Annotated in this window: 45 protein-coding genes, 1 tRNA gene and 2 pseudogenes (1 of these 48 running past the window's edge); 14 read left to right on the top strand and 34 right to left on the bottom strand. The window is 48.4% G+C overall.

The window, feature by feature from the left end; translation table 11 throughout:
• Positions 1-2009: the 5' portion of a 5-methyltetrahydropteroyltriglutamate--homocysteine S-methyltransferase gene (metE, locus tag GEV47_RS00240; protein ID WP_153232730.1), read on the bottom strand. The gene continues 280 nt to the left of window position 1, outside the view; 2009 of the gene's 2289 nt are visible here — the first part of the coding sequence; it begins with the start codon at positions 2007-2009; its stop codon lies off the left edge, out of view.
• A gap of 112 nt (positions 2010-2121) precedes the next feature.
• Here metE and GEV47_RS00235 point away from each other — a divergent pair, with 112 nt between their 5' ends.
• Positions 2122-3042, top strand: a complete 921-nt coding sequence (locus tag GEV47_RS00235; protein ID WP_153232729.1) for a LysR family transcriptional regulator — start codon at positions 2122-2124, stop codon at positions 3040-3042.
• A 190-nt stretch (positions 3043-3232) separates the two neighbouring features.
• On the opposite strand, the gene GEV47_RS00230 is transcribed toward GEV47_RS00235, so the two are convergent.
• The 4 genes from GEV47_RS00230 to GEV47_RS00215 all read right to left on the bottom strand — a co-directional run bounded on the left by GEV47_RS00230 (position 3233) and on the right by GEV47_RS00215 (position 6261).
• Positions 3233-3625 (bottom strand): YajG family lipoprotein, encoded by a 393-nt coding sequence (locus GEV47_RS00230; protein WP_153232728.1) that lies wholly within the window; start codon positions 3623-3625, stop codon positions 3233-3235.
• Between the two features lie 179 nt (positions 3626-3804).
• Positions 3805-4365: an elongation factor P gene (locus GEV47_RS00225; protein ID WP_153232727.1), complete on the bottom strand. Its 561-nt coding sequence runs from the start codon at positions 4363-4365 to the stop codon at positions 3805-3807.
• A gap of 139 nt (positions 4366-4504) precedes the next feature.
• Positions 4505-5698, bottom strand: a complete 1194-nt coding sequence (earP, locus tag GEV47_RS00220; RefSeq protein ID WP_153232726.1) for an elongation factor P maturation arginine rhamnosyltransferase EarP — start codon at positions 5696-5698, stop codon at positions 4505-4507.
• Positions 5695-6261, bottom strand: a complete 567-nt coding sequence (locus GEV47_RS00215) for a MarR family winged helix-turn-helix transcriptional regulator (RefSeq protein WP_228124503.1) — start codon at positions 6259-6261, stop codon at positions 5695-5697. Before GEV47_RS00215 ends, earP begins: the two co-directional genes overlap by 4 nt.
• 270 nt (positions 6262-6531) lie before the next feature.
• Here GEV47_RS00215 and GEV47_RS00210 point away from each other — a divergent pair, with 270 nt between their 5' ends.
• Positions 6532-7464 (top strand): EamA family transporter, encoded by a 933-nt coding sequence (locus GEV47_RS00210; protein ID WP_153232725.1) that lies wholly within the window; start codon positions 6532-6534, stop codon positions 7462-7464.
• On the opposite strand, the gene GEV47_RS00205 is transcribed toward GEV47_RS00210, so the two are convergent.
• The 5 genes from GEV47_RS00205 to thrC form a co-directional block, all read right to left on the bottom strand.
• Positions 7427-8581, bottom strand: a complete 1155-nt coding sequence (locus GEV47_RS00205; RefSeq protein ID WP_153232724.1) for a lactonase family protein — start codon at positions 8579-8581, stop codon at positions 7427-7429. The two genes, GEV47_RS00210 and GEV47_RS00205, sit on opposite strands and share 38 nt — an antisense overlap.
• A 40-nt stretch (positions 8582-8621) precedes the next feature.
• Positions 8622-9074 (bottom strand): molybdopterin synthase catalytic subunit MoaE, encoded by a 453-nt coding sequence (moaE, locus tag GEV47_RS00200; protein WP_153232723.1) that lies wholly within the window; start codon positions 9072-9074, stop codon positions 8622-8624.
• A 201-nt stretch (positions 9075-9275) separates the two neighbouring features.
• Positions 9276-9533 (bottom strand): molybdopterin converting factor subunit 1, encoded by a 258-nt coding sequence (gene moaD / locus GEV47_RS00195; protein ID WP_153232722.1) that lies wholly within the window; start codon positions 9531-9533, stop codon positions 9276-9278.
• Positions 9534-9550: 17 nt separating this feature from the next.
• Positions 9551-10789 (bottom strand): molybdopterin molybdotransferase MoeA, encoded by a 1239-nt coding sequence (locus GEV47_RS00190; protein WP_153232721.1) that lies wholly within the window; start codon positions 10787-10789, stop codon positions 9551-9553.
• Between the two features lie 6 nt (positions 10790-10795).
• Positions 10796-12253 carry a threonine synthase gene (gene thrC / locus GEV47_RS00185; RefSeq protein WP_153232720.1) on the bottom strand — a complete coding sequence of 486 codons (1458 nt, stop codon included), beginning with the start codon at positions 12251-12253 and terminating at the stop codon, positions 10796-10798.
• Between the two features lie 401 nt (positions 12254-12654).
• On the opposite strand from thrC, the gene GEV47_RS00180 reads away from it, so the two are divergent.
• Entirely contained in the window at positions 12655-13644 is a 990-nt protein-coding gene (locus tag GEV47_RS00180) for an acetaldehyde dehydrogenase (acetylating) (protein ID WP_153232719.1), read from the top strand.
• Positions 13641-14750 carry a 4-hydroxy-2-oxovalerate aldolase gene (gene dmpG / locus GEV47_RS00175; protein WP_153232718.1) on the top strand — a complete coding sequence of 370 codons (1110 nt, stop codon included), beginning with the start codon at positions 13641-13643 and terminating at the stop codon, positions 14748-14750. The genes GEV47_RS00180 and dmpG overlap by 4 nt, the downstream gene beginning before the upstream one ends.
• Here the strand turns inward: dmpG and GEV47_RS00170 are convergent.
• The 3 genes from GEV47_RS00170 to GEV47_RS00160 all read right to left on the bottom strand — a co-directional run bounded on the left by GEV47_RS00170 (position 14733) and on the right by GEV47_RS00160 (position 18967).
• Entirely contained in the window at positions 14733-16187 is a 1455-nt protein-coding gene (locus GEV47_RS00170; RefSeq protein WP_153232717.1) for a Ppx/GppA phosphatase family protein, read from the bottom strand. The genes dmpG and GEV47_RS00170 overlap by 18 nt on opposite strands.
• A gap of 386 nt (positions 16188-16573) precedes the next feature.
• Complete coding sequence (locus tag GEV47_RS00165; protein WP_407646194.1) at positions 16574-18454, bottom strand: ATP-dependent DNA helicase; 1881 nt, start codon at positions 18452-18454, stop codon at positions 16574-16576.
• Positions 18455-18766: 312 nt separating this feature from the next.
• Positions 18767-18967 (bottom strand): YdcH family protein, encoded by a 201-nt coding sequence (locus tag GEV47_RS00160; protein WP_153232715.1) that lies wholly within the window; start codon positions 18965-18967, stop codon positions 18767-18769.
• Positions 18968-19250: 283 nt separating this feature from the next.
• Here GEV47_RS00160 and GEV47_RS00155 point away from each other — a divergent pair, with 283 nt between their 5' ends.
• Positions 19251-20054 (top strand): PP2C family protein-serine/threonine phosphatase, encoded by an 804-nt coding sequence (locus GEV47_RS00155; protein ID WP_153232714.1) that lies wholly within the window; start codon positions 19251-19253, stop codon positions 20052-20054.
• A 104-nt stretch (positions 20055-20158) separates the two neighbouring features.
• On the opposite strand, the gene GEV47_RS00150 is transcribed toward GEV47_RS00155, so the two are convergent.
• The 12 genes from GEV47_RS00150 to GEV47_RS00095 all read right to left on the bottom strand — a co-directional run bounded on the left by GEV47_RS00150 (position 20159) and on the right by GEV47_RS00095 (position 34683).
• On the bottom strand, positions 20159-21058 hold the full coding sequence (locus GEV47_RS00150) for a hypothetical protein (RefSeq protein ID WP_153232713.1): 900 nt from the start codon (positions 21056-21058) through the stop codon (positions 20159-20161).
• Positions 21059-21182: 124 nt separating this feature from the next.
• Complete coding sequence (gene zapE / locus GEV47_RS00145) at positions 21183-22280, bottom strand: cell division protein ZapE (protein WP_153233705.1); 1098 nt, start codon at positions 22278-22280, stop codon at positions 21183-21185.
• A gap of 215 nt (positions 22281-22495) precedes the next feature.
• Positions 22496-23929, bottom strand: a complete 1434-nt coding sequence (gene lpdA / locus GEV47_RS00140; protein ID WP_153232712.1) for a dihydrolipoyl dehydrogenase — start codon at positions 23927-23929, stop codon at positions 22496-22498.
• A gap of 82 nt (positions 23930-24011) precedes the next feature.
• Positions 24012-25262, bottom strand: a complete 1251-nt coding sequence (gene odhB / locus GEV47_RS00135) for a 2-oxoglutarate dehydrogenase complex dihydrolipoyllysine-residue succinyltransferase (RefSeq protein ID WP_153232711.1) — start codon at positions 25260-25262, stop codon at positions 24012-24014.
• A gap of 71 nt (positions 25263-25333) precedes the next feature.
• Complete coding sequence (locus GEV47_RS00130) at positions 25334-28189, bottom strand: 2-oxoglutarate dehydrogenase E1 component (RefSeq protein WP_153232710.1); 2856 nt, start codon at positions 28187-28189, stop codon at positions 25334-25336.
• Between the two features lie 254 nt (positions 28190-28443).
• Positions 28444-29760: a citrate synthase gene (gltA, locus tag GEV47_RS00125; RefSeq protein WP_153232709.1), complete on the bottom strand. Its 1317-nt coding sequence runs from the start codon at positions 29758-29760 to the stop codon at positions 28444-28446.
• A gap of 117 nt (positions 29761-29877) precedes the next feature.
• Positions 29878-30147, bottom strand: coding sequence for an FAD assembly factor SdhE (locus GEV47_RS00120; protein WP_153232708.1), 270 nt, complete (start codon positions 30145-30147; stop codon positions 29878-29880).
• Positions 30148-30317: 170 nt separating this feature from the next.
• On the bottom strand, positions 30318-31028 hold the full coding sequence (locus GEV47_RS00115; RefSeq protein WP_153232707.1) for a succinate dehydrogenase iron-sulfur subunit: 711 nt from the start codon (positions 31026-31028) through the stop codon (positions 30318-30320).
• A gap of 30 nt (positions 31029-31058) precedes the next feature.
• The gene (gene sdhA, locus GEV47_RS00110; protein ID WP_322741512.1) at positions 31059-32837 is read right to left on the bottom strand and encodes a succinate dehydrogenase flavoprotein subunit; all 1779 of its coding nucleotides are present in this window, start codon (positions 32835-32837) and stop codon (positions 31059-31061) included.
• A gap of 2 nt (positions 32838-32839) precedes the next feature.
• The gene (gene sdhD / locus GEV47_RS00105) at positions 32840-33208 is read right to left on the bottom strand and encodes a succinate dehydrogenase, hydrophobic membrane anchor protein (RefSeq protein WP_153232705.1); all 369 of its coding nucleotides are present in this window, start codon (positions 33206-33208) and stop codon (positions 32840-32842) included.
• Complete coding sequence (gene sdhC, locus GEV47_RS00100; RefSeq protein WP_153232704.1) at positions 33208-33624, bottom strand: succinate dehydrogenase, cytochrome b556 subunit; 417 nt, start codon at positions 33622-33624, stop codon at positions 33208-33210. Before sdhC ends, sdhD begins: the two co-directional genes overlap by 1 nt.
• Before the next feature lie 210 nt (positions 33625-33834).
• The gene (locus GEV47_RS00095) at positions 33835-34683 is read right to left on the bottom strand and encodes a GntR family transcriptional regulator (RefSeq protein WP_228124502.1); all 849 of its coding nucleotides are present in this window, start codon (positions 34681-34683) and stop codon (positions 33835-33837) included.
• A gap of 311 nt (positions 34684-34994) precedes the next feature.
• Between GEV47_RS00095 and GEV47_RS00090 the strand changes: the two genes are divergently transcribed.
• The 5 genes from GEV47_RS00090 (at position 34995) to GEV47_RS00070 (ending at position 41941) form a co-directional block, all read left to right on the top strand.
• Positions 34995-35984 (top strand): malate dehydrogenase, encoded by a 990-nt coding sequence (locus GEV47_RS00090; RefSeq protein WP_153232702.1) that lies wholly within the window; start codon positions 34995-34997, stop codon positions 35982-35984.
• A gap of 90 nt (positions 35985-36074) precedes the next feature.
• Positions 36075-37049 (top strand): HpcH/HpaI aldolase/citrate lyase family protein, encoded by a 975-nt coding sequence (locus GEV47_RS00085; RefSeq protein ID WP_153232701.1) that lies wholly within the window; start codon positions 36075-36077, stop codon positions 37047-37049.
• A 52-nt stretch (positions 37050-37101) separates the two neighbouring features.
• Positions 37102-37638: a hypothetical protein gene (locus GEV47_RS00080; RefSeq protein ID WP_153232700.1), complete on the top strand. Its 537-nt coding sequence runs from the start codon at positions 37102-37104 to the stop codon at positions 37636-37638.
• Positions 37639-37819: 181 nt separating this feature from the next.
• Positions 37820-40543: an aconitate hydratase AcnA gene (gene acnA, locus GEV47_RS00075; RefSeq protein WP_153232699.1), complete on the top strand. Its 2724-nt coding sequence runs from the start codon at positions 37820-37822 to the stop codon at positions 40541-40543.
• A 171-nt stretch (positions 40544-40714) separates the two neighbouring features.
• The gene (locus tag GEV47_RS00070) at positions 40715-41941 is read left to right on the top strand and encodes a DUF2863 family protein (RefSeq protein WP_153232698.1); all 1227 of its coding nucleotides are present in this window, start codon (positions 40715-40717) and stop codon (positions 41939-41941) included.
• Between the two features lie 52 nt (positions 41942-41993).
• Here GEV47_RS00070 and GEV47_RS00065 read toward each other — a convergent pair whose 3' ends face one another.
• Positions 41994-43115 carry a M14 family metallopeptidase gene (locus tag GEV47_RS00065; RefSeq protein ID WP_153232697.1) on the bottom strand — a complete coding sequence of 374 codons (1122 nt, stop codon included), beginning with the start codon at positions 43113-43115 and terminating at the stop codon, positions 41994-41996.
• A gap of 174 nt (positions 43116-43289) precedes the next feature.
• Here GEV47_RS00065 and GEV47_RS00060 point away from each other — a divergent pair.
• Positions 43290-43366: transfer RNA gene (locus GEV47_RS00060), tRNA-Pro, on the top strand.
• Between the two features lie 345 nt (positions 43367-43711).
• On the opposite strand, the gene GEV47_RS00055 is transcribed toward GEV47_RS00060, so the two are convergent.
• Both GEV47_RS00055 and GEV47_RS00050 read right to left on the bottom strand, forming a co-directional pair.
• Complete coding sequence (locus tag GEV47_RS00055; RefSeq protein WP_153232696.1) at positions 43712-45655, bottom strand: tetratricopeptide repeat protein; 1944 nt, start codon at positions 45653-45655, stop codon at positions 43712-43714.
• Positions 45656-46231: 576 nt separating this feature from the next.
• Positions 46232-47575: a hypothetical protein gene (locus tag GEV47_RS00050; RefSeq protein ID WP_153232695.1), complete on the bottom strand. Its 1344-nt coding sequence runs from the start codon at positions 47573-47575 to the stop codon at positions 46232-46234.
• Between the two features lie 879 nt (positions 47576-48454).
• Between GEV47_RS00050 and GEV47_RS00045 the strand changes: the two genes are divergently transcribed.
• A complete protein-coding gene (locus tag GEV47_RS00045; RefSeq protein ID WP_153232694.1) occupies positions 48455-48907 on the top strand; it encodes a hypothetical protein in 453 nt (150 codons plus the stop codon).
• A 1-nt stretch (position 48908) separates the two neighbouring features.
• On the opposite strand, the gene yddG is transcribed toward GEV47_RS00045, so the two are convergent.
• Positions 48909-49829, bottom strand: coding sequence for an aromatic amino acid DMT transporter YddG (gene yddG / locus GEV47_RS00040; protein ID WP_153232693.1), 921 nt, complete (start codon positions 49827-49829; stop codon positions 48909-48911).
• 330 nt (positions 49830-50159) lie between these two features.
• On the opposite strand from yddG, the gene GEV47_RS00035 reads away from it, so the two are divergent.
• Complete coding sequence (locus GEV47_RS00035; RefSeq protein ID WP_153232692.1) at positions 50160-51398, top strand: multidrug effflux MFS transporter; 1239 nt, start codon at positions 50160-50162, stop codon at positions 51396-51398.
• Positions 51399-51823: 425 nt separating this feature from the next.
• Here the strand turns inward: GEV47_RS00035 and GEV47_RS00030 are convergent, their stop codons facing one another.
• The 5 genes and pseudogenes from GEV47_RS00030 to GEV47_RS00010 all read right to left on the bottom strand — a co-directional run.
• The gene (locus tag GEV47_RS00030) at positions 51824-52549 is read right to left on the bottom strand and encodes a glycoside hydrolase family 3 protein (protein WP_153232691.1); all 726 of its coding nucleotides are present in this window, start codon (positions 52547-52549) and stop codon (positions 51824-51826) included.
• Between the two features lie 272 nt (positions 52550-52821).
• On the bottom strand, positions 52822-53787 hold the full coding sequence (locus GEV47_RS00025; RefSeq protein WP_228124501.1) for a sugar kinase: 966 nt from the start codon (positions 53785-53787) through the stop codon (positions 52822-52824).
• Between the two features lie 60 nt (positions 53788-53847).
• Positions 53848-55323, bottom strand: coding sequence for a mannitol dehydrogenase family protein (locus tag GEV47_RS00020; protein WP_153232690.1), 1476 nt, complete (start codon positions 55321-55323; stop codon positions 53848-53850).
• A 9-nt stretch (positions 55324-55332) separates the two neighbouring features.
• A complete protein-coding gene (locus GEV47_RS00015; protein WP_194270575.1) occupies positions 55333-56196 on the bottom strand; it encodes an ABC transporter permease in 864 nt (287 codons plus the stop codon).
• 39 nt (positions 56197-56235) lie between these two features.
• Positions 56236-56505 (bottom strand): annotated as a pseudogene (locus GEV47_RS00010) (ABC transporter permease); the annotation flags it as partial.
• A 121-nt stretch (positions 56506-56626) separates the two neighbouring features.
• Here GEV47_RS00010 and GEV47_RS00005 point away from each other — a divergent pair.
• Positions 56627-57253: pseudogene (locus GEV47_RS00005) on the top strand (altronate dehydratase); the annotation flags it as partial.
• Between the last annotated feature and the right edge of the window lie 418 nt (positions 57254-57671).

Raw genomic sequence — 57671 nt, 5'->3', positions numbered from 1 at the left:
GAACGCGAGGTCTCGATCGTAATCACATCCGCATCCATCGCAGCAATCCATGGCAAGATGTCATTAAATTCGGAATAACACATGTGTGTATGAATTTGCGTTTCGTCTTTGACACCGGCCGCGCTGATTTTAAAGGCACGTACTGCCGACTCTAAATAGGATGTCCAGTCACGCGACTTCAACGGCAGACCTTCGCGGAACGCTGGTTCGTCGATTTGTATCATCCCGATACCGGCTTTTTCCAGATCACACACTTCATCGCGCAACACCAGAGCGATTTGCAATGCCGTGGTGGCGCGTGGCTGATCATCGCGGACGAAAGACCATTGCAACATCGTCACCGGCCCTGTCAGCATCCCCTTCATCGGCTTACTGGTGAGGCTCTGCGCGAACTGGCTCCAGCCTACTGTCATGGCTTCCGGACGATAAACATCGCCGTAAATAATCGGCGGCTTAACACAACGCGAACCGTAACTTTGCACCCAACCATTGGCGGTGAACGCGTAGCCCCACAATTGCTCACCAAAGTATTCCACCATATCGTTACGCTCCGGTTCGCCATGTACAAACACGTCCAGCCCGAGCTCCTCTTGTTTTTGCACCACAAAACGAATTTCATCGCGCATTTGCTCCAGATAGGCAAGATGGCCAATTTCACCACGTTTGTAAGCTGCACGCGTTTGCCGGATTTCTGCAGTCTGCGGGAAAGAACCTATGGTTGTAGTAGGGAACGCTGGCAACTTCCATTTAGCCTGCTGTTTACTAATGCGCTCAGGAAAATTGCTGATGCGTTGCCCATCAGCATCGCTTACTGCAGCCAAGCGCCTTTGCACCAAGGGATTGTGGATGCGAGCGGAGTTGCGACGGCTCGCTTGTGCGGCACGCGAAGCAATGAATTGTGCTTCTGCTTCACTAAAATTGCCATTCAACGCTTGTTTCAACGCGACGATTTCAGACAGTTTTTGGGTCGCGAATGCTAGCCAGCTTTTCAGCTCATCATCCAGTTTATTTTCATTACTAAGATCAACTGGCACGTGCAATAACGAGCAACTGGATCCTATCCACAAGCGGTCATCGAGCTGTTCATGTAGCAACTTAAGTTTACCAAGTATCCCATCCAAATCTGCACGCCAAAGATTACGACCATCAATCACACCAAGCGACAAGATTTTATCTTTCGGCCAGTCTTTCGTGAATGCGCCCACTTGTTCAGCGCCACGCACACAATCCAGATGCACACCCTGGACTGGCAATGATCGTAGCAATGCAGCATGTTCGCAGACTTCACCAAAATACGTAGTCAACAGCAACGCTGGTGCTTGTTTGGATAATGCCGTATATGTCGGTGTAAATGCAGCTAGCCATTCTGCTGCTAAATCCAGCGATAGTATCGGCTCGTCAATTTGTACTGTAGTAACGCCAGCCCAATGTAAACGTTGTAGTAGTTGCTGATAACCGACGACGATTTTTGGCAACAGATCTAATTTATGCGAGAGGTCTGATTTTATTTTCCCCAGATACAGCAACGTCAGCGGCCCTATCAACGCGACTTTGGTGAAATGACCAAGCGCCTGTGCTTCAGAAACCTCATCGAACAACCAGTTAACGCCACCATCGAATTTCACATCGGCACTCCACTCTGGCACCAGATAGTGATAATTCGTGTCAAACCATTTTGTCATTTCCATTGCAAAATGCTGCTTGCTTCCGCGCGCCAATGTGAAATAGTCGGCCAGACTTAATTGTTGTGGATCAAAGCCAAAGCGAGCAGGAATCGCCCCCAATAATGCCAAGGTATTCAATACCTGGTCATACCAGGCAAAATCACCCACTGTGACCAAATCCAAACCGGCATCGGCTTGCGTTTGCCAATGACGCTCGCGCAACGTTGCGCCGGTAGCACGCAAAGCAGTTTCGTCAGACTCCCCCGCCCAGAATGCTTCTTGCGCAAATTTCAGTTCGCGCTGCGCGCCTATGCGGGGAAAACCTAAAACGTGTGCTATTGCCATAACTATATCCAAGGTGGTAAGTGATACTTGGCATGTTGCAATAATATAGACTATGATTCAAACGACAAATATTAAGAATCAACTTGAATTTTATTCATAATCAAAGCATCCTATGCAATCCATCCTCGAGTTACGCCATCTGAAAACCCTGCATGCACTACGTGAAGCAGGCAACTTACTGCGTGCCGCGACGTTACTCAACGTCACGCAATCGGCTTTATCACATCAGATCAAGCAGTTGGAAGATCATCACGGCACCACTTTGTTTGAACGAAAATCGGTACCGGTACGCTTTACCCCGGCTGGTGAGCGCCTATTAAAATTAGCGGATACCGTATTACCGCAAGTAGCGGAAAGTGAGCGTGATTTGGTGCGCCTGGCGCAAGGCGTCGCCGGACAGTTGCGCATTGCGGTGGAGTGTCATACCTGCTTTGATTGGCTGATGCCCGCGATGGATATTTTCCGCAAGCGATGGCCCGAGGTAGAACTTGATATCGTCTCGGGATTTCAAGCCGATCCAGTCGGATTACTGTACGAACATCGGGCTGATGTCGCGATTGTGGCGGAAATCGACCAGGATGAAAAAGTCGATTATCACCCTTTGTTCAGCTTTGAAATTGTCGCTCTATTAGCGCATGATCATCCGTTGGCCGCACGTGATTATCTGGTCGCAGCCGACTTTGCCAGCGATACCCTGATCACTTACCCTGTGCCTGACGACATGCTCGATATCGTCAGACAAGTATTAAAACCCGCAGGCATCCAAACCCCACGACGCACCACAGAATTAACCGTAGCAATGCTGCAATTGGTTGCCAGTCGCCGCGGGATCGCAACCCTACCTATCTGGGCAGCCCAAAGTTATGTTAATCGGGATTATGTGCTGGCAAAACGCATTACTCCCGACGGCTTGATCGGCAAGTTATATGCGGCTTGTTTACCAGACGCGTCAGAAAAACCGTATCTGGCTGATTTTGTAAACACGACGCGAGAGAGTTGTTATTTGAATTTATTGAGCGTTGAATTATTGTGACGCACATAAAAAACCACATGTATAAAAGCATGTGGTTTTTTACTGCAGAAAGCCGGCGGCAAAAACTAATTTGAATTTTGAGATGCCTCTGCCTGACCTCCGAATGTCACTCCCATTTGAACCGGACGATGATGATTTTCAAACTGACGATTCGTTTCTGCTTGTCTCAAATGATTTATTTTGTTCCGCCTCATTTGTGCGGTTTGGCGCTTGGTCGATGACCGTGATGTGGTGGCCGGTGTCCGTGATGCGGCGGTCTATGGCTGGGCGGACGATGGCCATGATGCGGTGGACGATGAGGTTTATGATGCGGCCTATGATGATGCGGGAGCCGATGATAATGTCCGCCAAGGTGAATTGATGTGCTAATTACCGGCATCGCTACCGTCGCCGGCGGCACATACACTGAAGCAACCGGGACTGGATCTACGTAAGTCGGCGTCACTGGAATTGAGTCGTAATATAAAGACTGTGCAGCGGCCGCTTGCGGTTGATAATAGCCGGGTTGATCCATAGGGACTGCAACGCAACCTGCCAACACAAATACGCCAGAGATTGACAACAACGTGACGATTTTTTTCATAACAATCTCCGAAGGTCAAAACGACAATTTGTAACGCGATGAGTATGCGCACAAAAAAATAGTTCCGACGAGAAATATTTTACCAATATTACCTTGTTTCCCCATCAAACAAAAGAATGCAAAGGCGAAAAAAAACGCTGCAGAAAATCAGCAGCGTTTTTTGCGTGCATTAAAACTAATTACACACGTTTTTTGTATTCATTGGTGCGTGTATCAATTTCAATCATGTCGTCTTGCGAAACAAACAACGGCACTTGAACGATGTGGCCAGTTGCCAGTTTTGCTTCTTTCAACACGTTACCTGAAGTGTTACCTTTAACCGCTGGCTCGCTGTACACAACTTTACGCACGATTGTGGTTGGCAATTCAACTGAAATAGCTTTTTCATTGTAGAAAACAGCTTCGCATACCATGCCGTCTTCAAGATAACCCAAGGCATCGCCCATATTTTCGCCTTCAATCTCATACTGATTGTATTCACTGTCCATGAACACATACAACGGATCTGCGAAATAAGAATAGGTGACTTCTTTTTTATCAAGCACGATTTTTTGATATTTATCATCGCCACGCGCGACGACCTCTTGAGGGCTACCAGTCAAAAGATTTTTCATCTTCCATTTGTAGGTAAAGCCAGTACGACTAGAACCGTTGACGTCTGAACGCAGAACGATCATAGGTGTTTTTGAATCGCCGAACTCAATGATGTTGCCGACTTTAATTTCTTTTGCTGGATTCATAGCGAATATACGTAAAAAGTAAGTTACAAAAAAATCATCTTCAGCCTACCAACAGAAAACGTCGCAAGCCTACGAGTGATTGAATTTAATAATGCATTTAAAAATTAGCCTTATATTTTAACCGATTTTTATACTGCTCTCATTTAATTGTCTCGACAAAGCGCAGCAAATTTGAGGTGAAATCACCATTTTCAAGCATGTGTTGTCGCCATATTATTGTCATCTCAGTAATTTTTGGCATTTCAGCATGGAATAAAGGCCATGCTGACGCAATTTCCTCGGGCGGATTTCCCATATGATTCCAGCTGCGCCACATCGCTGCCAGACCCTCACTATTGGTATTTTCCAGATAACGTCGCAAAAAAGCTTGTAATTTTACGTGATGCAAATTTTTGTCTTGCGGATAAATATGCCAGACAAAAGGTTTTTCTGCCCACTGCGCACGAACGAAAGAGTCTTCCCCTCGAACAAAATTGAGATCGCAAGCCCACAACAATTTATCGTAATCTTGTTGCGTAATAAAAGGCAAAATACGCACAGTCAATGCACCCTTCGTCGCAACTGATCCTGCAACAACAGGTCCTCCAAAAAACACCTGCATCGCATCTATAGCTACGCCTTCCGGCACTAAACAAGTAATCGCTGTGTCACCGCTTTGCCATGTATCAAACAATTCCGATACCGGTGCGAACGGATAGCAAAAAAGGGAGATCTTTAATGATGCTATCTCTGTTTGCGTCACACCTAGATTGGTCAAAAATGCCGCCATCGCGACCGGGTCCTGTTGGAACTCTTGCCTCTGCTGCGCCAGATTGGCTTCGACCAACAAGCCTCCTGTGCGCGCTGTAAAGCCCGGATAAAAAAAGTACTTCGTCAATGACAGCGTTGGGTGTGGCGAAGGCAACGTGTGGCACCCCTCTACCCATTCCTCTGCACTGAGTCCTTCCAGATTAATCCATGCAGGTTGCGGAGTGCATAGTGCCATCGTCGCAATGTACGCAGGCGGTATATTGCAACCGAAAAACTCAATCACGATATCGGCGATGTCATTGACCGTAAACACGCCGTCCTGATCACGCCAATGCCGTACGATCACGGTACCGATCTGCTGCACATCACAGTCAATGACGACTTCCGGACAAATTCGCTTAAAACTGATTAAGTCATCCACCCACAAAGTGACGGCAATGCCATGTTCCTGCTCCAACTGTCGCGCCAGACGCCAGCAAATGCCAATGTCGCCATAGTTATCAACGACTTTGCAAAACAATGCAAGTGATGTTGCCTGATCATTTATGGGTACCGCTTTTTGATTTTCTTTTAGATTACTCAAGATTCAAATTCCAATAATAATTGACGCAATAATCCGGCCAACTGTTCGCGTTCATTTTCTTTTAACGACGCCAATAAACGATGTTCGTTGGCGACGTGTGCCGACACTGCTTGTTCAATTACCTCCAAACCAGCCGGGGTTAAGGTAATCAGGACACTGCGCCTGTCATCCGGATTGTTTTCACGCACCACCAAAGCGGCACGCTCCAAATGGTCGATGCGATTGGTCATGGTGCCGGAGGTAATCATCAACGATTGCAACAATGCATTCGGCGACAAGCTATACGGCGCTCCTGCGCGGCGCAACGCCGCCAGCACATCAAACGACCACCTGGTCAATCCAAACTGTTCCAAGCCTTCGCTGACACCCGCTTCAAAGTAATGCGCCAAGCGCCCCAGACGACCAATGATACCCATTGGCGCGCTATCCAGATCTGGGCGCTCGCGCTGCCATTGCGCAAGAATGGTGTCGACTTTATCAAATTTTCTTTCGTCGCTGATACCGTCTTTCTGGTGTTCTTGGTGATTGCGCTGCTGTATTTTTTCTTTATTTTGCATTTTCATTGTCTTAATGACTCCTGTTCCATCCATCTGCGCGATATACGGCATTGCAACAAAATGGCGGTATATGACTTGCACGATGCAATTATATCTTGACGTCGAGATATAAAAATGTAAAATGCATGTATCTTGATATGAAGATAGTTCATGTGAAGATTTATTCTCGGATATAAGGCACACACAAAACTATCAGATCAAAGCAACGCAAAATACGGCTAGGCGAAAACGCCACTGAGGCTGTTTTGCGTAAGTCCTAAACTAAAGGCATTGAGCATGACAAAATCAAACACACTATTGCGCGACACCCTGATTACCGCGATTGCACCGGCAATCTGGGGAAGCACCTATCTAATCACGACAGAAATGCTACCGTCCGGTTATCCGTTGACGCTGGCCACTTTACGCGCCTTGCCTATAGGCTTGTTGTTGCTGATTATGTTGCGCCAGTTGCCCACCGGAGTCTGGTGGCTACGCGTGTTTATCCTGGGCGGGCTCAACTTCACGATCTTTTGGTCGTTACTATTTCTTTCTGCCTATCGCTTGCCCGGCGGTGTCGCCGCGACAGTCGGGGCAATACAACCGTTAATGGTGGTGCTGTTCTCATGGCTCATGTTTGGCAAGGCACCACGTGCATTAGCAATATTCGCTGGTGCAATCGGTATTGCTGGCGTTGCCTTGTTAGTATTGACACCATCGGCACAATTGGATGCGGTTGGCATCGGTGCCGGACTATTGGGTGCTGTCTCCATGGCTGTCGGAACTACGTTAAGCCAGCGTTGGCGTGCGCCAGTCCCGTTACTGACTTACACCGCATGGCAATTAACTGCCGGTGGTTTATTGTTGTTGCCTCTTGCGCTGTGGTTTGAACCGCCATTGCCCGCATTGAGCAATGAAAACATCGTCGGTTTTGTGTACTTAGGATTAATTGGCGCAGGATTAACCTACTGGCTGTGGTTTCGCGGTCTGCAAAAACTGCAACCAGCAGCGGCAGCTTCGCTCGGTTTATTGAGTCCGGTAACAGCGACACTGCTCGGCTGGCTAGTGTTGGATCAACAATTATCGCCGTTGCAGATCGTTGGCTCTATAGTGATTTTGCTGAGTGTATGGCTGGGACAGCGAGCTGCGCAAAGCAAGCTCGCTCCATCGAAGATAACAACACAAGAAACGTTCAGCCTACAAACACCAGGCAAACAGGGCTGCCTATAACTATGCGTTTACCGCTATCGGTCAACAAGCCAGTCACTAGATCGCGTCGAAAAATGACGACTTCATCGCTGGTTTGATGAGCGACCAACAAAAATTGTCCGCTAGGATCGATAGCAAAATTGCGCGGGCCTTTGCCTAAAGCAGGCGTGTGCGTAACCAGACTTAATGTGCCATTTGCCGCTACTGAAAAAATACTGATGTCGTTAACTGCGCCACGACTGGATGCGTACAAAAATTTGCCATCGGGTGAGAGATGAATATCCGCAGCGTCTATCGTGCCTTCCTTGGTCCTATCAAAATTTTTAGCGGCGACTGTCGTTTCTTGCACAGGTGTAAGCACACCATCATGGTAGCCAAACACAGTCAATGTGCCATCGATCTCGTGCAATAGATAAGCGATCTTGCCGTTCGCGCTAAAGATAAGGTGACGCGGCCCACTACCTTTTTTGACATTGAATGTATGTTTGAGCGTCAACGGCGTTCTTGGGTTAGCAGCGTTATAAGCGTAGCTAAAAACTTGATCGGTTCCAAGGTCACTCACCAACAGATATTTACCATCCGGCGCGAATTTCACCATATGGACATGAGGACTGTCCTGACGATTTTTAGTGACGCTGCTACCGGCATGTTGTATCACCTGAATCGCTTCACTCAATTTTCCATCAGGCTCAACAGCAAACACTGCCAGACTGCCGCCGGTGTAATTGGCGACAATCACATGTTTGCCATCTTTATCTAACGTGATGTAGCACGGGTCTGCGCCAAGCGAAGCGACTTTATTAAGAAAGTGCAAGTTGCCGGATTTTTCATCATAGGAAAACGCACTGACTTCACTTTTTTCGCCATTCTCATTGACAGCGTAAACAAACTTCTTGTCTGGTGAAACCGCCAGATAACTAGGGTTAATCACATTTTTCACGACATTTTTATAGATGGCTTCAGCACTCTTCGGATTGAAGTCAACCGCATAAATCCCCTCACTCTTCACGTTACGATTGGTATTCGTATAAGTGCCGATCAGTAGATGGAGATTTTTTTCTTGGGCATGTCCTTGCAGTGGCATAAGGAATGTAATGAGTAGGAATAAGGTAGAAAAAGCACCAGGCATTTTTTTCATGGCGGGCTCATCTGATGTATTTAACAAGCCCGATCATTGCCTACAACTGCCATTTAGTCAACGCCGTATCATCACTGTCACGCGCGTCAACCCAATGCGCACCTTCTGGCGTTTGCTCTTTCTTCCACAATGGCGCTTCCGTTTTTAAATAATCGATGATGTATTCGCAGGCTTTAAACGCTTCGCCGCGATGGGCTGAGGTTACTGCGACTAACACAATTTGATCCAGAGGCAATAAAGGGCCAACACGGTGAATCACCAACGCATCAGCAATATCCCAGCGCGTTTGTGCTTGCGTAATAATCGTTTCCAGCGCTTTTTCGGTCATGCCCGGATAATGTTCCAATTCCATCTGCGAAATTGAATGACCATCGTTAAGATCACGTACCGTACCGACAAAACTGACGATGGCACCCACTTTCGGATTCTCCATACGCAATTGCGCCAACTCAGCGCTGACATCAAAATCGGCAGTTTGAATACGGATAGGCATAGTAACAATTGGAAGCGCTATAAAAATTAAGCTAAACAGGGCTGAGCGTACCATTTTTTGCTCAGAAAAGACGAGATACAAACAGAAAGCAATTAAGTTTAGAAATGGTGGCGACGCATATCCCATCATCGATACCGACGTTACGAGATCGTGAGCAAAAAATGGTACGCTCAGCCTTGTTTTGCGTCAGCCTCGGAAAACTCAACCGCCAGTGACCGGTGGAAAAAATGCGACTTCGCAATCAGCCGTTATTGGCGTATCCGGCGTGGTCATCACTTGATTGTATGCCATTCGCAGTGCGCGCCCTTCCCCCAATACTTCTTCCCACACACCACCACGTTCACGTAGATAATTGCGCACGTCACCAACGGTGTGCACGGTTGCTGGCAATTCCAGCGTTTCATCTGTTTCGTTAAGGGCTTCGCGAACACTGGCAAAAAAACGGCATTGGATTTTCATGATTTCAAAACTCTTAACTACATCAACGATGAAAAAGGATAAAAGCGCACGACATCACCAGCAGCAATTATTTTACCCGCAGGATTATCAATCAAACCATCGCCCCATACTGTGGAAGTTAAGACGCCAGAACCTTGATGCGAGAATAATGAAAGTCCACCCTGCTCGTTAATTTTTGCGCGTAAAAACTCTTCACGTCGATCCGCTTTGCTCCAATCAAAATCTGCACGCATTGCATACGATTGCGGCATGACGTTTTCGACTCCTTGCAATCGCAAAATAAATGGCCGCACAAAAATCAGAAACGTGACGAAACTGGAAACGGGATTCCCCGGTAAACCAATGAAAAAGGCATTTTCATCAGGATTTTTATGTAATCTCCGCACTTGGCCGAAGGCCAATGGCTTGCCCGGCTTCATGGCGATTTGCCACATGGTCAAACGTCCTTCAGCTTCAACCGCCGGTTTAATGTGATCTTCCTCACCAACAGAAACGCCGCCGGAAGTGATAATCAAATCATGCTGTTGAGCAGCGCTACGCAACGTATCGCGTGTTGCCTGCAATGAATCCGGAACAATACCGTAGTCGGTGATATCGCAATCGAGATTTTCCAACAGGCCACGCAGCACAAAGCGATTGGAATTGTAGATGGCACCTGGCTTTAATGTCTCACCGGGCATAGTCAGTTCATCGCCCGTAAAGAATACCGCGACACGTAATTTGCGTATTACCGGCAATTCAGCCAGGCCGACCGAAGCGGCTAAACCCAGATGCTGCGCCTGCAAACGCGTGCCCGCTGCCAAAATGACATTGCCAGCGCCGATGTCTTCGCCGGCACGCCGTATCCACTCGCCAGACTTAGGAGCATGCTTAACGATGACCTTGTTACCATCCGCCTCACACATTTCCTGCATCACGACGGCATCAGCACCTTCTGGAATCATGGCACCGGTAAAAATACGCGCGGCCGTACCCGGTTGCAGTGGCTGGCCAACATAACCGGCGGGAATTCGCTGAGAAATCGTTAATATCGAGGCGCCACCGATGCAATCTTCAGCGCGTACCGCGTACCCATCCATTTGCGTATTATCGGCCGGTGGCACATTCAATTTTGATGTCTGGGCGGCAGCCAATATTCGGCGATTGGCATTGAGTGTAGGTACGCTGTCCACTTCTGTCAGTGGCTGCGCGGACGTCAACAATATGTTTAATGCCTGCTCAACCGTCTGGATCGCCGGAATAGGTGATTTCTGCATCTTGGCTTATTCAGTATGGGCCGCAATGTATGCTTTAACCTGAGCAACGTCAGCATCCATCACTTCAAATTTTTGCGGCAAGGCTTCAATGTTTTCAAAACCAGCTGGACGCTCTGCATCTCTGCCCAACGCTTCACGTATGGTTTCATTAAATTTGGCTGGTAACGCGGTTTCCAACACGATCATCGTTACGTCGGGGGTCAAATATTCACGCGCGACTTTAATCCCGTCAGCGGTATGCGTATCGACAGTGATGCCATAATTTTTCTGAACATCGCGAATAGTCGCGAGACGGTCATCATGAGTTGATTTACCAGAGCAGAAACCATATTCAGCAATTTTATGAAATTCATCGCCATCACTACCCGGCTTACCGGATAAATCAAAACCGCCTTTAGTTTCAACCAAATGGAACAACGCACTCAGACGTTTGCTATCGCGGCCAGTTAAATCATAAATGAAACGTTCGAAATTCGACGCTTTGCTGATGTCCATACTCGGGCTACTAGTATGATAGGTCTCGGACGATGGGCGAACCCGATACACGCCGGTGCGGAAAAATTCGTCCAGAACATCATTTTCGTTAGTCGCCGCGACGAGTTTATCGATAGGCAAGCCCATCATGCGCGCAATGTGGCCGGCGCAGATGTTACCGAAATTCCCCGAAGGTACGGTGAAAGAAACTTTTTGGTCATTACTAGTGGTAGCGCTCAGATAACCACGGAAGTAGTACACAACCTGCGCAACCACGCGCGCCCAGTTAATTGAATTGACCGTACCAATTTTTTTCGCCGCTTTAAATGCATGATCGTTGGATACCGCTTTGACCATATCCTGGCAATCGTCGAACACGCCTTTGACTGCGATATTGAAAATATTCGGATCTTGCAAACTAAACATTTGTGCTGTCTGAAACGCACTCATCTTTTTATACGGCGACAGCATGAAAACGCGTACGCCTTTTTTACCACGCATCGCATATTCGGCGGCACTACCGGTATCGCCAGAAGTGGCACCGAAAATATTCAGCTCGGCGTTATCTTTGGCTAAGGTGTACTCGAATAAGTTACCCAACAATTGCATCGCCATATCTTTGAATGCCAAAGTCGGGCCGTTTGACAAGGCCTGCAATACTATTTTTTTACCATTTTTTTCTTCCAGAACGCGTAAAGGCGTGATCTGGGCAGCATTTTCACCAGCGCGCACATTGCGATAAACATCGGCGGTATAGGTCTTGTGCGCCAATGCTTTCAAATCTGCCTCAGGAATGTCCGTAGCAAATTTTTTCAGTACTTCAAATGCCAAATCTGCATAAGACAACGTGCGCCAATGCGTCAGCTCGGCATCGCTTACTTGCGGATATTCGGCAGGCAAATAAAGGCCACCATCCGGTGCCAGGCCGCCGAGCAAAATATGGGAAAAAGTCTGCGCTGCAGCATGGCCGCGTGTGGATACGTATTGCATAGAGTGATTTGTAATGGTGATATCTGCTAATTGCAGGAAAGTATAAGGAAATTTCTTGAAACAACCTTGTCCACTCACTAAGCTGGGTCAGCAATGTCGCCTCATAGCTATCTATTATAACGGCCACTGCCCCGCTAGTGCTGTGACTGATTTGATATTGTTATTAAAGAAAATGATATGAACTCCCCTATGAATATTTTCCATACCTGATATTCATACACTAAATCGCAATACATATTGCGCCGCAGCATATATCGACTATGCTTAAGACGATCTAAATAACACCGTCCTCCCTCGTATCTTATAACGTTAACTCTGATTCCTATAAACCACACTGCTTTACAGCACGCTGGCACTTTTTGTATTTTTCTTATGTTTGCCGCCTCACTTTGGAGAACAAAATGAGTAATGCATCATTATCAAAAACAAAAGTTGGCATTATCGGCCCGGGTAACATTGGCATCGATTTAATGATGAAAGTGATCCGCCTGTCGAAAAATCTGGAAATGGCCGCCATGGTTGGCACTCGCCCTGCTTCCGAAGGACTTAAACGGGCAACACAACTAGGGATTCCTACCTCAGCATCTGGCTTAGCTGGCTTAGCTGGCTTAGCTGGCTTGCTCGATATGCCAGAATTTGCCGAAATCGACATCGTCTTTGATGCTACAAGCGCGAATGCACATCATGAACACAATGCTATTTTGCAGCGTCACGGTAAGCGCGTAGTTGATTTGACACCAGCGGCGATCGGCCCGTTCACCATACCTGCACTTAACGGCGACGCACATTTGCATCAAACCAATGTCAACATGGTCACTTGCGGTGGTCAGGCGACTATTCCCATTGTTGCAGCCGTCAGCAGTGTGAGCAAAGTGCATTATGCAGAAATTATCGCTTCTGTTTCCTCAAAATCTGTTGGGCCTGGTACGCGAGCCAACATTGATGAATTTGTTGAAACTACTTCTAAAGCCATAGAGAGTGTGGGTGGTGCTCTACGTGGTAAAGCCATGATTATTATCAATCCTAGCGAGCCACCGATGATCATGCGCGATACAGTACATTGCCTGTGTGATGATGCAGATGAGAGCAAAATCAACGCAGCAATTCAAACGATGGTGGCGCAAGTGCAGAGTTACGTACCAGGTTATCGACTCAAACAAACAGTGCAATTCACGCACTATGGCGCCAACAATCCATTGTTCATTCCTGAAATGAATCAATATTTTCGTGGCATCAAAGTGAGTGTATTTCTAGAAGTCGAAGGAGCTGGCCATTATTTAGCAGCGTATGCCGGAAATCTCGATATCATGACTTCCGCCGCACTCAAAACAGCGGAACGGATGGTGGAACATCTCAGTAACTCCCAGCAAGTGCTGGAGTATGCTGCATGAATGCGATTAGCGGCATATCTGACAACGCATATGGATACTTAGCCCCCAACACCATTGCACCAGCAGGGAAGCTGTATATTCAAGACATCACCCTGCGTGATGGTCTGCACGCGATGCAACGTCGTTATACGTTGGAGCAAGTACGTCAAATTGCTAAAGCCTTAGATAAGGCCAAAGTAGACGCGATTGAAATTTCTCGTGGCGATGGTTTGTCCGGTTCTTCTTTTCACTCCGGCTTTGGCGATCATACTGATTGGGACTGGATTGCAGCTGCAGCGTCCGTCGTCAAGCACGCGCGTTTGAGCGCCTTATTAGTTCCCGGTATCGGTACTGTCCATGATTTAAAGCGTGCTCATGACATGGGAGTTTCATCTGTACGCATTGCGACTCACTGCACAGAAGCAGACGTAACTAAACAGCATATTGAATATGCACGTCATTTGGATATGGATGTATCCGGGCTGTTAATGATGAGTCATATGACATCGCCCGAAGCATTGGCACAGCAAGCCAAGTTGATGGAGGAGTATGGAGCACACTGCGTCTATGTTGCAGACTCTTGCGGCATGATGACGATGAACGACGTGGCAGCGCGTTCGATTGCTTACGCGCAGATACTAAAACCAGAAACTCGATTTGGCATTTATGCGCAACATCAACTCTCTCTCGGAGTTGCCAATTCAATCACCGCAGTACAGCATGGCGCAACCCGAGTCGATCTGTCATTGGCGGGAGTTGGTGCCGGTGCAGGCAATACACCAATGGAAGTTTTTATTGCTGCAGCCGATACCTACGGATACCAGCATAATATCAACTTATCTGACTTAATCGTCGCGGCAGAAACCTTAGTGCGACCTTGGCAAAATCGCGTTCTTTATCTTGATCAGAACAGCCTGAACGCAGGATCTAACGGTTTGCATGCTGATTTTTCACATACTGCAAAAGAGGCTGCACACAATCATGGTATTGATTCGCACAGCATTTTATCTGAGCTAGGAAGGCGTCAAATCATTGGCGGACAAATCGATATGGTGACTGATGTTGCACTCGAATTAAGCAAACGATCAAATCAGCAAGTCGAGAACAATTCAACCATGTCTAAATAAAAACTCCACGCCGATTTCACGCCAGAATTCGCGCTCTTTTTCCATCCAGAATGACGTCGTCGGATGATCGACGATCCACTCTTGCTTGAGATCTAGTTCGATTTTACTTTTCATCCGCAAGCGCAATTCGTCAAAATCGACTTCGATCCGGGAATGCAAAAACATTACCGCCAGCCGCAATGCCAAGACCGCTTTAGAATAGTCGGCATCAGCCAACGTTCCATTGAGTTTACGTAAATTGCCTTTCTGACCAAGAATCAACAGACTCATGGTGCGCTGTTCACGCGTGGTGAAACCTGGCAAATCGGCGTTGGCAATAAGATAAGCGGCGTGCTTGTGATAGCCACTTTGCGACACTACCATACCGACTTCGTGCAGCAAACCGCTCCAATGCAGATATTTACTCAGATTGTCATTGCTGGGTTTGAGCATACTAAACAAGGTTGCCGCAGTTTCTGCTACGCGATTAGCGCGTAACTGATCGACATGAAAACGCTGGCAAAAGTCACGCACCGATTGATCGCGTCGATCCAGCCGTGTTCCACGCAATTGCAAATCCCACATTACCCCCATCCGCAAGCCCGCTTCAATCGGCGTCAACATGGCGATTCCAAGCTCTTGCATCAAACCTAACAATACCGCGACACCGCCAACGATTACCGGCGCGCGTTCGGCTTTCATGCCTGGCATATTGATGTTGCTGACATGCTGCAATTCTATGAATTTACTCTTTAGGATTTCGAGGCTGGTATAAGAGAGACGGCCATCGCCGAGCGCATTTTTTTCTATAGTTTCAGCAATCGCCCGAATGGTGCCGGAAGAACCGTAAGCATTACTCCAGTTCTGTGGACGATATGGTGGCGCCGCATCTTCAAAATGACTACGAGCAGAAAGAATCGCGGCATCGAAAGCCTCAGTCGTGATATTGCCATCTGCGAAAAAAGCCAGACTTTGATTGACTGTCCCAATACCAAATGACTCCACTCTTTCGATCGATTGGCCCCGGCCCAAAATCAGTTCAGTGGAGCCGCCGCCGATATCAAGCACAAGGCGCTTTTCGTTCGGCAAACGCAGCATGCTGGCGACGCCCATATAAATTAAGCGACCTTCTTCTTCACCCGAAATAATTTCAATTGGATAGCCAATAGCGGCTTCAGCTTTTGGCAAAAAAACTGCGGCATTTTTTGCAATACGCATAGTGTTAGTGGCAACCACACGTACAGCTTCCAACTGATATTCGGCCAGAATGGATTTAAAGCGCGCAAGCGATTCGAGGCCTGATTGCATTGCGGCGTCTGTTAAATTCCCTTTGCTATCGAGCCCTGCGGCCAGGCGAATTGGGTCGCGCGCACTTTTGATCACGCGAATTGCATCACCGTTGTATTTGCCTATATGCAAACGGAAACTATTCGACCCTAAATCGACTGCTGCAAACATTGCGTCCCTCTTTCATCTCAATGCACAGTTAAATATCAATTAAGTATGCAAAAAAACTATTTAAATTTAGCTCTACGGCGCAGACTGTACTTTGGTACCGCGGAGCGGTTGGGTCAGCGTATGAACAGTTTTTTTGACATACTTACATTTCCAAATCAAACGCATTACATCAAACGCAAAGCTTGCATTTGTTTTGGAAATACAATTATGAGCAACGGACAATAAGACTTGTTTATGACACCTTAGTGACAAGCACAAAGCAAAATTAAACCGACGCAAGCTGAAAAAGCAAAGATGAGAGGCTGGCGATATCAATTCCTGAATAAATAATCAAATACAAATTATTTATCTCGATTGATATGCCGCTATGATCATGACAATACACATCAGTCTACTGGCTGTCCAGCTTTCCAGAAGTTGACGACAACTTCGGCATCACGTGTGCGTTTAAACGGCGGCAGGCTTTGCCAAATGCGACGCCCATAGCCCTTGGAAATCAGGCGCGGATCACAAATCATCAAGACACCACGATCAGTTTCATCACGGATGAGACGCCCTGCACCCTGTTTCAAATTGATGATCGCGGCCGGTAATTGATGGTGCATAAAACCGTTTATGCCCTTTTTCTCCAGTGCCTCGATCCGCGCCGCTAGTACCGGGTCATCGGGTGGTGAAAATGGTAATTTGTCGATAATCACGCACGACAACGCTTCTCCCCGAACATCTACGCCCTCCCAAAAACTTTGACTGCCGATCAGCACCGCATTGCCTGCTGCACGAAACCGGTCAAGTAATTCAGTTCGGCCAGCTTCACCCTGCACCATTAATGGAAAAGGCAAATTACGTTCAGCGAATTCCTTACGCAATCTTTCTGCGGCATGATTGACGGCGCGAATGGTGGTACATAATAAAAAGGTACGACCACCGGCAGCTTCTATCACTGGCAAAGCCGCATCAATCACGGCATCCGTATAGTCGGGCGAATTTGGTTGCGGTAAATTTTGCGGGACGTAAAGCAAACCTTGCTCACCATAGTCAAACGGACTCGGCCAGGATTGCGCAGGCTCATCCGTTAATCCCATTTGTGCAGCATAGTGATGGAAATCATTTTTTACTGCCAACGTTGCTGACGTAAAAATCCAGGTCCGCGCCACACCTTCGCGCTGCTTGTTGAAAATCGGCGCAATCGACAACGGCGTCTGATGTAATTGCAAAGAAGATGAAAATGCCTCTACCCATAAAACTTTGTCATCTATTGCCGCATTTGCCGCTTCTTTGTTGCCGGCCGTTTTCTTGGACCAGGCATCCATCCGCATACCAATTTCAATCGCACGCACACGACATTGTTCGATGGTTTCAGCCCGCTCGGCTTGCTTCTCCAGAACGGCCACCATCGCATCGAATTCTTTCTGCAGCGTCGCTAATGCCGGGAAAAATTGGCTAGACGGGGCAATCTGATTAACAGAAAGTCGGATCACGTCTTGAGGGAACGCCAAACGCAAATCGCGCGCAGCTTTTTCAACAGGCAATATCACTTGCGCCCAATCAGCGCCATCCCGTGCATGGGACAAACCTTCGGCGATCACATCACGACACAATTCCAGAATCTGTGAGGTCGATACCGTATCGCCAAAGAACAAGGTGGCTACTTCCGGTAATTGATGCGCTTCATCAAAGATAATCGTATTCGCTGAAGGCAATAACTCTGCGACGCCGGTATCCTTCAACGCGACATCGGCAAAGAACAAATGGTGATTTACGACCACCACATCCGCTTGCTGCGCCTCTTTGCGCGCTTTCATGACAAAACAATCCTGATAATACTGACATTCCGCACCCAGACAAGTATCGCGAGTCGAGGTCACCAGATTCCAGATCAGCGCAGTCTCTGGTACTTTAGATAACTCTGCTTTATCGCCGGAGCTGGTTGTTTTCATGAAGCGCGAAATCTCACGCAAATAGCCGACATCTTCACGTGAAGTCATACGGCCATTTTGCAGCGTACGCTCCAGATGAAAATGGCAGACGTAGTTGGCCCTGCCTTTCAATAAAGCGATCGATACCGGCGCACTCAGTGCTTTCCGTACGGTGGGTATATCGCGCAAAAAAAGTTGATCTTGCAAATTCTTGGTGCCAGTGGAAACGATCACTTTGCCGCCCCACAATAAAGCCGGGACCAGATAAGCAAACGTTTTCCCGGTACCGGTACCAGCTTCTGCAATCAAAGTAGTTTGCTGTGCAATCGCTTCAGCAATGGCTTTCGCCATTTCGGTTTGTGCATGGCGAGGACGAAAGCCGCCAACGGCCTGCCCGAGTGGCCCCGAAGGTCCAAATAACTGATCGACATCTGCATCATGTGAACCAGGGGATATCGTATTTTCGGCTGTAGAAAGAGAAGTGTCGGCGGTCAAAATAACTTGTTCAGTAGTGTTTTAATAAACTTTACGCCAACTTGCAGGCGGGAGTATGAGGCATGGCATTTTGTGCTCACGCGGGGAATCCAAGCAAGAAAGTCATTTATGCTGCACGCACAGTGCTATGCCCGCAGCAGGTCAGATGCTGACTTGCAAAGAAAATAATTATGCAGGAATATCTGAAATTAACTGCATCTTCAATAGCGTAATGTGATCTTTCAGTTGCAATTTGCGTTTTTTCAAACGTCGCAATTGTAACTCCTCACGTCGTAAATCATTAGAGAGGACGTCAATTACAGCATCTAAATCGCGATGTTCAATTTCCAGTTCGGTAATGCGATGGCGAATTTCTTCTCGATCTAACATAGATCCTTCCGGCGGTAATAAATTGAAACACAAATCATGGTGTAAATACGATAATTCGTGGATATAATGCCGTAAAGCAATTTTTACTTGTTTTCGAAGCGTAATTACAGCATCGTATTTACATCATAATAAGTATGTCAAAAAAACAGTTTAGACCACCCCGGCACTAGTAGTACACTGCCGTGCAGCAGAAAATGAACATTTTTTAGTGACTTATCAGCTGACTTGCATTGAAAATTCCCAGCAGTTACCCATAAAAGCACAGTTTAATCTACCCAGACAAATGAGCCAATACAAGATCGAAGCAGGTACCGGGCAACACATCGGTGATCGTGCAGAACAACAGGATCGCGCAGGGTTATTTACATCGCCTAAAGCACCAGGTTATATGATGGCCGTACTTGCCGATGGCATGGGTGGACGCAGCGGCGGCTCACTGGCTGCGGAACAGCTGGTAAGCACGGCGAAGCAGTTGTTTGAAGCATTTTCTCCACATAACGACACCGTCGAAAATTTATTGCGCACGATCGCGCATGAAACGCATACCGTCATTAAATTGAGTCGCTTTTCAAGCGAAAAAGACCCGCATACCACAATGGTCGCATTGGTGCTGTCACCTGACGGCGTAGCGACTTGGGGCCACGTCGGCGATTCCCGGATGTACCGTTTTGACGGCCCCAATTTTGTCGAACATACGATAGATCACTCCTATGTCGAGCAATTGGTCAGCGAAGGGAAAATAACCCGCGAAGAAGCAAAGTCACATAGTCTTTCTAATGTGCTTATCAATGTGCTGGGAACATCTTCTGATCCCGAGGTAACGATCGCTCGCCATGCAGGCTTGCAAGCCGGCGACATGTTTTTGCTATGCTCCGACGGTTTCTGGCCATACTTTAATAACAACGAATTGGGTGCAGCTATCGCCATGCAAAAACCGCGCGATGCTGCAGAAATGCTCATCAATAAAGCGCGCTCCCGGGCAGCAGGCAAAGCGGCTGACAATTGCACGTTTGCGATCGTCAAACTGATCGCCTTGCCGAAAGAAGAGCAAAACTATACCGTCAAGAAAATGCGCCGCGCGGTATAACGCAAACCAATAAGCAAACTGACAATAGTTACTAAAACGCTGACGAAAAACGCAAAGAGGAAAAGACCTTAAGTCTTTTCCTCTTTGCGCATTCAACTTCCAAATTACGGCTTAGCAGGCACGACTGGTGTAGCTGGCGCACTTGCTGCGGCGGCATCCGCTGCTGCTTTTTTCGCCGCCAGGTCACGTTCTTTCTCTGCTTTTTTCTGTGCAACCTCGCGCTGACGTGCCGCAGCGTCCTGCGCCTTTTTATTGTACGCAGCTACATTGGCAGCCCGTTGCGGTGCTTTTGCAGCATCCGATTGTTGCTGCGCCCGCACTTTGGCAGCCTGATCAGCGACACGTTTGTCAGCATCACCGGCATGCAGTTTGGTATTGGCAATCACTTCCTTATCTTTTTGCTGCATGTCTTGCAGTTGCTTCACGTTGGATTCCGCTTTATCTTTCGCTTCTTGCGCCTTTTTCGGTGCATCAATGGCTTCTTGCGTATTTTGTGCTGCCAACGCTTTATCTCTATCATCCGCTGTCGTGCGACGCTTGAAAGCATTCGCTTCCACTTCAACAGGGCGAACTTTCTTTAGAGCCAAGCGTCGTTTAGTTTTGGCTACATCCAGACAGTTGTTAGTGAAAAATTTGCTGTAACAAACGCGCTGCTCGTCGAAGCTCTGCGCCTCAATATACGATTTGGCCGAAGACACTTCTGCCAATGCCTGATCAGCAGTCTCAACCGAATGAATTGAACCCGCTGGGTAATGGGTTACGACGGCATTGGCGATATCGCTGATGTCGCGACCATCTTCAACCACAGGCGCACTTTTCGTCGGTTCCGGTGTACTAGCAGATTCGTCAGAAACTGTCGGTGTAACTGCCACCGCAGTTGGCGGTGCCGCCACATCATCGTTTTTTTTCTCTACTGTAGTCGATGACGTGCCTGACTGCGTCACTGTCGGCTCATTGGACGTTGCTGCCGATTGCGCATAGATGGCCGGTGCTGTAATCAGCATGAGCGCGCAGGCAAAAGACTGACAAAGATGAGGAGATGCTAATTTCACGTGTTGCTGTCCGTTCTAGAGGAAATTTTATCGTTTATGCGCATGAAGCATTAATTTCTTACTATGTTTTCTCAACTTATACAATCGAATCAGCTTCCGAACGCTGCTCTGCATCCATATATTCACGCGATTGCATCTCTATGATACGCGACACCGTGCGATGAAACTCATTCGCAAGAGTACCTACTGTATATAATTCTTCCGGCACGACCGCTGCTGACATAATTAACTTCACTTTGTGATCATAAAATACGTCAATCAACCAGGTGAAACGACGCGCTTCGGATGACATCGCCGCTGACATCTGCGGGATGTTGGACAATATCACTGTATGGAAGCGGCTGGCAATTTCCAGGTAATCATTTTGTGATCGTGGCCCACCACACAAAGTAGAAAAATCAAACCAGATTACGCCTCCAGCACGACGCAAAGATTTAATTTTACGTGCTTCAATATCAATTACGGGATCATCATCTGCCGTTTCCGCGACATCTTTAAAAGCATGGCGTAATTTTCGATCGGTATCTGCATTTAATGGTGTTACATACACATCCAACTGATCCAAAGCGCGTTTGCGATAATCGATGCCCGCATCAATGTTCATTACATCTAATTTATCTTGCAATAATTTGATGGTTGGCAGCATGCGATCGCGGTGCAAGCCATCCGGATATAAGGTGCTCGGCTCATAATTGGATGTCATCACAAACGACACGCCATTGTCGAACAGAGCACGCAGCAAGTTATACAAAATCATTGCATCAGCAATGTCTGACACATGAAACTCATCAAAACAAATCAGCCGATATTTTTTTGCTACACGCTTGGCAACCTCATCCAAAGGATCCTCAACGCCTTTGAGCTCATCTAACTGACGATGCACTGCACGCATAAATTCATGAAAATGCAGACGTACTTTGCGCACCACCGGAACGACAGAATAAAAACTATCCATCAAAAACGATTTGCCGCGCCCAACGCCACCCCACATATAGACGCCACGCGGCACATCTGGATGAAGAATCAAGCGTTTGAATGAATTAGAACGTTGTGCTTTATAGTCGACCCATTCATCATAAGATTGTTGCAAACGTTCAACCGCGCGCAGTTGCGCCTCATCGGGCTGAAAGCCACGCTGGGTTAACGCTTGATCGTAGAACTCCCGGACGGTCATCTTATTCATGGGTTACATTTCAACTTTTTGCGAAGGCTAAACTAACAATAAAAGTAAGTCCGCGTAAATATGTAGACTAGACCTCTCGACGCAGACAGTACATTCGTACGATAAGGAGAGACAGCGACGTATAAACACTTATGCAAAATTACTTAAGCCTAAAAAAATGGGCGAGCCTTCGCTCACCCATTTGATCGGACATTCACTATGCGTAATTAAAAATTCAATGAACGCTTATCAACCGCCAATGCAGCTTCTTTAGTGGCTTCAGAGAGAGATGGATGTGCATGACAAATACGTGCAATGTCTTCTGCCGAGGCACGGAATTCCATCGCAACGACTGCTTCCGAAATCAATTCGGACGCCATCGGACCAACGATGTGCACGCCTAGAATTTCATCACTCTTCGCATCAGCCAAGAACTTCACCATGCCTGAGGTATCACCCAATGCACGTGCACGGCCGTTGGCCATGAAAGGGAAAGTACCCGCTTTGTAAGCGACGCCTTCTGCCTTCAATTGTTGCTCAGTCTTACCAACCCATGCGATTTCCGGAGAAGTGTAAATCACCCAAGGAATGGTGTTGAAATTGACGTGGCCATGTTGACCAGCAATACGCTCGGCAACGGCAACGCCCTCTTCTTCTGCTTTATGTGCCAGCATCGGACCGCGCACCACATCACCAACTGCCCAAACGTTAGGCAAGTTGGTCTTGCAATTGTTATCGACCGCAATAAAACCGCGCTCGTCTAATTGCAAACCAACCACATCGCCATTGAGACCGATGGTGTTTGGCGTACGGCCAATCGACACGATCAACTTGTCGAAAACAGCTTTTTGTGCCGCGCCTTTGTTGTCTGTGTATTCCACCGTGACGTCTTTTTTACCCGGTGTAATCGCACCGATGTTAACGCCCAGATGAATGTTCAAACCTTGTTTCGCGAACAGTTTGCTGGCTTCTTTGGCGATTTGATCATCCACCGCTCCGAGGAATGCCGGCAATGCTTCCAATACCGTCACTTCAGAACCTAAACGACGCCAGACGCTACCCATTTCCAGGCCGATCACACCAGCACCGATCACACCTAGCTTCTTCGGCACTTCGTCAATTGCCAACGCACCGGTATTCGACAAAATCAATTTTTCGTCGAAATCTGCGCCAGGTAATGCGCGTGCATTCGAACCTGTCGCCACAATGATGTGCTTGCCAGTAATCGTTTCTTCAGTTGCGCCAGCAACGTTAATTTCATAGCCATCGCCGTTAGCACCGGCTTTGACAAAAGAACCGCGACCGTGAAAGAACGTCACCTTGTTCTTTTTGAAGAGATACAAAATGCCATCATTGTTTTGTTTAATGATAGTTTCTTTGCGCGCCAGCATCTGTCCCAGATTCAAGCTCAATCCTGCGACGTCAATGCCGTGTTCAGCAAAGGAATGGCCAGCGTGTTCAAAATGCTCAGACGATTGCAACAATGCTTTAGACGGGATACAACCGACGTTGGTGCAAGTGCCGCCAGGTGCCGGGCCATTTTTTGCGTTTTTCCACTCGTCGATACATGCCGTATTAAAACCAAGCTGTGCCGCACGAATCGCTGCGATATAACCACCGGGACCACCGCCGATCACGACTACGTCAAATTGCTTGCTCATAGTTTTCCTTCGAATTTTCTTTATGTTTGGTTTGCTCCCTACTCTCGCAAGCGAGAGTAGGGATAATGCTTACGGATGCAAATTACAGATCCAACAACAAACGTGCCGGATCTTCCAACGCATCTTTCATCGCAACCAGAGCCAACACCGCTTCGCGGCCATCAATGATGCGGTGATCGTAAGACATCGCCAGATAGTTCATAGGGCGAATGACGATCTGACCATTTTCAACCACTGCACGATCTTTAGTTGCATGCACACCCAAAATCGCAGATTGCGGTGGGTTGATAATTGGTGTCGACAACATCGAACCGAACGTACCGCCATTCGAGATCGAGAACGTACCGCCACTCAAATCATCCAACGTCAACTTGCCGTCTTTAGCTTTAGCGCCAAATTCGCCGATTTTCTTTTCGATGTCGGCAATCGACATTTGATCCGCATTGCGCAACACTGGCACCACTAATCCACGTGGTGAACCAACTGCGATACCGATATCGAAATAACCGTGATACACGATATCGTTGCCATCAACAGAAGCATTAACGATAGGATATTTTTTCAACGCTGCAACAGCGGCTTTGACAAAGAACGACATGAAACCAAGTTTCACACCGTGTTCTTTTTCAAATTTATCTTTGTACTTAGTACGCAGATCAATTACTGGCTGCATGTTGACTTCATTGAATGTCGTCAAAATTGCATTAGTCGATTGCGATTGAATCAAACGCTCAGCAATACGTGCGCGCAAACGACTCATAGGCACGCGCTCTTCTGGACGCTCATCCAGATTCGCCTGGGTAGGTGCAGCAACTTGTTGCAATGCCGGTTTGGCAGGTGCTGCCGCCGGTGCTGGCGCTGCTGGCTTGGCCAAGGTGTTGAGTACATCACCTTTAGTCACGCGGCCATCTTTACCTGTGCCAGAAACCTGTGTCACCGCCAAATTATTGTCAGCCAATAATTTAGCAGCTGCAGGCATTGCAATGCCTGCAGCTGAATTGCTCGCCGATGCAGGTGCAGCAACCGGTGCTGGAGCATTGGAGACTTGTGGAGCAGGAGCCGCAGCAGCCACTGGGCTGGCCTTGGCACTAGCATCAGTATCGATAATAGCGAGCAACTGACCAGCCACCACTGTGGCGCCATCAGCCTCAATGATTTGCACAATCACGCCGTCTGCCGGTGCTGGCAATTCGAGAACAACTTTATCAGTTTCAACATCAATTAAATTTTCGTCGCGTGTAACACTGTCACCGACTTTTTTATGCCAAGTCAGCAAAGTCGCTTCAGCGACAGATTCCGATAATTGCGGAACGAGTACTTCTATTTGAGCCATGATTTCTCCGTAATGGGTGTTGGCAGTTGTGTTGATTACTGAGTCACTCAGATCAACACAACGCATTTCAATTATTTAGTAAGAACAAAACCTTTGAGTTTGGAAAATGCAGTATCCAACAATGCTTTTTGCTGCGCGTAATGCTTGTCGTAGTAACCGACAGCAGGCGATGCGCTGGCTGGACGACCTGCGTAGGCAAGTTTTTGACCTTCTTCCAGATTTTCAAAAATATTGTGTTGAATTTGCAGCCACGCACCTTGGTTTTGTGGCTCATCTTGTGTCCAAACTAATTCATTGAAATGTGGGAATTGCTTCAACACCGCAGCAAAAGCTTTGTGCGGGAATGGATACAATTGTTCCAAACGGATAATCGCCGTATCAGTCTGACCACGCTCTTTACGCGCATTGATAAGATCGTAATAAACCTTGCCAGAGCAAGCGACGATACGCTTGACTTTTTTAGGATCTATTTTGTCATCAACTTCACCGATCACAGTCTGGAAACCGCCTTTGGTAAAGTCAGATAACGGTGAACCGGCATCTTTATTACGCAACAACGATTTTGGCGTCATGATTACCAATGGCTTGCGGAACAAACGGATCATTTGACGACGCAGCAAATGGAAAATCTGCGCCGCAGTGGTCGGTTGCACGACTTGCATATTGTTGTCTGCGCATAGTTGCAAGAAGCGTTCAGGACGAGCCGATGAGTGCTCAGGGCCTTGACCTTCATAACCATGCGGCAGCATCATGACCAAACCTGACGCGCGGCCCCACTTCACTTCGCCGGAGCTGATGAACTGGTCAATAACAACTTGAGCGCCGTTAGCGAAGTCGCCGAACTGCGCTTCCCAGATGGTCAATGTGTTTGGTTCAGCGGTTGAATAACCGTACTCAAAACCAAGTACCGCTTCTTCTGACAATACAGAGTCAATGACTGTAAACGGTGCCTGCTGATCCGAAACGTTTTGCAACGGGATATATGTGCCAGCATCCCAACGCTCACGATTTTGATCATGCAACACAGCGTGACGATGAACGAATGTGCCACGACCAGCATCTTGACCAGTCAAACGAATCGCATAACCTGAAGACACTAAAGACGCATAAGCGAGATGTTCGCCCATACCCCAATCCAGATTCATGTCGCCACGTCCCATCGCACTGCGATCGTTCAACACTTTCTCAACCAGCGCATGCGGTTTAAAGTTTTCAGGAACGGCAGTGATACGGGCAGCCAAACGTTTTAACTCTGTCAGCGGGACTGCAGTATCGGCAGCGTCAGTCCATTTACGGTTCAGGAACGGCAGCCAATCAACTGCGTACTTGCTCTTGAAGTTAGTAATGACTGGATCTACCGTATGCTTACCTGCATCCATCGCATCACGATAAGCCTTGACCATTGCATCGCCTTCATCAGCTGCAATCGTCCCTTGGGCGGCCAATTTATCTGCGTACACTTTACGTGTACCCGGGTGCTGGCCAATTTTTTTGTACATCAGCGGCTGAGTCAGCGCTGGGGTATCTTGTTCGTTATGACCTAGTTTGCGGAAGCAAATAATATCAAGCACGATATCTTTTTTGAATTCAACGCGATAATCCAACGCCAGTTGTGTAGCAAACACCACTGCTTCCGGATCATCAGCATTCACGTGCAATACTGGCGCTTCGATCATCTTGACGACGTCAGAGCAATACAAGGTTGAACGTGAGTCACGTGGATCTGAAGTAGTAAAGCCAATCTGATTATTAATCACGATGTGCACCGTACCGCCAGTGCCGTAGCCACGTGTTTGCGCCAGATTCAGTGTTTCCATCACGACGCCTTGACCAGCAAACGCAGCATCACCATGCACCAGAATCGGCAATACCTGCTTGCCTTCAGGATCATCGCGTCTATCCATACGCGCTTTAACTGAACCTTCAACTACTGGATTAACGATTTCCAGATGTGATGGGTTAAACGCCAACGATAGATGAACCGGGCCACCAGGCGTGGTGATATCGGATGAGAAACCTTGATGGTACTTAACGTCACCAGCAGGCAAGTCATCGCCGTGTTTGCCTTCAAATTCCGCAAACAGCTCTTGTGGCATTTTGCCCAGAGTGTTGACCAACACGTTCAAACGGCCACGATGCGCCATACCGATAACGATTTCTTGCACGCCTTTTTCGCCGGCGCGTTGAATAGTCTCGTCAAGTGAGACGATGAAACTTTCACCGCCCTCTAGCGAAAAGCGTTTTTGCCCGACATACTTAGTATGCAGATAACGCTCTAAACCTTCCGCAGCGGTCAAACGCTCAAGAATATGTTTTTTCTTTTCTACTGAAAAACCTGGGCTCGAACGCGTGCCTTCCAGACGCTCTTGCATCCAGCGCTTTTCTGTTGGATCGCTAAGATACATATATTCAGCGCCAATAGAGCGACAATAAGTGTCGCGCAATGAGTTCAGCAAATCACGTAAAGTTGATGTTTCGGTGCCAAAGTAGGTATTGCTGATGTTGAACACAATGTCCATATCAGCATCAGTAAAGCCGTAAAAACTTGGATCAAGTTCCGGCAGTTCCGAACGTTCCTGGCGTTGCAATGGGTCCAGATTGGCCCAGCGTGAGCCTAGATAACGATAAGCGGCAATCAGCTGCGTCGCAGCGACGCGCTTGCGTCCCATTTCTGCATCAGCAGAAGCAGTAATGGTGCGGATCGGGCCTTGTTTGGCACGTTCTGCAAAAGATGCGATCACTGATGCATGGCCGACGTCAGGCTTATCAGAGCCGTCAACAGCAGGCACATGTTGCATGGCGTCAAAATACGCACGCCAGTTATCAGAGACTGAACCGGGATTGTCGAGGTATGACTCGTACAGTTCTTCAATGTACGGTGCATTACCTCCGAAGAGATACGAATTAGAGCGGTATTGCTGCATCATCTTGCTCACCTTTCTTCGCGTTTCGCGAGATTAGCGGGTTAACATAACCTTCCGCGACACGGCCTGACCGGTTAGCGGATTGCACATCAAGTTGTGGGGAAGGGCTTTATCTACAAATACCTTACAAACTACCTACTATATTCTGTACCGCTTATGACCTGCTATTTAGCACAAGTCATAAATGGTATAGCAGCATAGCATAACTACTAAACAAAAAAGCGAACCGTCAGATTCGCTTTTTTGAAATTCCATTATTATTTCGCAGTACGACTTGCCATTGGTTCAACATCACGACTAGGTGAGCCAATAAACAATTGACGTGGACGACCAATTTTTTGCTCTGGATCGGAAATCATTTCATTCCATTGCGCGATCCAACCAACCGTACGCGCCATTGCAAAAATACCAGTAAACAGCGAAGTTGGAATACCCAATGCCGATTGAACGATACCTGAGTAGAAATCGACGTTTGGATACAGTTTGCGCGAAACGAAATATTCATCTTCCAACGCAATTTTTTCCAATGCCAATGCCAACTTGAACAATGGATCGTCTTCCAACTTCAGCTCTTTCAGAACTTCGTAGCAAGTTTCACGCATCAATTTAGCGCGCGGGTCAAAGTTTTTATAAACACGGTGACCGAAGCCCATCAGCTTAACGCCTGAAGACTTGTCTTTTACTTTTGCAATGAAGTCTGGAATGTTATCGACCGTGCCGATTTCTTTCAACATTGTCAATGCTGCTTCGTTGGCGCCGCCATGAGCAGGACCCCACAAACAAGCAATACCAGCAGCGATACAAGCAAACGGATTAGCACCGCTAGAGCCGGCCAAACGCACAGTAGAAGTCGAAGCGTTCTGCTCATGATCCGCGTGCAAAGTCAAAATGCGATCCAAAGCGCGTACCAGTACATCATTGACTTTATATTCTTCGCATGGCGTCGAGAACATCATGTTCAAGAAATTCGCACTGTACGACAAATTATTTTTTGGATAAACGAAAGGCTGACCAATCGTATATTTGTGCGCCATTGCGACCAACGTTGGCAGTTTTGCAATCAGGCGAATTGCAGAAACCTCACGGTGATGCGGATTGGTAATATCGAGCGAGTCATGATAGAACGACGACAATGCACCAACCGTACCGACCAGTACCGCCATAGGATGCGCATCGCGACGGAAGCCACGGAAGAAAAATTGCATCTGCTCGTGGACCATAGTATGACTGGTCACATTTTGATCAAATTCTTTTTTCTGCGCCGCAGTTGGCAATTCGCCGTTCAGCAACAGATAGCATGTTTCCAGAAAATCGCACTTCTCCGCCAGTTGCTCAATCGGATAACCGCGATATAACAACTCGCCCTTGTCACCGTCGATATAGGTGATTGACGAATTACAAGCAGCCGTAGATAAAAAACCTGGATCATAAGTAAATTTACCAGTGGTGCCATACAGCTTACGAATGTCAATCACTTCCGGGCCTATCGTACCCTTGTAAATTGGAAAATCGATAGATGGACTTCCATCGGAAAACGATAGGGTCGCTTTGGTGTCAGCACTAATGTTAGTCATGGGACTCTTTCCTTATTGTCATCAGGTAAAACAAGGTGATGCTAGATTTAAAAATAGCTGATCCGGTGCGCACTATTTGCATGCAATATTTGGAAAATAGTAGGCTTCACGCCCTCTTTACGCCACTCGTAATTTTGCTACCAATGCGTGCACAGAAGGCAAATCAACCTCGCCGGCGGGGTCATTGCGTTCCATCAGCAAATTCATCAACTCACTGTCGGTCAATTCCATCAAACGCGTAAATGCGTCAACATCATCGTCAGTCATGGTTGATTCGTTTGCATCAAGAAAACGCGTCAAAATCAAATCATTTTCCAATAGGCCACGCCGTGCGCGCCAGCGCAATCGTGCACGCTTTGCCGGGTCGGCTTGATGGGTAATGGTCATGATGATGCTCTTTTTGAGGATTTTTTTAAACTTGAAAGCAGATGAGGAAAATACGTCCCCTCATCTTACATACGGCTCTACAGGGCTTGGTGCCAGCAATGTCGCCGGCAAATCGGCTGCAGCTTTAGCCACAACCGATCGACATTAGCCCTACATTCTACGATAACTAATTAAACTGCGCGACGGACCATCATTTCTTTGATTTTACCGATGGCTGCATTCGGGTTCAGACCCTTAGGACAAACATCGACGCAATTCATAATCGAGCGGCAACGGAACAAGCGATATGGATCTTCCAGATTATCCAGGCGCTCACTAGTTGCCTCATCACGGCTATCTGCGATAAAGCGGTAAGCTTGCAACAAACCAGCCGGACCGACAAACTTATCTGGATTCCACCAGAACGACGGGCAAGAGGTCGAACAACAAGCGCACAAAATACACTCATATAGACCGTCCAACTCTTCACGTTGTTCCGGCGACTGCAGACGTTCTTTTTCAGGCGGAATATTGTCGTTGATCAGATATGGTTTAACTGAATCATATTGCTTGAAGAACTGCGTCATATCGACGATCAGATCGCGAATAACTGGCAGACCTGGCAACGGCTTCAAAATGATAGGCTCGGACAACTCATTCAAGTTAGTTGTACACGCCAGACCATTTTTGCCGTTGATGTTCATGGCATCGGATCCACACACGCCTTCACGGCAAGAGCGGCGCAACGCCAATGAGTCATCAACATCGGCCTTGATACGCTGCAAAGCATCCAGCAACATCTTATCGGTTGGCTGTAATTCAACCGTCAAATCCTGCATGTACGGCTTCGCATCACGATCCGGATCGTAGCGATAGATTTTAAATTTAACTGTACGCGACATGGCTATACCTTTACTTATTTTCGAGCGTAATTAGAAAGTACGTGGCTTTGGCTTGAACGTATCGACGGTCAACGGCTTGGTGATCACAGGTTTGTAATCCAAACGATTTCCTTCCGAATACCACAATGAGTGTTTCATCCAGTTTTCATCATCACGATGTTCGTAATCACGATGCGCATGCGCGCCACGAGATTCTTTACGGGCTGCAGCTGCAGTAATCGTTGCCTTGGCCGCCTCAATGATGTTGCTCAATTCTAGCGCCTCAACACGTGCAGTGTTGAATACTTTGGACTTATCCTTGAATGAAACATGCTTACGACGCTCATCCAACACCATGATTTCTTTGTAACCTTGCTGCAGCAATTCGTCGGTACGGAACACGCCGCAATAATGCTGCATGGTTTTACGAATATCATTGGCAACGTCTTGCACCCGCTCTGAACCAGTACTGTTTTCCAGGTCCGACAAACGGCCTACCGCGTAATCGGTAGCGTCGGCCGGCAACGGCTTATGGCTACGCTCTTTGAGCTTGCTGTCAACAATGTGATTACCAGCTGCGCGACCGAATACCACCAAGTCCAGCAACGAGTTCGTACCCAGGCGATTTGCACCATGCACAGAAACGCAAGCACACTCACCGATAGCGTACAAACCGTTAACAATCGCGTTAGGAATACCATTCTTAGGCACCACTACCTGACCATACACGTTGGTCGGAATACCACCCATTTGATAATGGATAGTTGGTACCACAGGGATAGGCTCTTTAAGCGCATCAACGTTGGCGAATTTATGGCCAATTTCCAGAATCGATGGCAAACGTTTTTTGATCGTATCAGCACCAATATGACGCAAGTCCAGCATCACATGATCCTTCAACGGACCGCAACCACGACCTTCTTTGATTTCCTGATCCATCGAGCGTGAAACGAAATCGCGTGGAGCCAAATCTTTCAACGTAGGCGCATAACGCTCCATGAAACGCTCGCCGTTGGCATTGATCAAAATACCGCCCTCGCCGCGCACACCCTCAGTAATCAAGACACCAGCGCCAGCAACACCGGTTGGATGGAACTGCCAGAATTCCATATCTTCCAACGGAATGCCAGCGCGTGCCGCCATACCCATACCGTCGCCAGTATTGATGAAGGCGTTAGTTGACGCTGCCCAGATACGGCCAGCACCGCCAGTAGCAAGAACAGTTGTCTTCGCTTCCAGCATCATCACTTCGCCGGTTTCCATTTCCAATGCCAGCACGCCTAGCACGTCGCCTTCAGCATCGCGCACCAGATCGATCGCCATCCACTCAACGAAGAAATGTGTTTTTGCACGGACGTTACGCTGATACAGCGTATGCAGCAAAGCATGACCAGTACGGTCAGCCGCAGCACAGGCACGCGCAACCGGCTTCTCACCGAAGTTGGCCGAGTGCCCACCGAAAGGACGCTGATAAATCGTACCATCGGCATTACGGTCAAACGGCATCCCCAGATGCTCTAGTTCATAGACTGCTTTTGCCGCCTCACGGCACATGAACTCAATCGCGTCCTGGTCACCCAGATAGTCTGAACCTTTGACGGTATCAAACATGTGCCAGTACCAGTTATCTTCGGACATATTACCGAGCGATGCACCAATACCGCCCTGCGCTGCAACGGTGTGCGAGCGCGTCGGAAATACCTTCGACAACACGGCAACATTTAAACCAGCTTCAGCTAATTGCAGCGAAGCACGCATACCGGAACCACCGGCACCAACGATTACCGCATCAAAGCGGCGTGTAGGAATTGTGGATTTGATAGCTGCCACGATTACACTCTCCACAAAATCTGCGCCGCCCATCCGGCACAACCGACTAGCCACAAAATTGTGGCAACTTGCAAGAACAGACGCAAAGCGACTGGCTTGACATAATCCATCCAAATATCACGCACACCAATCCAGGCATGGAAAAACAGCGACATCAAAGCAACGAAAGTGGCAATCTTGAACCACTGATGCGCAAACATGCCAGCCCAGCCCTGATAACTAAAATCATTTGCGCACAAAAATTTCGCCAACAAAATGATCGTATAAACCGCCATTACCACCGCAGTCATGCGCTGCGCCAGCCAGTCACGCAGACCGTAATGTGCGCCGACAACCAGGCGCTTGGCTCCAACATTATTTGTATTTGCCATTAGAATGCTCCAAACAGTTTCAAGGCTACGATGAAAGCCAGAGGTATGCTGATGATCAGCACGCCAGCAGCTGATTTACGCGCACTGTCTTTATCCAGACCAATATGATTATCCATAATCAAATGACGGATACCTGCGCAAAAATGATGCAGATAAGCCCATGACAGCGCCAAGATAATCAATTTAACAAACCAGTGGGAGGCAATACCTTTGAAGTACTCGAATGAGCTTTCCGATACAAGACTGGTATCGAGCAGACATAGAATGAACGGTAGCAGCAAAAACATGAACAGCCCGCTAATCCGGTGCATAATCGAAACCAACGCTGCCAATGGCATGCGGTATCCGACGATTTGATTTAAGCCTATATTTCGAAATTGTGGCCGCTGTTTTTTCTCGGCTTCGGTTTCAGACATTCCTGGGTCCTCCTCAGTTTTACTTAGTTTTCATAATTGTTTGCTACAACGCAAACGCAATCTCGTAATTTTCGCCTATTTTTGTGCGACACACCAATAGTTATTATTCTTTATTTAGAATAATTGCAGCTTAGCGGTAATACATCGACGGCATTTCTTGCTTTCACGGCCCTGCAACGACAAATATATTTCTCAAATAATGCAGATCGCTCAATTTAATTCATTCTGATAATGATGATGATGTGTCACATATAAACCGCGCCTCACCTCGACCGGCTTATCGCCATACGTAAATGACACTCGCTCTACGGATAATAACGGCGACATCTGCGCAACATTCAGCAATTGCGCAACTTCATCATCCGCGCTCGCCGCACGAATCTGCTCTGTTGCGCGTATCATGCGGGTGCCAAATTCGGTTTCAAACAGACCATACATTGGCCCTTGGTATTCATTCAAACGCTCCAACGTCAGTGCTTTGAAGGTAACACCCGGCAACCATAATTCTTCGAGAATCGTCGGCGCACCATCAAATGACATCACGCGCTTAACAAATACGACCGAATCACCCGACTTCATACTCAACAAGCGCGCAATTTCCGCCGGAGCACGCAAACGCTTGAATTCAATAATTTTCTTTTCGCCAGGCTTAGGCTGACCATCATCAGGCATCAGGCGCAAAAAACGAAACTGAACATGGTCTTCATGGTGCGTCGCAACAAAAGTACCCTTCCCTTGCCGCCGCACCACCAAATTTTCAGCTGCAAGTTCATCAATTGCCTTACGCACAGTTCCCTGACTTACCTTAAAACGGTTACCAAGCTCCACTTCACTTGGAATCATTTCGCCCGACTTCCACTCACCCGATTGCAGGCGTTGCAAGATCAACACTTTGATTTGCTGGTAAAGGGGACTAAAAGTAGGAGACACAGCAGACGATGCCACTTGCGCAACAGGGGAATTACTAGCGACATTAGTGCCGACAATAGCAGCCGCGGCGACGGTGTCAGCAGCATTGCCGACTTTATCGATAACCTTGTTGGTTGTTGAAGAGTTCATAACCCAAGATTTCACCATAGAACGAGTACTGTCGTCCAGCAAAAAATGCACAGTGATATGTCTTATATAAGATATAAGATAGTCGTTGACAGCGTCGCTGCGCAAGCCTAAACTCGCGGGCATTCACGGGAATTCAAGTATATGCCAGATACATGCCGGCGAAACACGATTTTCAACGGTATGATATCGGGCTGTAGATGTAGGCTCAAAGAATTAGCTTCAGTTCTACATTGTTACTGCTGCTATTTACCGCCGTTTTTTTACCGCGGTTATTTACATTTAGTACGTTTTCATCACCTCGGAGATTCATCATGGCTAAAGCCCCTTTGCGTGTTGCCGTCAGTGGCGCCGCTGGTCAAATCAGTTACTCCCTATTATTCCGTATTGCCAATGGCGACATGCTAGGCAAAGACCAACCGGTCATTTTGCAATTGTTAGAAATTCCTGACGAAAAAGCGCAAAAAGCGTTGCAAGGCGTCATGATGGAAATCAACGATTGCGCATTCCCATTGGTAGCCGAAATGACTGCCCACGGCGATCCAATGACTGCATTCAAAGATTGCGACGTTGCTGTATTGGTCGGCGCACGTCCGCGCGGTCCTGGCATGGAACGCAGCGACCTGTTGCAAGCTAACGCGAAAATTTTCACTGCACAAGGCAAAGCATTGGACGCAGTTGCATCACGTAACGTCAAAGTTCTGGTAGTCGGCAACCCTGCCAACACCAACGCTTACATTGCGATGAAATCGGCACCAAATCTGCCTGCGAAAAACTTCACTGCGATGCTGCGCCTGGATCACAACCGTGCATTGTCACAAGTTGCCGCCAAAATCGGCAAGCCAATCGCCTCTCTTGAAAAGCTATGCGTTTGGGGAAATCATTCTCCAACTATGCACGCAGACTATCGCTTTGCAACAACGGATGGCGCATCTGTAAAAGATCTGATCAACGATCAAGTGTGGAACAAAGAAGTATTCTTGCCGACCGTTGGCAAACGTGGCGCAGCTATCATTGAAGCACGCGGCTTGTCGTCAGCAGCATCAGCAGCAAGCGCAGCGATTGATCACGTGCATGACTGGTTATTGGGCACAAACGGCAAATGGACAACGATGGGCGTTCCTTCGGACGGCTCATATGGTATTCCAGAAGGCATCATGTTTGGCTTCCCAGTGACAACTGAAAATGGCGAATACAAAATCGTTCAAGGCTTGGAAATTGACGCATTCACGCAAGAAGGCATCAACAAAACTTTAGCTGAATTAGAAGGTGAACGTGACGCTGTGAAAGATTTGCTCGGCTAATTTCATACAATTAGTTCGACGAACTCTTTTATCGCCTGTGGATGGGATTATTAAAATCCCATCCATTCAACATTTCATAGATTAAGTCGTATGCATCCCACCGAGGTTTTATTCCTAGGCAAGCAAGCACCGGTTTATTTGCCGGTTTGCGACCATTACGCCGGCAGTGAAAAACTGATGCGCAAATCGCTCGCATTGCAGCGCGAACTCGGTTCCATATTCGATATTACTTTTGACTGTGAAGACGGTGCCAGTGCGGGTAACGAAGCAGCACATGCGCATTTGGTCGGGACAGTCATCGCCAGCGACGACAATCGCTTTGGCCGCATCGGCGCACGAGTACACGATGTTCACAGTGTATTTTTTGAGTCTGATGTCAGTGTCATTTGCCAGCATGCCGCGTCACGCCTGGCTTATCTCATGCTGCCAAAAGCAGAGAATCTGGCGGACGTGCAACAGGCCGTAAACCTGATCAATCATCACAGTCACAAAGCGGGTCGTCAGTCATTGCCAGTACATGTGCTGATAGAAACCCATGGTGCATTGGCCGACGTCGCCGCAATTGCAGCCATACCGCAAGTCGAATCACTGTCATTCGGCATTATGGATTTCGTCTCTGCGCATTACGGCGCGATCCCCAGCAGTGCCATGCGCTCTCCGGGGCAATTTAGTCATCCATTAGTCATGCGCGCAAAGCTGGAAATTGCGGCAGCATGTCACGCCCATGGCAAAGTGCCATCGCACAATGTCACCACAGATATAGTCGATATGGCTGTTGTTACCAGCGACGCTCATCGCGCTGCTGCAGAATGTGGTTACACGCGGATGTGGAGTATTCATCCGCAACAGATAAAAGCGATCGTGAACGCATTTACACCGCCACAGTCGGAGGTCAGCGAAGCGACGCAAATATTACAGGCCGCCCAACATGCAGAATGGGGGCCAATACAACACAACGGCAACTTACATGATCGTGCGAGCTACCGTTATTACTGGAGTGTTTTACAACGTGCACAATGTAGTGGTATAACGCTGCCAGAATTTGCTGCACATTTATTTAATTAAGCGTACTTAATACACATACTCAGTATAAATACTTACCCACGGAGCATTAACAGTGAAAAAATCCTTAACTCTTCTGAGCCTGCTTTGCGCCAGTTTGATGGTCGTAGCACCTACCGTTTCAATGGCACAAACTGCTAGCACGAGTGCAAGCACAACCGCGCCGGCGAAGAAGGTTGTCAAGAAAAAGGTCGTCAAAAAGAAAGTCGTGAAAAAAGCGGCTGTACCTGCAACTGCAGCAGCTGCTGCAGCGGTAAGCACTGATGAAGATGACATCACACCAGACATTAAGACCTCCACAGCCGTCGCATATCAGTGCGCAGTCGGCAGCAATCTGACCATTTATCGCAATGCTGAAGATCCTCAATATATCGCTCTGAAATGGGGCAATGTTATTCGTCGCATGAAAGAAATTCCAACCACCACAGGTGCAAGCCGTTACGAAAATAAAAAATACGGCTTCGTTTGGATTGGCATTCCATCAAAGGGAATGCTGCTGGATTCAAAAGGTGGGCATGAATTAGCCAATGACTGCACATCGGTTGAGCAACACGCGGCGGCACCAGTAGCCAACGCAACACCTGCAGCATAAGAAAGAACGCCAGCGCTGTGACACAAACCTGTCCTCTCTCGCACGTATTTGAGAGAGGGCGGAAAGAAGAATCAAGCATTTAGCATCAGTAATCGGCAACACCGGGGTATTCAACCAACATTCTTTGAGTATGTTGAAACCCGTTATATGCATATCACGCATCGTCACTTCAGGAGAAATCATGTCCAATAACACCTTGAACACACTCAAAGAATTTACTATTTCTGGGAACAAAAAAGGTAAGTTTTACTCACTGCCAGCTCTAGAGAAAAAACTCGGCGTTAAAATTTCACGCCTACCTGTTTCTATCCGTATCGTACTGGAATCAGTACTGCGCAATTGCGACGGTAAAAAAGTTACCGAAGAACACGTTAAACAACTCGCCAACTGGAAAGCAAATGGCGAACGTACTGATGAAATTCCTTTCGTCGTTTCACGCGTCGTGCTGCAGGATTTCACTGGCGTGCCTTTGCTGGCTGATTTGGCGGCAATGCGTAACGTTGCTGCTTCGCTGGGCAAAAATCCTAAAAATATCGAACCATTGGTGCCGGTGGACTTGGTAGTCGATCACTCTGTCACTATCGATCATTTCCGCGAAAAGAAAGCGCTTGATCTCAACATGAAACTGGAATTTCAGCGCAATAACGAGCGCTATCAGTTCATGAAATGGGGTATGCAAGCATTTGATACTTTCGGCGTTGTGCCTCCTGGCTTTGGTATCGTCCATCAAGTCAATCTGGAATATCTGGCGCGCGGCGTGCACAAGAAACGCACAGGCAAAGATGACGTTTACTACCCGGACACTCTGGTAGGTACTGATTCGCACACCACCATGATCAACGGTATCGGCGTAGTCGGCTGGGGCGTTGGCGGTATCGAAGCCGAAGCAGGCATGCTCGGTCAGCCAGTGTATTTCCTGACACCAGACGTTGTCGGCGTAAATCTGACAGGCCAATTGCGTGAAGGCGTTACCGCAACTGACTTGGTATTGACCATTACTGAATTGCTGCGTAAAGCAAAAGTTGTCGGTAAATTTGTCGAATACTTCGGTGAAGGCACGCAATCGTTAAGCCTGACAGATCGCGCTACGCTAGCAAACATGGCACCAGAATACGGCGCGACTATGGGCTTCTTCCCAGTTGACGAAGCCACTATCGAATACTTCCAAGGCACAGGCCGCAGCAAAGCCGAAATCGACGCCTTCGAAAGCTATTTCCGTTCACAAAATCTGTTTGGTATTCCAAAAGCTGGCGAAATCGACTACACCACTGTCGTTGAACTGGATTTGGGAACCGTTGCACCATCATTGGCAGGTCCAAAACGTCCTCAAGACCGTATCGAAATCGGCAACGTCAAAAACAACTTTGCTGAACTGTTCAGCAAACCAGCTGCCGAAAACGGCTTCAACAAAAAAGCTGCCGATCTGGATGCTAAATACGTCAATGCTGACGGCGTCAATGTCATGAACGGTGACGTATTGATTGCTGCGATCACTTCTTGCACTAACACTTCCAATCCTAGCGTAATGCTGGCAGCTGGTTTGTTGGCGAAAAAAGCAGTGGAAGCCGGTCTGAAAGTATCGCCTCACATCAAAACGTCATTAGCCCCTGGCTCGCGCGTTGTTACAGAATATCTGACTGCCGCTGGTTTGCTGCCATACCTGGAAAAACTCGGTTTCGGCGTAACAGCTTATGGCTGCACGACCTGTATCGGTAACGCCGGCGATTTGACACCGGCAATGAACGAAGCCATCGTTAAAAACGATATCGTTGCTTCTGCAGTGTTGTCGGGCAACCGTAACTTTGAAGCACGGATTCATCCAAACATTCGCTCTAACTTCCTGGCATCGCCACCGCTGGTCGTCGCTTACGCTATCGCCGGTAACATGACACGCGATTTGATGACTGAACCAGTTGGCAAAGGTAAAGGCGGTAAAGACATTTACCTGGGCGATATCTGGCCAACTTCAAAAGAAGTCGCAGCAATGATGAAGTTCGCGATGAATTCAAAAGTCTTCAAAGCCAACTACGCCGATGTTAAAGGCGCGCCAGGCAAATTGTGGGAAGACATCAAAGGCGTGGCACAAGGTGAAGTTTATAACTGGCCAACCTCAACCTACATCGCTGAACCGCCATTCTTCGGTGACTTCACGATGGAACCAAAAGCCGCAGCAACTGGCATCACAGGCGCGCGTGCATTGGGCGTATTTGGCGATTCCATCACCACCGACCATATCTCTCCGGCTGGCGCGATTAAAGAATCCAGCCCTGCAGGTAAATGGTTGGAAAAGAACGGTGTCCTGAAAGCAGATTTCAACTCTTACGGCTCACGTCGCGGTAACCACGAAATCATGATGCGCGGTACATTCGCTAACGTTCGTATCAAAAATCTGATGATTCCTGCAAAAGCAGATGGCGGTCGCGTTGAAGGCGGTATCACTCTGCATCAACCGGCTGGTACAGAAACATCGATCTACGATGCGGCTATGCAGTACATCAAAGATGACGTGCCAACCATGGTATTTGCGGGCGAAGAATACGGTACTGGTTCGTCACGTGACTGGGCTGCTAAAGGTACACAACTGTTAGGCGTTAAAGCGGTATTTGCGCGTTCATTTGAGCGTATTCACCGTTCTAACCTGGTCGGTATGGGCGTGTTGCCATTGCAATTCATCGGCACTGACAGTGTTGACACACTAGGTATCACTGGTAATGAAACTTTTGACCTCAAGGGTATCGACGGTGAAATCAAACCGCAACAAGACGCTACTTTAGTGATTCACCGTGCCAACGGCGAATCTAAAGAAGTCAAAGTTTTGCTGCGTATTGATACACCGATTGAAGTCGATTACTACAAACATGGCGGCATCTTGCCGTTCGTGTTGCGTCAGTTGCTGGCGGCTTAAGTACTATTAAGTACTAATTTGGCGCCAATCTGGCGCTAAATTAAGCTTAAATGCTACTCAAGAAAAACCGCACATTAGTGCGGTTTTTTTTCGTCTTTATATTTGATGCCATCAGCGTTCTGCTCATTACTCCTCTACAATACAAGTTCCGATTCTGTTGCCGAGATCATCATGCGCCGTCCGACTAAAAGTACTTCTCGCAAACCTTCCGCTGACAGCCAACGACTCACCGCATTAGCACATGCCCTGACAGAAGCTTCAAGTCGCCTTGAATTGCGTGCGTGGGAAGATGAACTTGATATTCATGTCAATAAACTGTTGAAAGCTAATCAGCAAGATCCAATTGATAGCGCATTAGAGTTGTTATTTCCCGATCAGGCGGATGCCTATAACGCGTTAATGGATGGGATCGAGGCTTGTAGCGAGTCGACGATTATTGACTATGAAGGCGTTTCTTACGACGCCTTGTTAGTCGCCCTGCCGATATTGGCCTGGACTCGCTTTTCAATTGCGTCGGGCCCTATTCCAGCAGATCTTTTAATCACACTGAATGCCCATTTTCATGCGCATGTTCTGGCATCAGGCGTACGTACTGCACTGATGCCAAATTTATATGCGATTGATCAGCTACCACGCACACATGCGGACACCGCTGCGCTGTTGCAAACGATGGCGCATGCAGCATTGAGTAACAGCGCCTTGCATCGGCCTGCCAAACAACCGGAAACTGCTCCTTTCCTTGCCGATACACGCTATCTATTGGCGGCATTGGTAGTACCTCGTGGGGCACCGCTGTTTAACTGGCAAACCGGTGCGGGCACAAAAGACAGCGCATTAAGACTATGGCAAGCGCAAGCAACGCCGACGTTTAATCGTTTATTGCCGGGTTGTGGAATTGACGTGTTGCTGCCGGAAGCCTATTTTGTCGCTTGTCGTGAAGCAGATAAGCAAATACGGCCGATTTCTTTACGTGCTGCCAGCTTTTATTTGACCAGCACCTTGAACGTTGCCAGCACCGAATTACACGCCACTATCGGGCGCTTTAGCGAAGAACCCGAAAGCGGTCGGGTCGACGAGTACCGCATCGCTTTTGCCATCGCAGAAAACCATGACGTTGTCTATGGCGTCGTCTGGCCGCTCTACGGGCAAGAAGAAGCAAACGAAGAAACCGGCGATGCAGCATCCTCAACAGAAGATCCGGAAGCACAAACCCCGCTAGAACAAATCCTCGCGTTGTTACGAGAGAATGGCATCAGCCACATTCAATGTCACAACGAATTATTTGCGATGGAGTTTTGCGATGATTGCGGAACGCCGCTATATGCTGATAATGATGGGGAATTGGTGCATCCGGAAATGCCGGAAGATACGCCGCCAAGCTCGGCGCATTTCCATTGAAATTGACAAAAGTTGGGCACGACCGGATTTTATCGGTTGCGCCCTCTTTGTCTTATTCAAACGCCTTCAAAATCGGCTGCAAACTAGCCGCACCCAGCCGCACGCTACGGGCGCCATTCCAGCCAACTTGCGCATCCGGTAAATTGGCATTGTCTTTAAACGGCATTTCCAGCGTCAATGACAGGCATTTAAATGTATGGCCAATATATTTAGAAGCCAGCGTTAACACATCCGCACTGTATTTGCTCGCCGCATAACCAAATTCACTCTGGAAATCCGGACTGGCATTTTTAAAGTTAGCAATAAATTTATCCTGCTCCGTTGCTTGCTCCGCAGTGAATCCATTCAGCATTTCCGAGCCCGCCACAAAGTTATAAGGCAAGGCTTCATCTCCATGTACATCCAAAAAGAAGTCGCAGCCAATTTCGTGGATCTTATTTTTGACGTGAAATACTTCCGGGCTTTTATCCAACGAAGGCGTCATCCATTCACGATTCAAATTTGCACCAGCGGCATTAGTACGCAAATTACCGCGCACAGAACCATCCGGATTCATATTCGGCACAACATAAAACACCGCTTCCTGCAACAGGCGCGTAGCGATAGGATTGGCGCGATCAAGCAACGCATCCACCAAACCCTCGACAAACCATTCTGCCATCGTCTCGCCCGGATGCTGGCGTGCGATTACCCATACTTTTTTTGCCGCGGCAGGATTGCCAATCACCAGTAAATTCAGATCACGACCGTCAACGGTATTCCCCAAATCCTGCACTTGCACCTGAGCAGACTGCCCTACCCGGCCAATCAATGCCAAATGCCGCTCCCAAGTGTAAGGCTCAAAATAAGCGTAATACACGCTGTCAGACTCAGGCGTGTGTGTCACCGTCATCACTTCACCATCAAAACTGGTGGGCACGCGAAACCAGTTTTCACGGTCGTAACTAGCGCAAACGCTGTAGTCTTTCCAACCCTTTGCATACGTCGCTTTACCAGCATTCATGAAACGTATCTGACAAGCCTCGCCACGCACGCCTTGCACGCGAAAATAAAACCACTGCGTAAAATCCGCATGCGAATCTGGGCGTAGATTGACTTCGATTTGTTGTGGATGTTCGGCGCGCAAAACCTCGATGGCACCACCGTCAAATTGTTGGCTGATTTTTATAGACATAGAATAATCACAGAATGTTAGCCAGTCGATTCCAATCCGGCCTCATGAGCCAAATTAACATCGAACAAGCAAGGAGCAAGTAAATAAGGAAATGTTGATCAGGCAAAAAACCGGCAGAATTTTTTAAATCCGCGCGAAAAAAGCTTTTTTGCACTGCTATAATAGCAGGCTTGTCGGGGCGTAGCGCAGCCTGGTAGCGTACTTGCATGGGGTGCAAGGGGTCGAGTGTTCGAATCACTCCGTCCCGACCAATAGAATCAAAGACTTAGCGTGAAACCTGTATGTAAACACCCTTCATTTGTTGCGGAAAATTCGCTGCAGGAATTGGTGTCGGATTCGGATTGAAATATATCGTCGTGGCATCGGTCCGTGGCGTATACATTGACATGGCAAGCGACACTAAACCAAGAAGCAAAAAAGCGCGCGTTTACGCAGGCTTTTTTTGCTTCTAAATACTAGCGTGTGCCTGACATCAGACCATCCCCACTCAATTATCAATTAAACCAGTATGCCAATATTTAATTGCCCCTGGTGATCACCGCAAATTCAAATACCATGAAAAATACCGTTACCAATACTGTCGGCGGCTGATATCGCTATGGATGGCGAACGAACGAGAATATCGATGGTGACACTTCCGGCTCAATTTCCATGGCGTGCAGGCTATTTCCATCAGGACTTAGAATCAGAAGTAACGGAGTTCCATTTTGTACGTCAAGCAATGTCGGAGCAACCGGCGGTCTTTCGACGACTATTTTCTTGATATTCCCGACCATCGTTGAACCGAGCAAATTTCCTCTAATCGTCACTTCATAGGAGATAGGTATTGGTTGTGCCCCGGCCGGGAACACAATCCCCAACAATTTATTCGCTTGTACCACGTACTTCCCATGAGCTAAAAATTGGTCTCCGTTGATTGATACCGTTACTGAAAATTCTGGCCCTTCAAAAATACCATTCTGAATAGGGGGGTGCGGTAAGACAATGCTCTCGCCAAATCGCTTATAAAAATCGCTAATAAAAGTGACTTTTTTGTTTGATTCTTCAAGTTTTTTCAGACTTTCGCTCTTCCGTTCATTCAGAGTAGAACGCGAAGTATCGACAGCATTGTCATATGGTTTAGTTATCGACGCCTTATCAAGGAGGTCCTCGGCCTGTTGCAAAAATCCGGCAGGAATTAGTTGATTCGCTAGATTACTTGCCGCAAGTGTTTCCCCATGGGCCGACGAGGCGAGGAAGGCCTCAATTGAAAGACTCGGAATGCCAATGTGATACAACGCAACCCCTAAATTATTCCAAGAGCTCCCCCCTCGCTTTCGAATATCAATACGCCCATAATGCAATGCAGCCAGTGCATGCCTGTTCATTTCAGAATATTTGAAACCTAAGAGGAATCGCAAATTATCATCCGTCGGATCTAATTCAAGTAGCCTCTCTAAAATACCAATCGACCTCTCGTCATCCTTCCCAATTTCCAAAAGCCTACGTTCTATCGTCAACTTAATCCGGTCTAAGTCACTATCATTCGCCTGATATTCTCGAATACGATTAGCCAATGAATTTGCACGGTCCTTTTGTCCGCTGATCAATGACGCCTCGGCAGCATCACCAAGTAATCTAAGGGACACTGCCTTAATCTGACAGCTGTCCGCAGCGCATTCAAACCAAACTGCAGCTTGTTTATTATCGCCATATTTACGGTAAATCCGACCTAAGTGGGCCGCAAAATCATGAATACCAGGATTATCCTTCGCAAGAACTTCTAACGCATCAAATTGCCCAGACATACCATATTCCAATTTGCAGTACAGCTTCCAACCTGACCATTTAAGTACTTCATGCGGATCTTCGGCCAGCGGGCTTTGCTGAAAAACTTGATCAACTAAATCGGCTTTGCCACTTTCCTGATTGATTTGCAGAAAATATGCCGTATTAAAATCGAATTGGTTCCAACTCACTTTTGGATCTGAAAAATCGAAGCCCCCTTTGTCTGCTGCCGGTTCTGTTATTTCAAATGTTGAAATGGGCTTTTCCACGGTGCCCAGAGTGGACGCATCATCTTGCATGGATGTTGCAATTTTAGAAAAATCTTGATTTGGCTCCGTATGAGAATCAATTAAGGGAAGATCACCAAGGACGTTCTTCGCGATTTTCTTAGCATCTACGACAGAAGAATGTCTCAGAAATACGTACAAAATGAAGGTGCCGACTGCAATGCATGGTAATGCAATATAGAAAAATCCAGACGTAAATTTAGCTTCTAGTTTCACTCCCCCGGCCCACGCGCCTAATGCCGCTCCAAGAGTAATTGATGCTATCGCCAGACATAACTCGCCATAGGGAAATCCTGCATTTTCCAGAATGCCTAATTGTTCCCGACAACGCTTCAACGTACTTATCCGAAAACGAATATAGTATTCCTTAGCATCATCCGGCACCTGACGAACTTGAAATTTTTGGGTAACTTCAAAGCTTGAATCATCCCTTCCTGCCACCGACGCCACGAGGGAAACAGGCACATCTTTGCTCGCATCATTCAAAGTAATCCCCTCTCAAGTTAAAACGGCGGTACTCCTCGCCAAACGACGTTCTTGCTGCGGATTGATTCTAGCGGCTAGTGACAACGGTGTTGCCCAATTAGCACCTAGCGCAAGATATATTTGCCTTATAGGGCCGATGCACGTTGACGTGACAACTGATGCAGGGAAAACAAAAAACCAACTTTATGGGAGATTTTTTTATTTTTTCTTCGGTATGCAAATGAACGCCATATATCAGTTCGCTCGTATTCTGCTAAACATTTTCTCCGCATCGATCGATTTAGCGCAAAAAAAAATAGCGGCGGCAAGCGAGCGCAGACTCTTAGCCTGACTTGGTCAACGTTCCCGCAAGTCAATATCTTATTGTTCTCCGCAAAATTGGCTTAGTCAACCTGCTTGCCAGACTTCCGCCGTATCGGCATAGCAACCTAGAATACCTGGCCAATAAAATCAAAGGATTACAGCTCTTGACTTGTAGGCCTTTTCCATTTCATCTCATTTTCCACTAAGAATGCTTACACCGGAATTCGCCTCCTAACGCCTACCGCTGCACCTAAGCCTGTAGTCCTGGAAAGACTATTCTCTTATCTCCCGAACCTCGTTGGGATAGGCCGGAGCGCAGTGGCTCCCGCCAACGATGCCCGGGTCCGGCTTTTTATCAAGTCGAGCTTTCTTCACTGCTTCCTGAGAAACAGTAGCCGGGTTAAACTTATTAGCACACAGAAGCTTATACCCTCCAAATCCATACCGAAGATAAGCGCGGACCAAAGTTAAATCTTCTTTCTTGGTGACATTCAAGCCCACTGCGGTAAACACAGGTGTAAGCGTAGGTTCACGAACCTGAAACGTCTGAAGCTCATTGCTGTAAATACCGGATAAGCGCAGCACTGTCGATGACACCGGGGCAAAAAAAACAACGCTGCTGATGACTACGTATGAAATAAAAACAACTCCGCCAATTGCAAATTTCATTGGGCGATAAGCACCCATACTAGAAGTTCTCGCGCCTAAATACATCAATCCAGGGACGAGACTGATTGCCGAGATCCCGATGCAGACTCCCATCGCAACCCAAGTTTGCCAACCTTCTTCGATATTAGGGACATGACCCGCGATTTGTAAGCCGATTACCAATGGTAAACTGGTGGAAGCAACCGTGAATGTCGCCGCAAGAGACCATCCAGCATTTTTCATAAACCACGCAAATGTTGACTTGCCCGGCAACAAAGTTGGCTCTTTCCGCATATATACAAACAAATAAATCAACGACGTCACAATTGGCAATGCCAACGCTATCCATTTGCCGTTACTATTGTCCCACCAGATGATCAAGCTAACTCCAATGAGCCAACCCACCAATGCCCAGCGATAAATATTCGCAACATATTTCGGCATAAAGCGATTTTGAGCATAGCCAGAGACGGTGCATATCAGAATTACGGACGGGGCAACGAACTGTAGTAAAACTGCAAATGCCAAAAACAGTGCCGCTACAAATAAAAATACCAGGCCACTTACCGCCATCGCCGAATCTTGAAACAGTCCCGTCCAATGTATTGATCGGAGGTAAACCCATAGAAGCAAGCCCGTCGGCAAAAACGCCAATGGTGCAAGTTTCCATCCAACTTCAAGCGTGTCTTTTCCTATCGCGACAAATTCTTTATAAAACTCCTTCATCCGCTTCATTTCTTCAAGTGGATCACTTTTTACCCCGCCGTGCGATTCGGCCGAGTGTATTTCAACATCTCTGGGAGGCCTCTCACCTTGCTCATCAGTTTTGGTATGCGTCCGAAAAATCGCTGCTTTTATCTGACTGAACCATGTAGACGTAGGCTGTACAATTTTTTCCTGCATTTCAGAGTTGGATGAGTGCACGACATTTTTTTGATTCACACTTAAAACATTATTTTCTTTATTCATAGTCCGAGTTCAATTTCCCTCTTTGCTTGCATTGATAAATCGAAACACAGGGGCGCAGAGTTGGCACGACGCTTAGCTCGCCCTTTTGGTAGCAATCAGTTTTTAGTCGATCCGGCCCCACCAATATTAACGACGAATTGCTGATTTGATTCGGCGAAAAGCGATGCATTCCTCAGTGGTTTTAATGAAATGGGCGCCTTATTTCGAAACGGTATCGAAGTGCCAAAATGCGAAAATTGCCAGTTTGACTGAAAGGAGCGTCCATTTCATTAAAGCCGATGCACACGGTAAACGCATGCGGATGACTGTTATTTTTGAAGAGGATGCACTGACGGATCTTTCTAGCCGAATATGGGTCGTCGTTTTACGCGAAAAAATACAAATTCCCGACTCATCGAATTAAATCAGGAATAAACCTAAATTTGTATAATCTGGCGAAGTACGTCACTATTTCATGCGAGATACAGGCTCATGAAGAACCGCTGGATATTATACGATCCAGGTGGAAAGCCAATGTTTACGGGCGGTACGGACTTATAAACTCCCGCATCAGGTGCATGGGGTCGAGTGTTCGAATCACTCCGTCCCGACCAATAGAATCAAAGACTTACTGCGCAAGCTGCGTATACATACAGCACTGTATATTAGACAGTGTCTAATATTATTCAAATTAGCCTGCTCTCACGTGGTTTTTTTTTACGCCTACTCAATACTCTGAAATATAGTCTGCGTCGGTATCAATCCGACTCTGCAAATATTACGCCGCCATTTCTGGCTACACACCATCAACATCATTCCCCCTACTGCAATATTTAACAGCTAGTGCTTCATTGTCCTTCTGTTATTATTTAAAGATGCAAGATGATCAATGGAGATGATGTGAGTGTAAATTCCGGAAATGAAAATGGCGGCAACAATAGTTTTGTAAAAGTTGTTATTGCGTGCGTGGCTGCTTTTATGTTTTTTTCTGTTTGGCAGTTCTCGTCGTGGTTCGGCATCGACATGCCGACTGGAGGCGAAATAATTATTGGCTGGATTGTAACTACGGTACTTGCAGGCGCAATTTTACGGTTTGGAAATAAATATAAACAAATAAGATTCAAGAAAACTTGGCCTATCATTCTTGCTTTATTTTGGCTATTTTTTTGGCCTGCGCTCAATTTTTGGTCATCTAAGGCTGGACCAGGGAGCGTTATGTCCCATGATTCATCTTTAGAATTAACGAGCTTGAATACACAATGGTTTTCGACTTGGTACACAAAGCTAGGCGGCCTTGTAATCATCGCTGCCATCTGGGGATTTGTGAAAATATTTTTTTCACGAAAAGAATAGACTAGCTGTTTGCGACCACATCTCTTTGACTCGGCGGTGACTTTTTCGTCCTCGTGGCCAAGCAGCAGAGAATCGAACCAGCGCACACCATGGACGAACCAACCCAGAATGATCTTGGCAAAGGTGCGTGCAACAAAAACGCAGATAGCACCGACGAAAAGATGGGAATGAAGTACGAGGCTCCCGCCAGAACAGTGACGTTGCCATGTAAAATGCCAACGTTCCATGCTGCGTAGCCAAACCCCATCGCCGCTGCGGCCAACAACAGATAGATGATTGCCGGCGCGCTAAAGGACATCTGGCCGTGATCTCCGAGGAAAAATTTCACCCAAAGAACCAACGCCACCAGCATGAAGAACGGCGTAACGCCGTTTTTACCTCGCGCGATGTTGGTCGTCACAGTGCAATACGCAGCCCAGATGATTGCGCCGGCCAAAGCCAGTCCGTAGCTGAGTGGGTTGTCCTGAACGTTGACCAGCATACCGGCCAAGTCCAACCCTTGATTGCCACCCAATACCCAGCAAATTCCCAGCAACGAGAGCACGAAACCAGGCACGACCAAAAGGTTTGCCCTCTGGTTGCTGAAGGCAATTGCCGAAATGAGCGTGAATGTCGGCCACAGATAATTGACCATGCCGACTTCAATTGCTTGTCTGCCTGTATTTGCGTAACCGATGGACAGAGAAAGGCATAGCTCGTAAGCAACGAACAAAAGACTTCCCCACAACAAATATCGTTTAGGAAAGGTGCTGAGCTTCGGGAACCCGACCGAGAACAGCAGAAACACCGAGGCGACACTGTAAATCGCCGCAGCGCCTCCTGTGGGACCGAGATGCTCACTGACGCCGCGTATCAATCCAACGATTGCGCTCCAAAGAAGCACCGCGACGAGTCCGATAAGAGTAGCTTTCCTATTATTCATTGATGCTCTTCAAGTTTGCGGGTTGCGAAGGGTTCTTGCCCCTTCCTTTATGCCGTCAAGGTAGCCTGCCCACTGAGACAAGTCAAAGTAAACGTTTAGGAACTGCTGATGTCGGGCACATCAAATTCACTCAAAAAAGATGGCATTCATGGTAGCGCGAGTATTACCTGGACCCAGATGAAGATTCAACTTCCCCGCCTCACCGTCGTCATCAAATTCACAAATTGTCTAAGTGTGGCAGAATTGCGGCCTATTCTGCCTCAAGCATGCGGCACCTCTTTTTTTAAAATTCCGCTAGTCCCCATCTTCGTATTGCGACAAAACCCTTCTATGCGTAACGCCACCAATCACCCCCGCTTTTTATTATTTCTCATTTGCGCCTTTGCTTCCGCCGGGCAGCTTGCAATCGACATCTATGTACCTGCATTGCCCGCGATGGCGCATTTCTTTCAGGCTTCGCCGCAAGCCATTCAATTGAGCGTGACCAGCTATCTGATGGCCTATGCGTTCGGCCAACTGGTCTTCGGCCCTCTCGCAGATGCATACGGACGCAAACCAATTCTTGCACTGGGATTGGCAGTCTTTACGTGCGGCTGCCTGCTCTCGCTCGCGGCAAGCAATCTGGAAACGTTCGTATTTGCACGCTGCCTGCAAGGTTTTGGCATCGCTGCGACCAATTTGCTTGCCAAGGCCATCATCACTGACTCGTTTTCTGGTCAGGCCTTGATGCATGCCTTTACTTACATGGCGACGGCGTGGGGATTGGCGCCGATTGTGGCTCCGGTCATTGGTGCGCATCTGCAAGCAATGTTCGGCTGGCGTTCCTGCCTGATTTTCCTGCTGGTCTATTCATTTGTGATGTGGGCAGTACTTTGGCGTTACCGCGAAACGCTACAGCAACCGGTGCATCTGAATATGAAAACGCTGGTGAAGAATGCGCGCATGGTGCTCGTCAGTCCAGTTTTCCGTAGCTGTTTTCTTTCGCAGGGACTGTGCTACAGCATTCTTTTGGTGTTCAACATTGTTGGCCCATTCATGGTGCAAAACACTTTGCACAAGCCACCGACCTATTTTGGCTATCTGGCTCTTGCAATCGGATTGATGTATTTTCTCGGCGGCATTTCTAATCGTATACATCATCCACGCCTGCCTACTCCGGAACAGCGCCTTCGGATCGGCGCACGCGTCATGACTGGCGCCGCGTTCGTCATGCTTATTCTTTCCGTGACAGTCGGACTGCGCGTATGGACGCTGACTACCCCTGTTCTGCTCATGGGATTTTGCGCCGGCGCCATGTATCCGACCCTGATGGCAAAGGGAAATTCGATTTTTCCTCACATTGCAGGATTGACTAGTGCCATCCTCGGATTTGCCCTGCTGCTCGTTTCGTCGGCCATGATGGGATTGGCCGGATTCGTGTCTATTCATAGCCTCACTCCCATGGCCATTTTCTTCGTCATCGTAGGATTGACTGTGATCATAATGGTCAGCAAGCTTCTACAGCACTTGGAACACCCCGCCGATACATCGGTAAATTACGCTAACCGCGATGCGGCAGTTGAAAATTGAGCTAATAGGTCATTTCAATAAAATGGTTTCAAATTAAACACTGCCGCTAAGTCCGTAACGACTTTTTGATGATCGGTAGCAAGCGCAAAAATTAGAACGAATGATGCAGTGCCCGCTATTTTGCTAATAAATTTTGGGCACGGCATCGAAGTGTCGCGCCATCGCTCCCAAAAAAAATCCCATTAAATATAATGGGAGAACTGGGGGTTACCCAAGGGCGTCTTTCACTAATGCTGCTCACGCGGCAAGCACAACACAGAACTAACAAGGCCAATCGATGCGCCAAACCCAATCGGCGCACCCGGCGCGGTGCAGATAATCGCACTACCCCATACCGAACGCCAAGATTGACAGATCTATGGCCACCTGCCGATCGACCTGGCGGTGCCGAACCAGCAAATTCGCTGGTCCTGCATCACCTCGCCTTACTTACTGACGATGATCGTGCTGTTGAGATTCAGATTTCTCGACGAATTACCAACAAGGACCTTGTACTGATCATTGGCGATGTTCCATTGCTGGACGATATTCAAGCCTTCGGAGTAGGTCACCGTCGGTTTGCCATTGACCATAATGCCTGGAAACTGTGTGGGCGTATTTGCCGGCCAGTCGCCATCGTTCTTCGGGAACGTGACCGGCAGCTTACCCGACGGATTGACCGTACCGAATAGCAAATTAGCGACAATGTTGCCATCTTCCTGACCGGGGAACCACGCTTCCAGTACCGCAGGAACCTGATCGATCCATGGCAACAGCACTGACGCGTTGTCCTTTAGAACGACAACGGTCTTCGTCGGATTGGCCGCGAGAACTGTGGTTATCATAGCGTTCTGGTTCTGGTTTTGGTTGATGTACGTGCCAGTGGTGTTCATGTAGTCGCCTCCATCCAGCGAGATACTCAGGCGGTCCTGTCCCTCCTCTGCAAGCGTGCCAGCCATGATGACCACAACATCGGCCTTGCTCGCAGCATCGACCACGGCTGCAAGATTGCTGTTATCTGGGGCAACGACGACCAGATTTACCGTTGCACTCGATCCCAACTGGGCTAGCGTGTTCTGCATGCCTTGTAGCGGCGTTACCGTGTATAGCGGAATAACGTCGGAACTGCCGCCGCAACAACCGGTACGCTGCTTTGCGCATAAACATCGCACACTGCCCCGATCGACATTGCCATCACTCCAGCTATCATCAAACTGCTTTTCGTCTTCATTTCATCCCCTGTTTATAAGTTATTGAATATTTCATGGAAACTACGGTGCTACTAGGTACGACGCTCGACACACTTTCCGTGTGATGCGGGCGCAAGTCTGCCCCTGAGGGTGGTTAAACCAACCACTACTCATTGTCACTGGCGCCGCATTAGCGCCCGAAGGGGATTGCGGATATTTCCGCGATAGTTAACTGGCTCTGCCAGGCGTGGTGATCAAGTGGCGGCCTCCGTCATTGTCACTGCCAATTTATTTACCAACTTAATGAGAACATCGGCCTGATGCGGAATCGGCGCGATGGCCCCGTATCCGGTCGTCGAAATTGCAGCAGCCACGTTGGCGTAACGCACTGCGTCCAGTAAACTTTCACCGACGGCAAGACGCGCAACCAGGCTGCCGTCAAAGCAGTCGCCGGCGCCGGTGGCATCGATAGGTTGTACTGCGAACCCCGGCACATGTCGCGGCACGCCATCACTTTCTTGCCAGATCCACGCACCTTCTGCGCCGCATTTGAGCACCACGTTCTTCGCGCCGTGCCGAGCGCACCACGCAAATACGTCATCGCGGTTATCGGCATCGGCCAGAATCAACGCTTCATCAAGACTAGGCAAGAAAATATCAATGTGCGGGATCGTGGCTTCAATTGTGGCTTTCGCCTTTGCCAGCGACCACAATCGCAAGCGTAGATTCGGGTCGTAGGTAATAGATGCGCCAGCTGCGCTGGCAGTTGCCACCGCAGCGCCCACCGCATCGCAGGCAGTTGGGCTAATGGCTTGACTGATGCCCGATACATGCAGGAAGCGCGTATCACGAAGCATATTCAGCGGCAAATCATCAACGGTCATGCGACTAGCGGCGGAACCAGCGCGCAAGTATTCAAATTGATGTCCATCCGTACCATGCGTGACGAAGTACACGCCGGTATGCGCATTCTGATCAATCCCGACTGCTGACGTATCAATCCTTTCCTTGGCCCATAAATCGAGAAACATGCGGCCGAAGCGATCATCACCGAGGCGCGTGTAGTATGCGACGTTTGCCCCCTGCCTTGCCGCAGCAATCGCAAAATTGGCAGTATCACCACCAAACCCTTGTCGGTACAGAGCGGTCCCCGTCTCATTGAATTCGATCATCGGCTCTCCCAATCCGACAATGTCAAAACGCTTGTCAATGCCCATCATCCCCTCCTCTATTTTTCATGCGACAGCGCTTCATACATGCTGAAGCGCTGTCTCACGTGCTCACGCTTTTTTGGATTCCAAAGCACTCATCGCCTCAACGACTCCGTACTTACCGATATTTTCCAGGTGTTGAGTCAATGTGAAAACGAACTGCTGATTACGGGGCAAGTCATCGCCAAACACTTCACGCACAGCCAGCAAGGCAACAACTTGCTCCGCCGCGTTCAGAGAGCTGGTCGCAGCGGCATGTAACGTTTCGGCGAGAGGATCGGAAATTGGATATGCAAGGCCGGACTCGTCCTTGCCGACCAGATAGCGAAACCAGCCGGCGACGGCAAAACAAAGCCGGTCGCAGGACGCACCAGCCAGCAAACGATCGCGAATAGTGCCGAGCAAGCGTTGCGGCAATTTCTGCGACCCGTCCATCGCAATTTGCTGCAATTTGTGCTTGAGCGCCGGATTGCGGTAGCGCGCCAGCAATTGCGCGCGATACACAGCCAGACCGGGACGCGACAACGTCGGCTCAATCTCGTCACCCATCATGGCAGCAATAAAATTGGCTAATCGTGTATCGGCGATGGCCTCATCGACCGTTACATAGCCAATCACGGAACCCAGATACGCGAGACTGGAATGCGTGCCATTGAGCATGCGCAGTTTGGCGTTTTCGTATGGCTCAACCTCCGCTACGATGGTCGCTCCGGCATCCTCCCAGCGCGGCCGTGGTCCGACAAACCGGTTCTCAATCACCCACTGGCTGAACGGTTCGGTCATCACCGGCCATGCATCGTCGGCACCAAGGCGAATCGCAACGCTGGCGCGGTCATCCTCGGTAGTCTTTGGCACGATGCGATCCACCATCGCGTTAGGAAAGGCACCATGCTCAGCTATCCAATGCGCCAGTCCAGGGTCAATGGCTGCGGCGAACGCCAGCACCAAGCCACGTGTAGTCAACCCATTCGACGGCAGGTTGTCGCACGACAGCACGGTGAACGGCGGCAGCCCCGCCTTTTGGCGTAGCGCCAATGCACGCACGATGAAACCGATGGCAGAACGCGGTACATCGGGATGCGTCAAATCATGTGCAATATCGGGGTGATTCAGACGCAAGGCACGTGTCGCCGGATCGTGGCAATAACCCTTTTCAGTCACCGTCAGACTGACAACGTGGCAACGCGGATCGGCCATCGCGGCCAGCACCGCGTGCGGGTTCTCCGGTGCCAACAGCGACGCGATCAATGCGCCGATGACATGCAATCGCTCGCCACCGCCGTCACGCACAACCACTGTGTACAGATTGTCTTGCGGCGCAAGCGCATCACGGGTATCCGCCTGACGCAGGGATACACCAACTATCCCCCAGCGCTGGTCGCCAGCAGCAATTGCGTGATCCGTGTATACCGCCGCATGTGCGCGATGGAAGGCCCCCAAGCCTAAATGCACGATGCCTGGGGATAGCTGATAGCGGTCATACTTAGGCACGATTACAATTTGATGCGCACCCATCGATGCCAAAGCTGTATTCGAAAGTCTCATCACATCTCCTTAAGCGCCCTGCGGGTGCTCACGTACCCTGGAGACAAGTTGTGTCGGACTGACAAAACGCATCGCAATCAACAGCCACACCAGCGTGATGATCATATAGACCATTGCCATCGCATCGATCGATTGTGGAGCCCGCACCCCGGCTGCGAACACTGAGTAGTACAGCGCCACGACCAGCGTCTGGGTATCCGATCCGGCCGTCATAAAGGTCAGCTCGAACATCGCGATGGTGCGCACCAGTACCAGCAACGACGCAGCAAGGATGCCCGGTGCCAACAGCGGCACTAACACATGACGGAACATTTTCCAGGTCGACGCACCGAACACGCGTGCAGCCGATTCCAGATTCGGGTCGATCTGTTCGATAAACGGTGTCATAACCAGAATAACGAACGGCAAGGCCGGCAACAAATTGGCGATCACTACACCAAACAAGGTTCCCGCAAGATGCATTTGGTACATCAGCGTGGCCAGTGGAATACCGTAGGTGATCGGCGGTATCATCAGCGGCAGCAGAAACAACATGGTCAACAAACGCTTTCCACGAAAATCTCTGCGCGCCAATGCGTATGCGGCTGGCACGCCAATTGCCAATGCCAACACCACAACGGCCAGCACTACTTCTACCGTTACCAGCAATACGTCACCAAGCTGGAACTCATTCCAGGCGGATGCGTACCATTCAAAAGTAAAACCGTCAGGCAGCCAGGTGCCGAACCAGCTGCGAGCGATCGAGTTGGTGGCTACCGAAGCAATCATCAAGCCGACATTGAGCAAGAAGAATGTCATGAAGCCGATCACCAGGCCACTCCAGATACGGCTCCACCAATTAACGTGCGGCTTTGGCGAAGCAGAAGCAGACATCGGCATGATCGCAGTTGGCGATATTGATTTCGTCATGATTTACCCCTTTCCGCCAGTAACTGGCCCGCGATACACCATGCTGCGCAGCCCAAGTACAAAAGCGACCACCGCAAGTTGCACCATGCCCATAATCATGGCAATCGTAGAGGCCATCGGATAATCGTAATTTTCGAATGCAGCCTCATAGGCGGCAATCGAAATGACCCGGGTTGGCCCGGCGGGCGAGCCTAACAATACCGCGGACGGAAAGACCGAGAAGGCCTGCACGAACGACAGACAGAACGCCATCGCTAGCCCTGGTATCGTAAGGTATAGATTGTCGGTATTGAAAAACTTGATGTAATTCGACCATGCGCCACCGTCCAATGGTTCAAACGACAGCATCAGACCATGCAGAAATGGATACCCTTGCATACAGAGCTTCACATTCAGTGCGATTCTGTCGGAAACGCCCGAGATCTACGGCGCCGAACATTTGCTCACGCGCCGCGCCACGACCCCTGAAATCGGCAACAAACTGTTAGCTCGTGTTCGCTGGTGGGAAGAATACTGCGTGCGCCAAAATGCGGAGATGAACAATAATCCATCGGCCGGCAACAAGGCTGGCGGCTTAACCACCATCTTGGAAAAATCGTTGGGTGCAGTGGCCAAATCAGGCAGCACCAACCTGGTAGATGTAGTCGAATATGGCGCATCGGTCACCGCCAAAGGCCTGACGTTCATGGATACGCCCGGCTACGATCCGGTTTCCGCCACTGGGCAGGTTGCCGGCGGTGCCAACGTGATCTGTTTTACTACCGGACGCGGTTCGGCCTATGGCTGTGCGCCCTCTCCGTCGCTGAAACTAGCAACCAATTCAGGATTGTGGCAGCGCCAGGAAGAAGACATGGATCTCAACTGCGGCGGCATCGCCGACGGCATCACCGATGTCGAGACCGTCGGTGAGCAGATTTTCCACATGATCATAGCCGTCGCGTCCGGCACACGCACGAAGAGTGAAGTCCACGGTTACGGACAAAATGAATTCGTACCTTGGCAAATTGGTGCGGTGATGTAACTCTCCTCAAGCACAAGTACCGTGCCGCACAGGCCGACCTTTAGTATTTGGGCTGGTGATGCCTGCGGCATGGATCAAGCCTGTAACGGGGCTTGGACCTTTGGCCTTTTCGTCGAGCGTGGATATGCAATTGATAAGTCCTGTTTAAGAAGCCAGCCTAATCAGCTGGCTTTTTTATTGCCGATAACTACGGGGGCAGGAGAAATGGGAGCCGGAAATGCGCAGGGCTCTGCATCGCGCCAGCGGTAAGCTTATGGTCAGCCGCACAGCATCTGTCAGCGCGTTGATTGGTTGATCGCGCTGTTGACGTCGGCGCAGCCTGAGCTTGCTTAACAAGCGGCACTGCCAATCGTTCGCACCAAGCGTTTATGCAAAGCAAAAACCCCACCCTCGGTTAAGAGGATGGGGTTTTCTGGGT

The sequence above is a fragment of the Glaciimonas soli genome (assembly GCF_009497155.1).
GTDB lineage: Bacteria > Pseudomonadota > Gammaproteobacteria > Burkholderiales > Burkholderiaceae_D > Glaciimonas > Glaciimonas soli.
The sequence above is the reverse complement of the archived record's forward strand: the minus strand, read 5'-3'. Positions and strand labels throughout refer to the sequence as shown.

Excerpts from the sequence above, each read along its gene's own strand:
- GEV47_RS00095 (WP_228124502.1), bottom strand. The coding sequence starts at position 34,683 with ATGAACTCTTCAACAACCAACAAGGTTATCGATAAAGTCGGCAATGCT.
- GEV47_RS00130 (WP_153232710.1), bottom strand. The coding sequence starts at position 28,189 with ATGATGCAGCAATACCGCTCTAATTCGTATCTCTTCGGAGGTAATGCA.
- GEV47_RS00050 (WP_153232695.1), bottom strand. The coding sequence starts at position 47,575 with ATGAATAAAGAAAATAATGTTTTAAGTGTGAATCAAAAAAATGTCGTG.
- GEV47_RS00160 (WP_153232715.1), bottom strand. The coding sequence starts at position 18,967 with ATGTTAGATCGAGAAGAAATTCGCCATCGCATTACCGAACTGGAAATT.
- dmpG (WP_153232718.1), top strand. The coding sequence starts at position 13,641 with ATGAATGCGATTAGCGGCATATCTGACAACGCATATGGATACTTAGCC.
- lpdA (WP_153232712.1), bottom strand. The coding sequence starts at position 23,929 with ATGAGCAAGCAATTTGACGTAGTCGTGATCGGCGGTGGTCCCGGTGGT.
- yddG (WP_153232693.1), bottom strand. The coding sequence starts at position 49,829 with ATGAATAATAGGAAAGCTACTCTTATCGGACTCGTCGCGGTGCTTCTT.
- GEV47_RS00150 (WP_153232713.1), bottom strand. The coding sequence starts at position 21,058 with ATGCTGATTACAGCACCGGCCATCTATGCGCAATCGGCAGCAACGTCC.
- GEV47_RS00035 (WP_153232692.1), top strand. The coding sequence starts at position 50,160 with ATGCGTAACGCCACCAATCACCCCCGCTTTTTATTATTTCTCATTTGC.
- GEV47_RS00210 (WP_153232725.1), top strand. The coding sequence starts at position 6,532 with ATGACAAAATCAAACACACTATTGCGCGACACCCTGATTACCGCGATT.
- GEV47_RS00190 (WP_153232721.1), bottom strand. The coding sequence starts at position 10,789 with ATGCAGAAATCACCTATTCCGGCGATCCAGACGGTTGAGCAGGCATTA.
- acnA (WP_153232699.1), top strand. The coding sequence starts at position 37,820 with ATGTCCAATAACACCTTGAACACACTCAAAGAATTTACTATTTCTGGG.
- moaD (WP_153232722.1), bottom strand. The coding sequence starts at position 9,533 with ATGAAAATCCAATGCCGTTTTTTTGCCAGTGTTCGCGAAGCCCTTAAC.
- GEV47_RS00215 (WP_228124503.1), bottom strand. The coding sequence starts at position 6,261 with ATGAAAATGCAAAATAAAGAAAAAATACAGCAGCGCAATCACCAAGAA.
- sdhD (WP_153232705.1), bottom strand. The coding sequence starts at position 33,208 with ATGGCAAATACAAATAATGTTGGAGCCAAGCGCCTGGTTGTCGGCGCA.
- moaE (WP_153232723.1), bottom strand. The coding sequence starts at position 9,074 with ATGCCTATCCGTATTCAAACTGCCGATTTTGATGTCAGCGCTGAGTTG.
- GEV47_RS00230 (WP_153232728.1), bottom strand. The coding sequence starts at position 3,625 with ATGAAAAAAATCGTCACGTTGTTGTCAATCTCTGGCGTATTTGTGTTG.
- GEV47_RS00120 (WP_153232708.1), bottom strand. The coding sequence starts at position 30,147 with ATGACCATTACCCATCAAGCCGACCCGGCAAAGCGTGCACGATTGCGC.
- odhB (WP_153232711.1), bottom strand. The coding sequence starts at position 25,262 with ATGGCTCAAATAGAAGTACTCGTTCCGCAATTATCGGAATCTGTCGCT.
- GEV47_RS00235 (WP_153232729.1), top strand. The coding sequence starts at position 2,122 with ATGCAATCCATCCTCGAGTTACGCCATCTGAAAACCCTGCATGCACTA.
- GEV47_RS00170 (WP_153232717.1), bottom strand. The coding sequence starts at position 16,187 with ATGTTTGCAGCAGTCGATTTAGGGTCGAATAGTTTCCGTTTGCATATA.
- GEV47_RS00085 (WP_153232701.1), top strand. The coding sequence starts at position 36,075 with ATGCATCCCACCGAGGTTTTATTCCTAGGCAAGCAAGCACCGGTTTAT.
- zapE (WP_153233705.1), bottom strand. The coding sequence starts at position 22,280 with ATGACCGTCCGGGAGTTCTACGATCAAGCGTTAACCCAGCGTGGCTTT.
- GEV47_RS00115 (WP_153232707.1), bottom strand. The coding sequence starts at position 31,028 with ATGTCGCGTACAGTTAAATTTAAAATCTATCGCTACGATCCGGATCGT.
- GEV47_RS00090 (WP_153232702.1), top strand. The coding sequence starts at position 34,995 with ATGGCTAAAGCCCCTTTGCGTGTTGCCGTCAGTGGCGCCGCTGGTCAA.
- GEV47_RS00065 (WP_153232697.1), bottom strand. The coding sequence starts at position 43,115 with ATGTCTATAAAAATCAGCCAACAATTTGACGGTGGTGCCATCGAGGTT.
- GEV47_RS00020 (WP_153232690.1), bottom strand. The coding sequence starts at position 55,323 with ATGAGACTTTCGAATACAGCTTTGGCATCGATGGGTGCGCATCAAATT.
- GEV47_RS00205 (WP_153232724.1), bottom strand. The coding sequence starts at position 8,581 with ATGAAAAAAATGCCTGGTGCTTTTTCTACCTTATTCCTACTCATTACA.
- thrC (WP_153232720.1), bottom strand. The coding sequence starts at position 12,253 with ATGCAATACGTATCCACACGCGGCCATGCTGCAGCGCAGACTTTTTCC.
- GEV47_RS00165 (WP_407646194.1), bottom strand. The coding sequence starts at position 18,454 with ATGGCGAAAGCCATTGCTGAAGCGATTGCACAGCAAACTACTTTGATT.
- GEV47_RS00025 (WP_228124501.1), bottom strand. The coding sequence starts at position 53,787 with ATGATGGGCATTGACAAGCGTTTTGACATTGTCGGATTGGGAGAGCCG.
- GEV47_RS00155 (WP_153232714.1), top strand. The coding sequence starts at position 19,251 with ATGAGCCAATACAAGATCGAAGCAGGTACCGGGCAACACATCGGTGAT.
- sdhC (WP_153232704.1), bottom strand. The coding sequence starts at position 33,624 with ATGTCTGAAACCGAAGCCGAGAAAAAACAGCGGCCACAATTTCGAAAT.
- GEV47_RS00180 (WP_153232719.1), top strand. The coding sequence starts at position 12,655 with ATGAGTAATGCATCATTATCAAAAACAAAAGTTGGCATTATCGGCCCG.
- GEV47_RS00015 (WP_194270575.1), bottom strand. The coding sequence starts at position 56,196 with ATGTCTGCTTCTGCTTCGCCAAAGCCGCACGTTAATTGGTGGAGCCGT.
- GEV47_RS00225 (WP_153232727.1), bottom strand. The coding sequence starts at position 4,365 with ATGAATCCAGCAAAAGAAATTAAAGTCGGCAACATCATTGAGTTCGGC.
- GEV47_RS00070 (WP_153232698.1), top strand. The coding sequence starts at position 40,715 with ATGCGCCGTCCGACTAAAAGTACTTCTCGCAAACCTTCCGCTGACAGC.
- gltA (WP_153232709.1), bottom strand. The coding sequence starts at position 29,760 with ATGACTAACATTAGTGCTGACACCAAAGCGACCCTATCGTTTTCCGAT.